Here is a 50,026-nt window from a genome sequence, read left to right as displayed (position 1 = left end):
CCGCATCAGCGTGCTCTTCGCGATGCTCCGCGACGGCACCTTCTACGAACCCAGAACCCCACGCCTCGCTTGACGAAAGACATAGAGGCACCCCCGGGCGGGACTGCCCACCCCGCGGTGATCTCACGGCGGTCAGGTCGCTGGGCCCTGCGGTAGCAGACGCCGGTGTGACTCCGTCGGCGTCTACCAGGCTCGGCCGCTCAGTCCGGTGACACCGTGCGGGGTGCCGATGCCGGTCGGTCCGTCGTATCCGGGGCCGGCGGTGCATAGGTAGGTGCCGCCACAGGTGCCGTTGGCCCCTGTGGTGATGTCATTGAAGGCATACGGGCGGGCATAGGGGTAGGAGTTGGGGTAGGTGCCGGGGGCGGGGTTGCCGGCCAGGGCGTACATGGCGGCGACCAGTGCGGTGGACAGGCTGGTACCGCCGACGACTTGCCAGCCGGTGCCGAACGCTCCGAAGGTGTTGTACACCGCAAGGCCGGTCGTGGGGTCGGCGACCGCGGAGAGGTCGTTCAGGGTGCGGTTGGCACATAGCGGGTCGTGCTGGAAAGGCGGCTTGGGCTCGTAAAGGGAGCAGCCGGATCCGGTGCCGGACCAGGCGCTCTCGGTCCAACCGCGACGGTTGTGGGCTCGGCTCAGGGATGTGCCGCCCACCGAGGTGACGTAGGGCGAGGCGGCCGGGTAGGTCGTTCCGTATCCGCCGTTGCCCGCGGGGAAGGTGAAGGCTACGCCGGGGTTGTCACGGAAATGGTGATCGAACAAAGTCTCCAACGGGAATTCCCCGGCGGTAGCGCCCCAGCTGTTCGAGACAACCTTGGCGCCCTGCGTGACGGCTTGGTCGACCGCGGCGAGCAGGTTGCCGAGGAGGTTGTCGTCGGATTCGACGACCAGGATCCGGCAGCGCGGGCAGGCCGCGCTCACTGCGTCGACGTCCAGTGCGGACTCCAGTGCCCAGCCGCTGTTGGTGCCGGACGGGGGAGTGAGACCGCCGTGTTGGTTGATCTGGCGGAGGCAGCCGTTGGCCTTCGTACAGGGCGGGAGCCTGAACTGGCGGCGGTAGACGGCCAGGTCGCTCTCCAAGTCGGGGTTGTGGAAGGCGACGGTGATAGCCACTGTCCGGCCGCGGCCGTGGCCATGGCGATGGCGGCCGTAAAGGTCGTAGGCACTGCGGATGTCCCGGGGACCGTAGCCGGGCGGCTTCGTGTTCGGCGAGACGGAGGACATGGGCGGCAAGTCGGTGCGGATCGTGGCCAGGCAGGCCGCCCGGTCAGGCTCGGGCGTTTGCGTGCAGACACCCTGGCTGCTCGGTTGAGAACCAGCGGTCGCCGCAAAGGCGGGTGCGGTCGGCGGGATGAACGCCAGGCCCACGACCGTGAGGACCGTGGTCAGCAGCGACTGGATCGGGCGGACACCGCGCATGACACTCCTTCGGGATCGGACGGCTGTCCCCTTACCTCTGGCGAGCTGCCGCCGTCGGGCACCGGGTCGGCGGCCTCACCCGTCCTGCCGCGGTTTCGGCATCTGTCCGAACGTCCCGTGACGGCATCCGCCGTGCGGCCCACTGTCGGTCGGGGAGTGGCACAGCAGCCTGAACGTCACCCGCTGAACCGTCAGATGGCGTACATGAACCACCCGTGCAGCTCACAGACCCGACCATTAGAAGATCTCGCCCCCGAGACCTGGAAGTCTCACGTCAGGCCGGCGCTCAAACGGGTTGGCGGCCTGGAGCGCCCCTGAACCGACGCGATCGTGCTGTTCGATCGGTCCCGGCACGGAGCAGAGCGCATCGTCGAACACACGAGCGATACGACCCCTGCCCCCGACGCGGTACCGGCCCGCCCCTGGCGCTCCTCGGACCGACAGCCCCCTGTGGTCAGCCAGTACGGCAGCCACTCCGCGAGCTTGGCCGGCCTGGTGGGCACCGGGATGCCTGACTCCACCTTGCCCAGCAGCTCCCGCCGCTTGGCATCGCCTTCTGCCCAGGTCTTGCCATAGGCGAACTTGCGGGCGCGAGTGCCGTCGGGTCTGATGCAGGTTCGGGTGACAGGTCGGTCACGCGGCCTGGAGGGCCGGTGTGGCTGCGGTCACTGGGCGAGAGCAGCCCTGCCTTGTCGTAGTGATGCAACGTACGTACCGTCACACCGGCGAAGGCCGAGACCTGTCCCACGGAATAGCTCATCCCCCTGCCCTTTCGTCGGCATGGAGCCTCAAGCCTGACGTAAGGGGAGGGTCAAGCTGTCAGCACCGTTCCCCGCGTGATCAACCGATCAGCAACCTTGCTCGACCAGACCGGCCTCGTGACGGCCAAAGCGGACGGCGTCTCAGCCCACGGCCCGCCAGGCTTCAAGGGCATGGCGTCTCCGGCCCAACCAGTCCTCCCCCCACGAGTGTTGCAACTCTCTCTCAAGATGTAGTAGTTCTTATACATGAGCGAGCAGGTACACAACAGATTGGCCCTGGTTCGCGCCGAGCGGAAGGTGTCGCGACAGCGCCTGGCTGAAGCGGTGGGAGCGCACTACCAGACCATCGGCTACATCGAGCGGGGGCAGTACAACCCGAGCCTCGACCTGGCACTGAAGATCGCGAGGTTCTTCGAACTGCCGGTGGAGGCGCTGTTCTCACTCGAACCGTTCCGGCCGCTCACGGACGAGATCTACGGGAGGAAGACGTCATGACCACGACGCCGCTCACACGCTACGACCGCAGCATGCTGCGGCTGATGAACGATCGCCGAGGCCGGCCCCTGTACGCCACGGCCGCCCGCCGGCGCTCGGTCGTCGCCGCACATCTGGTACTGACGGCAGCCGTCAGCGCCCTCATGGCCTACAGCTCCCTCACGGAGGGCAAACCGATCTGGGCCGCCGTCGCCATGGTGGTGCTGCTGCTGCCGTGGATGGTCGCGACCGGGGCGATCAATGCGGCCACCCGTGGCCTGCTCGAACTGCGCGGACGAGCCCTGGACGAACGACAGTTGGCCGAACGTGCTCGGGTGCAGGCCCGCGCCCACCGGATAATGACCCTGCTCCTTGCCGCAACCGCCGCCGGCCTGTTGATCGCGGGCGCGACGGTCGGTCATGCCTTGACGGGGTATACCGCACCGGCACTCATCGCCGTCCTTGCACTGCACTGGCTGATGCCGTTGTGGGTGGCCGGCCTGACGGCTCAAGACGAACCAGCCGAGGACGACACCCCCGCGGCCTGACGAGTTCAATACGCCCGGCCGACAGCCCGCCGCTGAGAAGCTGGAGCAAGCGGCCTGGTCAACCCGCCCTCGCCCGGACGACGTCCACCATGCGGTCCTGCACCACACCGACCGCGGGATCACGGACCTGGCCGCGTTCCCCGACCTGTTGGCCGATTGGCAAGGGACTGCACAGGGCTGACGCGGAAAGAAATTCCGGCTCCACGATGTTCTTCTCCGCGTCGTGCGCCGAGCAACGGCCCGAGGTGGTCAATGATGCGGCCGGCCGCGGACTTCGAGCGTCGAACAGCGGGGCCAGTCGCCACTGTGTCGGGTTCACGCGCCAGCCGTCTGATCAGTCATCGTTTTTGACGGCGGTCCGTCGGGTCACCCGACGGACCGCTTCGACCTACGTAGCGGGTCGTACCCGCCTGTTCGCGCCGAAGGCGGTGGTCGCGGGGTGGTGCGACGGTGGAGGCGTTGTCGTTCACTTCACTGTGATCGAGCGTCATCGCGCCGGTGGTGTTGTAGATGCCACCGCCCAGCGAACCGGCGCCGTTCGCCGCACGCTCGCGCAGACCATGCCGAGCAACCGGACCGTTACCCACCGCTCCGGTAGTATCGGCGGCCCCGGTGGGCCGAGCGTGGGGGGCTGGAGGGAATGGTCGCGAGGTACTTCGTCTCGCCGCACGGTGGCCGTCGCGCTTACCCCGACATCACGTCCGCGCTCGCCGCTGCGGCCAGACGGGGCCGAGCGGCGCTGGTCGAGATCGCGCCCGGTCGCTACGAGGAGGCGCTGACCGTCCAGGGCGAGGTCCGATTGGCCGCGCTCGGCGATCCGGGCTCAGTGGTGGTGAGCCGGCCTCGTGGTGCCGTCCTCGACGCCTTCGGGTCGGTTCGTGTGCACGGCCTCGTGCTGATCGGCCGCGATGCCGACGTCGTCGGCTGCCATGCGGGAACACTCACGCTCGAGCGCTCGGACATCCGGGCGTACAACGGCGTCAGCGTGCACGCGAGGCCGAACACCTCCGTGACGCTGCGGGACAGCGTGATCCTTCATGGCAGAGCCCTCTTCAGCGGGGCGAACGGGCTCGTCGAACGGTGCCGGTTCACCGACGCCACCGACAATGCGGTCGCCGTGATCGAAGGCGCCCAGGTCTCGGTGCGGGACAGCTGGATCGGCGGCAGCATGATCCATGGCGTACGGGTCAGCGGTGCGCGTGCCCAGGTCATCGGGTGCGAGCTGACCGGCACCGGCAAGGCGGCCGTCATGGCGGACTCTCAGGCGGAACTCACCGTCACCGACTGCGTGATCAACGCCGTGCACACAGAAGCGATCATGTTCATCGAGCAGTCCCGGGGGTCCGTGGACGGCACGCGCGTCACCGACGCGCAACACGGGATCGCGGTGGCGAGTGGCGCCGACCCGGTGGTACGCGACTGCGTGTTCACCGAGTGCCGCGACACCGGCATCAACGTCCAGACCTCGGGGCGTGGCAGGTTCGAGGACTGCGAGATCCTCGCCGCGGGCAACGTCGCGGTGTTCTCGACCAACGGCGGAGCCCCTGAGGTCCATGGCTGTCGCATATCGGGGGGCAACGTGGGCATTGCCGTCATCGATGCTGCCAGAGGCCGCTTCACCCGGGTCGAGATCGGTGACCTGACGAGCGTCGCACTGCGGGTCCACGACGAGGCCAGGGCCGTGTTCGAGAAGGTCCGGGTGGACCGCTGCCCGTCGGGGCTGGAGACCCGAGGTAACGGCGGCACCACGGCCGACGTCACTGACGCCGGGTTCCGTGACTTCGGCATGTCCGCAGTGGAGGTCCTCGGCCAGTCCCGGGTCACGCTCAAGGACGTGGTGGCGGAGCGCGGGCCGCTGGGTTTCGGCGTGGGCGAGGACGCCCAGCTGTTCGTCTACGACTGTGAGGTCAAGACAGTGAGCGCCGGCGGGGTCATCGGGTTCGGCAAGTCGAGGCTCGTCGCGAAGAACCTCATCGTGACCGACTCGGAGGCATTCGGCCTCTACGGGACGAACTCCGCCCGTCTGGACGTCGTGAACAGCGAGTTCGTCGACTGCGCGGCTGGGGGTGCGCACTTCGACGGTACGTGCGGCGGCCGACTGGTGGACTGCTCCGTGACCGGACCGCAGGGTGTGGCCGTACAGCACAACGGCCGCGTCGGACTCGTCTCACTCCGCACGTCGCTGCCGGTCATCAAGCAGATCGCACAGCCGACCGAGAGTCCGACGACGATCGTCAACAACTACGAAGGGCCGGTCTTCACCGCCCCGGTCCACGGCGCTCAGCTGGCGTGGAACAACAACAACGTCATCCAGCGGCAGAACAACGAGGACGGTTCCAGCACATGAACGAGCCGCAGAACGTCGACAACTACGACGGGCCGGTCTTCAACGCCGAGGTCTCAGGCGCTCAGTTCGCCTGGAACAACGACGCGGTTACCCAGAACCAGCAGAACAACAGCGCTGTTGCCCCAGGCTTCGAGGCACTTGCCGCGCTGGTCACCAATCTGCTCCGGGAGCTGCCCCAAGCCGGCCTCGCTGATCCGGACCGAGAGGATGCCGAGTCCGCCGCCCGAGAAGTGCTCGCGACGATCGCCCGGCCGGACGTGCCCGAAGACGGCAGGCTCCGCCGCGCGCTTGCCATGCTGAGGGGAGCGCTGGCCCCGGTCGCGACCGGAGTGGTGGCCGGCACGGCGGCAGGGGCACAGGAGTGGGCCCGGCAGGCGATCGAGGGTTTGACCGGCATCCTCTGACCAGCGATGGCGTCAGCGGTCCCCAGCGGCAACGGGCCCGTTGCGCTGACATCCAAGGTTGACATCGACGGATCAGTGAATCGAGGCCGTGTCCGGGACGTGTCGTGCTCCTCTGCCGGCACGACCTCGCTCCTCTCATTCGCGGTGGAGGAGGAAGATTCCGTCTTGGGCGTCGACCTGCCGGTAGCCGTGGTGGAGCAGGTCGGTGAGGTGGGCTTGGTTTTCCTGGAATGAGGTGGGCCAGTACTCGTTGACGTCGAGGATGACCCAGTCCGGGGTGTGGTCGACAAGGGGCCAGGTGAAGACGCGGGTGCGATGGGCCAGGTGGGGGCTGAGGTGGTTGGTGGCCTCCACGGCCGCCCCGTCGGGGATCCGGCGCATCAGCGCGTACGCGGCCTTGGCGTGGGCGTCGGTGCTGAAGGCCCGCACGGGGTGGAGGAGGAAGTCCTGGAGGGGTTGGGTGGGGGCCAGTGGCGCTGCCGCGCACAGCAGGGCGGCGCCGGCCCGGCGGGCCAGTCCCCGGGCCAGGGGGATGCGGCTGTGGGCCCAGGCGGGCTGGGCATCCCAGGCGGCGGCGATCAGGACGGGCATCAGAGGCAGGTTGTACTGCAGTCCGGTGCCCCAGTAGGCGGGGCTGTCGGAGAGGAACCGCACCGCGATGTTGGGCAGCGCGATGGCGATCAAGGGCGATCGCAGGGCGAGGAAGCAGGTCAGGGCCCCGAGCAGCAGCAGGGTGACGATCTTCTGCGAGGGGGAGAACAGCAGCTCGGGGGCGTCGGCCAGGCGGCTGAAGATGCTGCGGCTGCTGCTGAGTGAGCCGCCCGCACTGGCATTGTTCATGTAGGGGTAGACGCCCTGCGGGTTGAACGCCGGTATGAGCACACCGACCACCAGCGCGAAGACGCTCACGCTGATTGCGATCAGGGCCAGGCCCAGGCGGCGTGCACCGCGCCAGGCCAGGATCGCCCCGATCACCGCGACCATCAGCGCGAGTTCTTCCTTGACCAGCAGCAGAGGCAGCGCCCAGGCCGCCGCGGCCTTCGAACGTCGTTCGGACAGTGCGGCCAGGCCGAAGGCGAGCAGTGGGGCGGCGAAGGCGACTTCGTGGAAGTCGAACGCGACCGCGCCCTGGACGCCGAAGGACAGCCCGTACGCGGCGGCTGTCGCGTGTCCGGCGGGACGGCCGCCGCGGTCGGCGGCCAGCCGGGCCAGGGGCACGGCCGCGACCGCGACCAGGGCCGCCTGGGCGACCAGCAGGGTCTGAGCGTTGGGCCATATCCAGTACAGGGGTACCAGCAGGACCAGGATCGGGTGGAAGTGATCGCCGTAGAGGTTGTACCCCCAGCCCTTCAGGTCCGCGGTGGGAGCGCCGAAGTGGGCGTAGCCGCGCACTGCTTGGGTGAATATTCCCAGGTCGTAGCCGGTGGTGCCCAGTCTGTGGTGCTGGGCGAGGCTGAAGAGCGCGTACAGGACGAACAGCCCAGCCGCCCACGCCCACCACACCCGTGTTCCGCTCTGCACAACACGTCGGCTCGCAGTGGTCGCAGAGCTGGCTGGAGGGCGGCCGACGGCAACAAGCGTCATGGTCGCGGGCTTTCAGCGACAGGACACCAACGCGCCCCTGCGCGGAAGCGCGGCAAGTCGACGCACGACCAGTGTTGGGAGACCCTGGCGTTGCTGGTGAGGGGTGCGGATTGCCGCTCTCGTGCCGAATCCATGGCAGCCAGGCTGCTCACGCCAGATGATGGCCCTTGGCCCGGATCATCACGAAACAGTAACGAGTGGTTTCGTGGTGACGCCCGCCGCTCCAGAGCCGGCCGGCCGGGGACGGCGGATCGTCACGGCACGGGCGGCTCCCGCTCACGCCCGCTGGGCAGTCAGCGGCCACTACCGGCTGCTGGAGCGAGTCGCCAAGGGGGAGGCGACTGTGCAGGACATCCGCGACTCCTCCGAGCGCTACGACAACCACTGCCTCGACAGCCCGTGTGGCGTGAGGCACTGCGGACCCCCTGAGTGCGCACGACGGCCGGCAGGCCAGGCCCTGGGAGTACGCCGGCCCGCCTCGCAGCCGCCGGCGGCAAGAGAAGACCGCCACCTCTTACGAAGCGGCGGTCGGACTCGTGTCATTCCTGCTGTGGGCAGGATCCGTTCGAGGACGGACCTCAGTGCCCGGTCAGCCCATGGCAGAGGCAGTCCTCGATCGCGTCCTGGGTGCTCGTGTCCTCCCCCGGGAGGCCCACGGCCGGGGTGTCCTCGGGGAAGGTCTGGGTGTTCACCGCGGTGCCACCTGTTGCGGGAGCGGCACCGTTGATGCAGGTGTTGTTGGCTGCCGGGTTCAGCAGTCCGAGCACGTTCACGGTGTTGCCGCACGCGTTCACGGGGATGTCGATGGGGACCTGGATCACGTTGCCGCTCAGGACGCCGGGAGACCCGGTAGCGCTGCCTGAGGCACCGGAGTCTGCCATCGCCGGAGCGGCTGCCCCGAGAGCAACGAACATGCCTGCGGCCAGAGCCGCCGTTTTCCTGAGCTTCATGTGATGCCTTTCCCTGCATTCATGTCGACGTGCCGCAAGACTGGGTGCTCCTGAGCACCCTGGATCCCAAGCAACAGCAAGGAAACGACCACAACACCCCTTAGGCCACTGCAAACGTGGCGGTTTCCGGCATATGCACCCGGATGGCTCATAACGAGCCCTCTGTCGCGGTCGCTTGAGATCGTGTCCGGGGATCCAGCCACCCGGATCCAACGTCTGCACGCGCGGCACCGGCCTCGAACCTGTGCAGTTCCTTGTGACTGCCCGCGTCGGCGAGGAGCGTCTTCTCCTTCGAAGCGAAACGCCGAGCAGCGAAGGCGCCGAACGACGCGAGACCGGCTTCGCGCGGAATGCACTCGACCGGGTCGGCCACGTGTGATTCCGGCTACGCCCAAGGCGGGGCATACCGGTACGAAGATCCGCCAATCCCCCCTCGGCGTACACGTTTTCGGAACTACTGTCCCCAGAACTGTTATCCGGAAGGCCCGCTCGCGTCTCCCAGGCAACGGACACCATCGTCTGGCGTCAACGACAGGGAAGTCTTCTTATGAGCACACAGCACATGGTGGATTCGGCGGCGCTGGTCACCGCCGCCCGCGAGGGCGACCAGGCGGCGCAGGACGCCCTGGTCAACGCGTACCTGCCGCTGGTGTACAACGTCGTGGGCCGGGCCCTGAACGGTTCGGTGGACGTGGACGACGTCGTGCAGGACACCATGCTGCGTGCTCTGAACGGGCTCGGCGGCCTGCGCGAGCCCGAGAGCTTCCGCTCCTGGCTGGTGGCCATCGCCATGAACCGGGTCCGCGCGCACTGGCAGGACCGCCAGACCGCTCCGGGCGCCGTGGAGGACGCCGGCGAGTTCGCCGACCCCGGAGCCGACTTCGTCGATCTGACCATGATGCGGCTCCAGCTGTCCGGCCAGCGTCAGGAGACCGCGCGCGCCACCCGCTGGCTCGAACCCGACGACCGGAGCCTGCTCTCGCTGTGGTGGCTGGAGTGCGCCGGCGAACTGACCCGCTCCGAGGTCGCCCAGGCTCTGGAGCTGACCCCGCAGCACACCGCGGTACGGGTCCAGCGGATGAAGACACAGCTCGACGCCGCCCGTGTCGTCGTACGCGCCCTGGAGGCGCAGCCGCCGTGCGAGGAGCTGGGGGGCCTGCTGGTTTCCTGGGACGGCAGGCCCTCCGCACTGTGGCGCAAGCGCATAGCCCGCCATGCCCGCGAATGCGTCCGCTGCGCGGGGCAGTGGAGCGAGCTGATGCCCGCCGAGGGACTGCTCGCCGGGCTGGCGCTCATAGCCGTGCCGGCCGCACTGCTGTCGGGCTTGCGCACGACTCTCGGCGGAACCGCCCCGGCGGGCGCCGCCATGGCGCTCGGACCGGCGGGCGGCCGGGGCGGCAGGGCCGCCAGGCACCGCTCCGCGGGCGAGCAGGGGGCTTCCCGGACCGCCGCGCGCAGGCGCCGCCGCAACCGGCAGCGGGCGCTCGGCGCCGCGGTCGCGGTGGTCTTGTTCGGGACCGGCATCTGGTACTTCACGACGGATCCCGGCGGCGGGGCGGACCACGACGCCGCAAGCACGCCCGCCACGCCGCTGGCGGAGGACGAGGCGACCGCGTCCGCGAGCAGCTCGGTCCCGGCCTCGCCGTCCGCGTCGGCATCGGCGTCGCCCTCCGCCTCCCCGTCGAAGAGCCCGAGCCCTTCCAAGAAGCCCCCCAAGTCCCCTGAGCCGGCCCGTCCCACCCAGCGCCACTCCGCCACCCCGGCCGCACCGCCGGCACCCAGCGGAACCGTCGACGAGGTCATCGCCCTGGTCAACAAGGAGCGCGCGACCGCCGGCTGCGCACCGGTCACCGCCAACTCCCGGCTGCGCGACGCCGCCCAGAAGCACTCCGACGACATGGCCGCGCGCAACTTCTTCGACCACACCAACCCCGACGGCGCGGGCCCGGGCGACCGCATCAACGCCGCCGGTTACCACTGGTCCACGTACGGCGAGAACATAGCCATGGGCCAGCAGACCCCGGCGTCGGTGATGGACTCCTGGATGCACAGCCCCGGCCACCGCGCCAACATCCTCAACTGCTCGTTCAAGGAGCTCGGCGTGGGCGTCCACAAGGGCTCCGGCGGGCCCTGGTGGACCCAGGACTTCGGCACTCAGCTCTGACGGCTCCGGCTTCTGCCGTCTCGGTGCCGAGGACCGGCGCCGGTTCGCGGGGCCCTGCTCGTCAGTAACGGTGGCCGGGCCAGTGGGGGTCCGTCCAGCGGTCCTCGTCCGTGAGTCCGAGCAGCCGTATCCGGTGCCGCAGATCCGCCGACGCGCCCGACTCGCGGAGCCGCGGCGCGGCGTGGCCGAGGAGCCACGCGACCAGTTCGGCGCGCAGCTCCTCCTCGTCGTGCTCGTACCGGCCGACCCTCCACGGCAGGCTGTCTCCCAGGAGGACGTACTCCCATTCCGCTGCCGCCTCGGCCAGACGCCGGTCGCTGAGGCAGCCGGTCCGCGTCTCCCAGTCGGCGAGCCAGGGCCGGAGCGTTCCGGACGCCTCGGCACACATCGCGAAGACCTGATACGCCGGGACGGCCGCGTCCGGATCGGTGAGGCTGTACGCCCACCAGGCGTGCAGGAACTCGCGTACCGGGCCGGCCTGGTCGTCGGGCCACTGCTGCCAGCGTGCGCGAGCGAAGGAGAATCCGGCTTCTTCCAGTCCGAACAGGGGATCCGCGCGACCGGAGACCAGTGCGTTGGCGAACTGCGGAAGTATGCGGCGCAGCACAGCCGCGTGATCGGTCCAGTCGATGGCCCGCCAGGTCCGGCGCAGAAGGTCCGGCTCCAGCACCACGTCCGGCGTCTTCAAAAGGCGCAGCTCCTCCGGACTGCCCCAGTGACAATCGCAGTTGCTCTCGTCCGGGTGGGCTGTCATGCCGCGGAAGGTGACGGCGAGGCTGTCCAGGGCGGCGCTGAGGCGGCGGCGTGCGGGAGGGTCGGCGAGATGCATGAGGTGCCCGGCCTTCGGGGACTCCGTACGGCTTCTGCCGGACGAAGGTCGCCACCTTACCCGGGTGAGCCGGGCTCGGCATCGGCCGCCTGCCGGGGGGCAGACAGCGCGTACCACCGGCCTTCGCGACGGGGCAGGCGGATTCCGGGCGAGGCGTGTCCTTGCCGCCGGAGCGGCACGCCGGGAGCCGGCCGTAGGCCCGGGCCGGCTCCCGGCGTGCCCGTGGCCTCGGCGGCGGCCCTCGGCCGCGGGCACGCCGAGGCCGCCTCCGCATGACCGGGCTCGATGCGGTCGGGCCCTCGGGTCACTCGCCGATCGCGGCCTTGTAACCGGCGGCGTCGAGGAGGCGTTCGAGCTCCGAGAGGTCGGACGGCTTGAGCTTGAAGATCCAGCTGTCGTACGGCTCTTCGTTGATCAACTCGGGGGTGTCGGACAGCTCCTCGTTCACCGCGATGACTTCGCCGCCGACCGGTGAGTAGATGTCCGTCACGGCCTTGACCGACTCCACGACACCGGCGGCGTCGCCGGCTTCGAAGACCTTGCCGACCTTGGTCAGTTCCACGAACACGACGTCGCCGAGAGCCTTCTGGGCGTGGTCGCTGATGCCCACTGTGATCGTGCCGTCTCCCTCCTTGCGCGCCCACTCGTGCGACTCGGTGTACCGCAGTTCAGCCGGAATGTTCGGCATACGTGCTCCCCTGAAGCCGTAGGTGTTCGACACGGCCATCCATGCCCAGGACCGAGGGGTGCTGGACGCGGGTTCCCTCGCATGGCGCACAAAGCCCGCCCTGCTGGTTCGAGGTCAGTTCTTGGCCGGGACCACGGTGCCGAAGGAGGCGGCGGCGATCTGCTGGATGTAGCGCATCTCGGTGCCGTTGAGATTGGTGGGGTTGAGGGAGTAGACGATGGTACGGGAGAGGTCGCGGGTGGCGAACACGCCGCTGGTGTAGCCGGGGCGGGAGCCCGTCTTGCCCCAGACCACGACGCCGTTGGACGCCTTGACCCGCATCAGCCCCATGGTCATACAGGCCCGGCCGGCGTCGGTCTCGGAACGGCACTGGCTGCTGTGGTGACTGGGGACGTCGGGCACCGTGAAGAGCTCGGCCTGCTGGGCGGGCGGGAGAAGGCGGCCACGGAAGAGCGCGGTCATGAAACGGTCGAGGTCGGCGGGTGTGGAGATCATTCCTCCCTCGGCCCAGGGCCAGGGACTCTGCTCGGTGACGTCCACCGGACGCGTGCTGCCGTCCGGGGACGTGACCGTCAGGTAGCCGTCGGAGTGCGGGCTCGGCAGCCGCGGGTCGTGGGCGTCGGGGACGTAGGTGTCGTGCAGGGCGAGAGGCCGGGTGATCCGGGAGCGCACCTCGTCCGCGAAGGAACGTCCGGTGATCTTCTCGATCAGCACGCCGGCGACGTAGTAGTTCATGCCGTTGTACTGCTGCGCGGTGCCCGGCGCGAACTCCATCGGCCGGCCCGCCATCGTGTCGATCACCTGCTGCGGGGTGAAGCTCTTCAGGCGGTTGGCGGCGAACCATTCGGGGCTGCCGTCGCCGAAGTCCGGGTCGTCGCCGCCTCGCGGCAGGCCGCTGGTGTGGTTGAGCAGCCGGCCGACCGTGACGGGCGGCAGGTCGGCGGGCAGTACGCCCGGCAGGTACCGCTGGACGGGCTGGTCCAGGTCGATGCGGTGTTCGGCGGCGAGCTGGAGGACGATCGTGGCGGTGAAGACCTTGGAGATGCTGCCGATCCGGATGTGCGCATCGGGCGGAACGCCCTGACCGGTCTCCAGGTTGCCCACCCCCGATGTGCCCGACCAGTGGCCCGCACGGCCAGTGATCCGTACCAGCGCGCCGGTGACGTCAGCGCTCGGCAGGCCGCCGATGGCCGCCTTCAGTGCGGCCGGGTCCAGCGCGGGCAGCGGCACGGTGGCGGCAGCGTGTGCGGGGCCGCCCGGGGTGGCGGAGGAGGCGGTGGCGGGGGACGCCACTCCCGCGGCCAGAGTCATCAGCAGTCCCGCGCTGACGGCTAAGGTCGTCCAACGGGTGCGACGGGCTGAACTGTTCACGATGCGGCACTCCATGATCTCGGTGGACCTCGCCGGGTCTCGCGGCAACTCACGGCTACTCGCGGGATGTCGGCGGATGACGGTGGACTCGATGGCCGGGACCAGTGATCGTCCGGCCCCGACACGAGTCTCTTCCGCACCGGCGGGTCGCCTCATCGGGGAACGCCCTGAGCAAACCCCCACTCGACCCCGAGACTCGGTGGAGGGTGCGCGCACTCCAGGATCAGGGTCGGGCTCGTGCCCGCGTATCCCCGCTCGCACAGCGGTGCGGCACGGCCATGGTGGATGCCGAGCGCCCATGGCCCGGCATCCACCCGTGCTTCAGGCTCCGGGCTCAGTTCAGGGTGAGCGCGGCGGTGTCGTTGTGGCTGTCGGGATCGAACACAGGCCGGTGGGAGTGGGACGGGTCCAGGCCCCAGACCAGCTGGGCGCCGCCCTTGGCGTGCGTCACCACTTCGTCGACGCGGACGGTCAGGGTGAACTTGGTGACCTGGCCCTTGGTCAGGACGATGCCTGACGGGTCGCAAACGTACGGACCGTGGGCCTGAGCCGTGGGATTGTCCTGCTGCCACGGGGCACAGTCGGCCGAGTGGCCGACGGCGGTGGTGCCGGGCGGGAGCGTCACCCACACGGTGGGCACTCCCTCGCCACCGCTGCGGTGGCACCGGCCGGGCCGGCGGCCTGCAGCGAGGCGGCCACAGCCGCGACCGACACAAACACCGCGGCCGGGCCGGCGAAGGTTCTTCGTCTCATGAACGTCCCCGTGTCAAAAGGTACTTGGCATGAACAACGGGACCCTGATCCCTTGCCGCTCAGCCACGCCATCGCGATTCGGCGGGCCACGGAGGCGTCCTGGGTCGCGGCCCTTCGGAGGGGACGGACGGCATGGACAGGTGCGGGGCGCCCACTGACGTACGGTCAGGACCAGCCGGGGTACGGCGCGAGCGGCCACGGCGGCGGCTTCGGCAGCGGCAGGGGCGAGCGGAGTTCGGCTTCCCCTCCGCGGCCCGCGAGCCAGGCGAGGAGGGCATGGCCCGGACCGGAGACGGTGTGCCCGGCCGGGCCGAGGGACCAGGAACGGTCCAGGTCCGTGGCCTCCATCCGGGCGACGGGGAAGGCCCGGGCGCCGAGCGCTGTGGTGGTGCCGTCGAGGGCCCAGCAGACGAAGTCGGCGGGCCAGTCGGCCGTGGTGTGACCGAGGAGCAGGTCGGCGTGGTGGATCTCGAGTTCGCGTCGTGCGCGGTGGAGCGTGAACCAGGCGGGATGGCGGTAGCCGGGGAGGGAGGTGAGGAGCGTGGACCAGCGTTCGGCCGGCATCAGCGCCGCCTCGTCCAGCAGTTGGTCCATGCTGTCGCGCAGATCCGCCGCGAGCGTGGTGGCGTCCCGGCCGGCGCCCTCGCGCAGCGCTCGTTCCGGTGCGGGGGCATCGGCGCGCGGGCCCGGCCCGGCTCCGGTGCGGGCCAGGGACAGCAGCCATCGGTACGCGTCGGCGCTGCGTGCCACATGGGTGATGACATGCCCCCGGCTCCAACCGGGCAGCGCGGACCACTCGTTGACCTGATGGTCCGTCATCTCCGCCAGCGTGGCGTGCATACGGGTGGCTGAGGCCCTGACGGAGCCGAGGAGAGCGGTGAGTTCCGCGGCGGTGGGCTGGGTGGGGGCGACCGTGGCCTTGGGTGCGGGCATGAGGCCGCACTGTACGGCCGCGCCTGGTCACGGGGGGCGGATTCCGCCAGGCACCGCATTGTCCCCGCGGGTACGTCGCGGCTGTGCCCACCGGCCCGGCGAAGCCGTGTGAGCGACAACGCCCCGCGCCCGTCAAGGGCGCGGGGCGGCTCGTCCGGGTTCGGGGCCAGTGCCGCAGCAGGCAGCGTTCGCCCCGTCGCGGCCCTAGTGAGCGCTGTGCGCGTCGGGGGAACGCAGGTGCTCGCCGGGCTTCGGTGCGGCGGTGGCCGTCGGGCGGGAGGCGGCGGCTGTGGCCGGGGCCGTGGCCCGGGAGAGGCGTGCCATGGCCGCCGATGCCGGTGTGTCGCCGGCGGGTGCCCAGACCGTGGTCGTCCATGCGCTGCTCGCGGCGATCGCAGCACCGATCGCGGTGCGGTTCGCGGGCAGGTACGAGGAGTTGCCGCCGAACGTCTGCACCACCGAGATGCTCGCGGCGCGCTCGTTCAGGTAGGCCGCGGCCGGCGCCGAGAGCGTGGACTCGGAGGACCACAGCATCGGGCCGTACGGAGCGGTGGAGTAGCCGCCCGCGACGGCGTTCTGCCAGGACCAGGTGTCCTCGACGGTCGCCTGCGTCGGCGAGGTCCACCAGAAGCGGGCCAGGTTGGCAGCCACGTCCTCATGGGTCTTGCCGCCGATGGCCCAGAAGTTCCAGACCTTGTTGAGGATCGCGTGCTGCACCGCCTGGGTGGCGTTCGAGCCGACCGTCACCAGTCCCGTGGTCCCCGGGTTCAGGGTGTTGAGGTAGTTCTTGACCGAGCTCGGAACGGTCGTCCCGTTGGTCAGCAGGACCACTCCGGTGCCGCGGTAGCCCAGCGCTCCGGCGGCCGTGGCCGCGGCGATCGGGTCGTGGTACTCCTTGCCGTCGGCGACGAAGACCCAGCTCGGGGCACCGCTGATCTGCTTGGCGACCCGGGCCGACAGGGAGGAGAGGTCGGGGGCGTCCAGACGCAGCGGCTTGTAGCCGAGCGCCTGTACCTGGCTCGCCACCTTCGAGCCGAGCAGGCTGGTGCCACCGTTCAGGTAGACGGTGCTGCCCTTCGGCAGCGAGCGCTTGAGCTCGGTGGCGGCGGCGGAGTCCAGACCGCTACCGGAGGTCATCAGGACGGGCCCCTGTTTCTCGGCGGCCAGCGCGATCGCCGGGGCCGAGTAGGTGGCATTGCCCTTGTTGACCAGCACTGCGGACCGGGCGCTCACCAGACCGGGCACATGCGCGTGGCCCAGCGCGTCGAACGTCCAGCGGGAGGCGGCCCCGTCGATGCCGATGGCGCCGGTGCCGTAGACCCGGGTGAGGTAGTTCTTCCGCAGCGGCTGCCAGGCGGGCCTGCCGCCCTTGCCCGCCCCGGTGACCTGGGTGGAGGTCCCGCTCGCCAGGTCGAGGACGCGTACCGTCTGCACATCGTCGGACCAGCCGGCGTGCGAGCTGTGCGCCTCGTAGGCGATCCGGCCGCCCGCGGGGTCCCAGCTCGGGGCCAGGTGGTCGGACTCGTCGGTGGTCACCTGCTGAACATTGCCGCCGTTCGCGTCGGCCGTGAACAGCTGCGTCCAGTCGCCCACTTGGCGGGTGAACGCCAACTTGCCGCCGTCCGCCGAGAACACCGGCGAGGAACCGGAGGCGATGAGCTTCTTCATGGCCTTGGTGGCCGGGTCGTAGGTCCAGATGTCCGGGCTGCCGCTGCCGCTGCTCCGCTCGAAGGCCAGCGTGCCCGTCGGGCTCGCCGTCGGATGCGCGTCGGAGACCGTCGACGGCTCCTGCGTGGCCGCCAGCAGCGGCTCCGGCGCCCAGGAACCGTCCGAGGGCCCGTAGACGAGCTGACCGGCGGTGCTGAACACCACGTAGCGGCCGTACTGCCAGAACACCGGGTTCTCGTAGGAGGCGCTGGCGCGCACCTTGGTGGCCCAGGGCAGGGTGATGAGCGAAGTGGAGCCGGTGACGCGGCCGGTGGCCAGCTGGCTCCAGCCCGCCACCACCCTGCTGCCGTCCGGCGCCCAGTTCGGGGCGTAGCCGTAGTTCGGGATGCCCGGCACGGAACGCAGGCCCGTTCCGCCCGCGTTGACGGTTTCGATGCCGGTGCTGCCGCCGTACAGGCCGATCTGGCCCCCCGCCGGGCTGTTGCCGTCCGCCTGTGCGCCCGATGCCGACGCACCGAGCAGACCGGCCGCCAGCGAAGCGGCCGACGTGAACGCCGCGAGATTGCGGCGCGTGCGAGAGTTCAACGAAATGCCCCCCAGGCATGTGTGTGGGTGTCCGCCGCCGGGCGTCCCGACCGGGGTGTGAGGCATGCGGAGTGCGGCGTGCGGCCGTACGGCGCTGCGGCGTCACGGCGTCGGGCCGTCAAGCCCTTGCGCCGCACAGCCCCCCTCAGCCGTCGTAGACCTCACCGACCCCGTACGCCCCCGGCGCGCGCATGACCCGCACGGCGCCCGGGACCCTGTGATCACCCGTCAGCGGCAGGACTGTATGTGATGCCGCGTGGGCCGCCGGAAAGCGGGCCTGAACAATGAATGAACACCTCCGGCGGGTCGGCCGCGTCGCCGCCGGTCGTCCAAGGCCTTCGTCCGTCCGCGACTTGACGAAATCCTGACGCTCGACGCGCATCCGGATTCCGCTCTCAGGTGTCCACTGGGATGTCACTCTTCGACACCCCAGTGAGGGAAGTGGTGTGCCATGGAAGGCACCGTCGTCGCAGTAGCCCTGGTGGTCGTGCTGGCCCTGCTCGTACTGCGCAGTGGGATGCGCGTGGTCAACCAGATCGAGCGGGGCGTCGTGTTCCGCTGGGGCAAGGCACTGCCGCAGCAGCGGCAGCCGGGCATCACGTTCCTGATCCCGGTCGCCGACCGGATGCGGAAGGTGAACGTGCAGGTGGTGACCATGCCGGTGCCCACCCAGGAGGGCATCACCAAGGACAACGTCTCGGTGAAGGTCGACGCCGTGGTGTACTTCCGCGTCACGGACCCCGTCCGGGCCACCATCGAGGTCCAGGACTACGTCTTCGCGGTCGGCCAGGTCGCCCAGTCCTCGCTGCGTTCCATCATCGGCAAGAGCGACCTCGACGATCTGCTGACCGACCGTGAGCGGCTGCACGAGGGGCTCGCCCTGATGATCGACAGCCCGGCCGCCGGATGGGGCGTCCACATCGACCGTGTCGAGATCAAGGACGTGCAGCTTCCCGAGTCCCTCAAGCGGTCCATGTCCCGGCAGGCGGAGGCCGAGCGTGAGCGACGGGCCCGCGTGATCACGGCGGACGGCGAGTTCCAGGCGGCCCAGCAGCTCGCGAACGCGTCCCGCATCATGTCGGACACCCCGGAGGCCATGCAGCTGCGGCTTCTGCAGACCGTCGTGGAGGTCGCCGCGGAGAAGAACTCGACGCTCGTGATGCCCTTCCCGGTCGAACTGCTGCGGTACTTCGACCGTGCGGCGGCCAAGCTGGGGTCCGAGGGCGGGCCCGCGCCGGCGGTACCGCCGGCAGGCGGAGCCCAGGCTCCGGCGGCTGCTCCCGGCGCTCGGCGCGACCCCCGGCTCGATGAGGTCCCCGCCCCGGCTCCGGCCCCGCAGTCCCTGCCGCACACCGAGCAGGCGTAGGCCGCGGCGCCCGCCGGAACGACGGCTCGCCGCTCCAGGCGCCGTCATCCGGCGGGCACCCGTCCCCTCCCCCGCCGCTCCGTACCGCCCGCGCCCCCGGCCCGACGTCCCGCGGGTGGCGAGGTCTCCGCGTATTTCGGGCGCGGCTTAGCATCGCCTCATGACGATGACAGAAAACGTGCTCGATGTTGAGATCGGATCCCTCCAGGGCGGTTCCGCGGATCTGGCCCAGTACGCGGGGAAGACCGTCCTCGTGGTGAACGTGGCTTCCAAGTGCGGGCTGACCCCGCAGTACGCGGGTCTTGAGCGGCTCCAGGAGCGGTATGCGCCGCTGGGCTTCACCGTGCTCGGAGTGCCCTGCAACCAGTTCCTCGGGCAGGAGCCCGGGAGCGCCGAGGAGATCGCGGAGTTCTGCTCGGCGACCTACGGCGTGACCTTCCCGATGACCGAGAAGGTCGAGGTGAACGGGGAGGGTCGGCACACGCTGTACGAGCGTCTGGTCGGCTTCGCGGACGGCGAGGGACACACCGGGGACATCCGCTGGAACTTCGAGAAGTTCCTGATCGGCAAGGACGGCCGGATCGCCGCCCGGTTCTCCCCGCAGACGGAGCCGGAGGCGGCCGAGGTGCTGGCGGCGGTCGAAAAGGCCCTCGGCTGAGGATCCGAAGCGGTTGACCTTGCCCCTGGGGCAGACAGGAGCGTCCTCCTCGCCGGGCGAAAGGCGCCCGGCGACGGAGGATGACCTGGTGGACGACGATCTGCTGACCATCGGCGCGTTCGGGGCCCGCTCGCGGCTGTCGGCGAAGGCACTGCGGCTCTACGACCGGCTGGGGCTGCTGGCTCCCGCGCACGTCGACGAGACCAGCGGCTACCGCTATTACCGCACGGACCAGGTCGAGCGCGCCCGCACCGTGGAACTGCTGCGCCGCCTCGACATGCCGCTCGCCCGGATCGCCGAGGTGGTCGCCGCCCGCGAGTCGGACGGCGAACGGGCGGCCGAACTGCTCGCCGGCTACTGGGCCGGTGTCGAGGAGCGCATCGCCGCGCAGCGCAGGCTCGCCGAGTACCTCCGTGGACGACTGTCGGGGAGGAGTTCCGAGATGTACGGGAAGTTCGTGGTGGAGACGGTGGACGTGCCGGAGCAGGTGCTGATCACCGAGAAGCGGCATGTGCTCGGGGACGAGCTGCCGGCCTGGATCGGGGCCTCGCTGGGGCGGCTGGAGGCGGCGGCGCGGGAGTGCGGCGGGGTGAGCGGATCGCCCTTCGTCGTGTACTACGCGGCGGTGTCCCAGGAGAGCGACGGGCCCGCGGAGGCGTGTGTGCCGGTGGCCGACCGCGAGGCGGCCGAGGCTTGGGCGAGGGCGCAGGGCCGGGCACGGGAGATCCGGGTGCGGCGGGAGCCCGCCCAGCGGCTCGCCCGCACCCGTATCACCAAGGCACAGGTGGCGCATCCGCAGATCCTCGCGGCGTTCGAGGCCGTGGAGGCGTGGATGGCGGAGCAGGGGCTGGAGTACGCGGGCCCCTGCCGTGAGGTGTACTTCGCGGACTGGGACGCGGCGGGGCCCGAGGACGCGGTGTGTGACGTGGCGTTTCCCGTCAAGGGCGCCTAGGGTCTTTCGTTTGGATCAGACCGGGCTCGCGGGGTCTGATCCAAACGAAAGACCCTGGGCACCACTCGCCCCTGCCCTGCTCGGCGCGCGCCGGCGGGGCGGGGGCGGTGGCTCAGCGCAGTTCCTGCGGGCAGGGGGTACCCCGTGGCAGCTGGTACGGGGCGGCCAGGCGGTAGGTGCCCGCACGCGGGGCCACGAGTTCCGTCCACTTGTCGCCGGAGGTGTCCTCGGGCGTGTCCATCAGGCAGCCGTTGAGGTTGACGTACGACTTCGGCATGCCGGACGGGCGGTGCTTGGACACCTCCGTCTCCTGGGGCGGCTTGACGCCCTTGCCCTGCGCGTCGACCAGGCCGAGCCACGGCGAGTACGGGACGCGGATGAGCACCCGGCCCGCCTTCTTCACCTCGATCGTCAGTTCGCCCTGCTCCGCCCGGTCGACCACCGCGGGGGGATCCGCCAGCGGGGTGGGGTCCGTCACCGCGAACAGCTGCCAGTTCGGGTCGCCCCAGATCTCCCTCAGGTACGGCATGCCCCGCAGGACGAGTTCGCGCTCGCGCTGGCCGCCGTCGCCGTCCGGCTCCCCCTTCGGCAGCACCACGAAGTGCACAGCCCAGCGCTGAAGCCACGCGTGGTAGTTCGCGGAGTTGAGCGTGTCGTCGTAGAAGAGCGGGTTGCGCTCCATGTCGGCCTGCCGGTTCCAGCCGCGGGCCAGGTTCACATACGGGGCGAGCGCCGACGCCTCACGGTGCGAGCGCGCCGGGACCACCTCCACCCGGCCCTTCTCCGCGCCCGTCACCTGGAGCTGGTTGACCAGCGGAGCGAGCTCGCGTGCCCAGGACGCCGCGGGGGTCGTGTGCACGATGTCGTCGATCGTCTTGGCGCCGATGTACACGATGAAGCCGGTGAACGCCACGACGATGGCGTACCACTTCCGGCTGCGCGGCACGGTGAACGGCAGCGCCGCGATCAGCGCCACGCCCGCGAAGAGCATCGCGAGCCGGGTGATGTTCGAGCCGATCTGGGAGCTGATCAGCCACACGAGGAGCACGGACAGCCCGTACACCCCCGCCGTGATCCGTACCGTCTTCCACTCCTCGGGAACCAGGAGGAAGACCAGGACCGCGAAGGCGAAGGGCAGGATCGCGGACCAGAAGGTCATCGGCTGGGTGCCGGAGAAGGGGAAGAGCCACGCCGACAGGCCGACGACCGCGGTCGGCGCCAGGCCGAGGGCCCAGGCGCCCGGGCGGCGCTTCTGCAGGAACAGCGCGACCGCGATCAGTCCGACGAACAGGCCCGCCACCGGGGACGACATGGTGGCCAGCGCGGCGAGCGGCGCGGCGCACAGCGCCTTCGCCCACCGCTTGTAGCGCCAGCGGTACGGCCAGCAGAAGACGCTCGCCGTCGCGCCCAGTGCGAACATCGTGCCCAGACCGAAGGTCACTCGCCCCGAGATGGCGTTGCACAGCAGCCCGAACACCCCGGCCATGGCCGGCCACAGCGGTTCACGGACGGCGCGGCTGCGGATGAGGATCAGCATGAGCAGGCCGGCCGAGATCGTGCCCGCGATCATCATCGTCGTACGGACGCCGAGGACGGACATCAGATAGGGAGACACCACGCTGTACGACACCGGGTGCATGCCGCCGTACCAGGCGAGGTTGTACGCGGAGTCCGGGTGCCGGCCCACGAACTCGGCCCACGCGTCCTGCGCGGCTAGGTCGCCGCCGCTGTTCGCGAAGGTGAAGAACCAGACGAGGTGCAGCACGCCGGCGAGGACCGTGACCGCCAGGACGGGATGCCTGCGGGCCAGGTCCCCGGCCCGGGACGAGCTCACTCGGGTGAGCAGGGTCCGCAGGGCGGGCGGAAGGGAGGGTGCGGCCGGTTGCGGGGCCGGGACGTCCGCCGGTTCCCCGGTGGGTTCGCCGTCCGAGGGCTTGGGGTCTGCCGCGGGCGCGTGGGGCGGTATTCGCCGGTCCGATGCCTCGCCCGGCCTACGGCCCGGATCGGCGTCGTCGGCGTGTGTCGGCTCCGCTGTGGCCACCTGAAGGCACTCCCCGTATCCCGTTCTGTTCTCCACCGTTTCCGGTTCCGTCGTCCGGTCCCGGTCTCGGTTCCGTTCTCCCGTTCTCGCCCCGTGCCCGGCCGTCCGCAAGAGTTCCCTCAACGTTGCGACAGGCTTCGCTCCGGGGTCCGTCCCGGGCCAGGATGCGAGGCTCGCGGCCCGGCTCGATCTCGCGACGCTAGCACGCACCCCGCCGCCGGGCTCCCGGGCGGGGGCCCGGCGGGCGGAGTACGTGTCGCGGGGGCTTCCCGCCGGCTCAGCCCAGTCGGGTGAACTTCTCCCCGTAGCCCGGCTCGGTCAGGTCCTTCTGCAGGGCGACCGGGATGTTCACGGACCGGCTGGAGTCATCGCCGACCGTGAGACGGCCGACGACCGTCCCGGCCTTCGCCTCGTGCGGGACCGCCTGGCCGCCGTCACCGAGGGAGAGCCTGGTCTTCAGGCCCGGCCAGCCGACCGCCGTCATGTTCTGAGTGGCGACCACGGGCGTCCTGCCGCCGAGCTGGTCGTCCACGTACCCGACGACCTCGCCCTTCTTCACGATCGTCGCCGTGGTCAGACTGTCCTGGATCTTGTTGATCAGCTTCTCGCTGTTGCTCAGCGCCAGTTTGAGGCTGTGGTCGAGGATGCCGGGAGCGTGCTGGTTGAGGACGGCACCGTAGATCGTCTGCGTCTTGCCGCCGACGACCTTGGTGGCCGCCCACACCAGGTCTCCGCCCGCCGGGGTGGACGAGCCGGTCTTCAGGCCGATCACGCCGATCCCCTTCACCAGCAGATCGTTGGTGGTGTAGATCGGCTTGTCCAGACCGGGGATGTGCGCGACGCCCATCCCGACGACTTCGCGGAACACCGGGTTGTGCATGGCGGCCTTGGCCAGCTTGAGCTGGTCCACGGCGGTGCTCACGGTCGTGGAGTCCAGACCGCTCGGGTCCGTGTACGTCGTCTTCGTCATGCCGAGCTTCTTGGCCTCGGCGTTCATCTTGCCGACGAAGGTCTTGTTGTCGGAGTCCCAGCGGGCCAGCAGCCGCGCCACGTTGTTCCCGGACGGGATCATCAGCATCTCGAGCGCCTGCCGCTCCGTGAACTGCTGCCCCTTCCTCATGGCCGCCGTGGACTCGTCCAGCTTCTTGGAGTCGTCCTCGGCCTGCTGGTCCGCGGTGATGCTCGGACCGCCCTCGGCGCCCTTGAGCGGGTGGTCCTGCAGGATGACGTAGGCCGTCATGATCTTGGTGACGCTCGCGATGGGCTTCGGGGTCTGGACGCCATCGGTGCCGACCAGGCCGACGCCGTCCACCTCGACCGCCGACTGGCCCTGGCCGGGCCACGGCAGGTCGAGCTTGCCGCCGAAGGTGTAGGTGTCGTCGGCGGTCAGCGCGAGGGAAGCGGCGGGCAGCGGACGGACCGCCTGCACGATCGCAAAGATGACCGCCAGCAGAACGGCGAGCGGGGTCCAGATCTTGATCCGGCGCACGATGGTGCGCACCGGGGTCTCCGGCGGCGGCGGGGTGTTCGTCAGCTCGGCGAGCAGATCGAGCGGCGGCTTCGGCGGAAGCGGCTGCTGAGCGGTGCGCTCGGGGCCGACCTGGGGCAGCGCGGCGGTCGCGTCGGCGGGCGCGGACACGGGCTTCGGCTTGGGCTCGGCCTTCGGGCTCTCCGGCTTCGCCGTCTGGGGCTTCGGCTCGTCGAGCGCCTTCAGGGCCACGAACTTGCTGGTGCGCTCGGCATCGGACTCGTCCGGCTTGCGGGCGGCGGTCTGCTTGCCGTCGGCCTGCTTGTCGCCGTCCGACGCGGGCGACTTGGCCGCCCACGCGGGAGCGGGCTTGTCCGACGGCTTGTCCGACGGCTTGTCCGACGGCTTGTCCGACGGCTTGTCCGACGGCTTCGTGGCGCCGCCCAGCTTCAGCATGGTGGTGGGCTGGTCCACCACGGGCTTCTTGGTGGATTCATCGGATTTGCCGGAATCATCCGGTTTATCCGATTCCGCCGGGGCCTTCGGCGTCTTCGCGCCGCCCAGCTTGAGCATGGTCGTGGGCTGGTCCACGACGGGGCGCCGCGCCTTGAAGACGGCGGTGGGCTGGTCCACGGCGGGCTTGGAAGCCTTCCCGTCCCCGGACTTGGCGGCGCCGTCGGCCTCACCGGCGGACTCGGAGGCCTCCTCGCCCGCGCTCCCGCCCTCGGAGGCCTCTTCGGCTTCGGAGGCTTCTTCGGCTCCGTGGGACTCTTCGGCTTCAGGGGCCTCTTCGGCCGCGGGGGCTTCCGGCTCCGTGTCAGCGGCAGAGTCATCGCCGGCGCCGATGTCGCCGTCGGAGTCGGCCCCTTCAGGCTCTTGAGCCTCGGCGGACGTCTCACCCTCAGCGGGCTTCTCCGCCTCCGGGGACTTCTCCGTCTCCGCGGACTTCTCGGACTCGGCGGACTTCTCGGGCTTCTCGGGCTTCTCCGTGTCAGCAGTGTCGGCGGGCGCCGCCCCGCCCTCGTCCACGGCCACACCGGAGGTGCCCCGCAACCCCCGCGTGGAGAAGACCGCCGTCGCCTGATCGACCCGCGCCTTCTCACCGGCGATCACGAGCCGGGGGTCATCCCCGGCCTTGGTCGGCACCGGAACCGCGGCGCCGCTCCCCGACGTCGGTTCTTCCGACGACCCGTGCTGCTTCGACTTGTCGGGGGACTCGCCCGCCACCGATGCCTCCTCCTCGCGCCACACACCCGGGCAGCGCGCCTTGCCGAACCGTGAACCGACGCCCGGACAGCGTTGTCCGAACCATGTACCAGTGTCCTGTGTGAGGGATTAACCCCTGGGCTAGACGAGAACGACATACGTAGCGGTTCCACTACATTCCGGTCACGCACTCTCGACAGACCAATGTGAGAGGGGTCACCCTGTCATTCATCCACGCGGGGAGGCATGGATGGGCAGGAGCCGCAGAACAATTCCGGAGGAGCTTCTGCTGCTCGCATTGGACCCGGCCACGGGTACCACTGCGCAGCCGCAGTCGCTCGACCTTGGTCTGGCCGGAGCACAGCTAGTGGAGCTGGCGCTGGCCGGACGGATAGCCCCTGACGGGGATCGTATCGCCGTGGTGGCACCACGGCCGACAGGAGATCCGACTCTGGACTCCGCGCTGGAGTTGCTGCGCAGGCGCGGCGCTCCGGTTCGGGCCGTCCACTGGATCGGCGGGCCGCGTCTCGGGCTCCGCCAGACCTATCTCTCGCATCTCGAACGGTGCGGCATGGTCCAGGCCGTGCCGGGCCAGATGTGCGGGGTGCTGCCGACGACTCGGTATCAGGCGACGGACACCGCCATCAGCCGGGAGATCAGGGCCCGGCTGGATTCCGCGATCCGCACCGGCGTTCCACCGGACCCGCGGACCGCGGCACTTGCCGCACTGGCGCACGCGGTCGGCCTCGGCAAGCACCTGTATCCGGGCAACGAGGGACGTTCGTCCCGCTCCCGGCTGCGGGATCTGATCAGGCACGACCCCATGGGCGGCCTCGTGGCGCACGCGGTGATGGACGTCCAGAGCGGTGCGGCCGCGCAGCCGCGCCGCAATCCGGCCCAGGCCGGCCGTCCGGCCGCGGCCGCCAGGCCGACAGCGGAACCCGCTCGCGGTGTCCCGATGCAGCCGCGCCGCGGATCAATGGCACGCGTCGTGGCCCACTGACCCGCTGAGCCGGAGCTCCACGGCCCAGCGGAATCAGCGCGGACCCACGGCAGAAACCACCCGCCTGGACCACTCTGCCGACCCAGCGAGACAGGCACAGGAGGATCGATACGGCAGGTACGGCGCTCACAGCACGCGCGTACGGCACGTATCGGGAGACATCGCACGGCCCGGCGCACACAGCCGGTCCCCGAGCTAGTGCCGTGGCAGGCAACGTTTGCCCGTTGAGGAGCGGCGTCCGGCGCGTGCTCTCGGCGTGCCGGCCGGAAGCCCTCGTACTGGATGTACTTGGGCTTTCGGCCGGTGCGGCGAGAGCATGTGCCGGGCGTCGCGACGGGGCGAACCTTGCCTGCCGCGGCACTAGTGCCGTGGCAGGCAGCCGCGAGCACGCGCGGGGCGGTGGGACGGTACGTCACAAGCGACGACACGGCCCCACCGCCCCGCGCGCTCGTATGCGCGCGCCGATTCGAGGTGGTGCGGCCGCGATTCCGTACGATGACGCCGGCTCGTGAGGCATCCGGACGTCCGTACCCTTAAGGCACGGCAATGTCATATGCCGTCCGGCCAACTTCTCACCAAGGGCGGCCCAAGTGGGCGGCGGGCGCGGCATATCCGTTGTTTCCCAGCGGTAAGAAGCACCTTGGTGGCAATCTGCTCAGCAGCAGATACACAAAGTAGAGGTACGCAGCCGGAGGTGCACGTCCCGTGGCGTCCAATGTCAACCCCACCGTCCGGCGCCGCCGGCTCGGCCAAGAACTGCGACGGCTCCGCGAAGTCAAGGGCATGACGGCCGAAGAAGTCGCGGAACGCCTGCTCGTCTCGCAGTCGAAGATCAGCCGCCTGGAGAACGGCCGCCGCAGCATCAGCCCGCGCGACGTCCGCGATCTGTGCGGTGTGTACGACGTCGACGACCAGCGCGTCGTCGACTCTCTGATGGAGATGGCCCGGGACTCCCGCCAGCAGGGCTGGTGGCACGCGTTCGGCGACATCCCATACAGCGTGTACATCGGACTGGAGACCGACGCGGAGTCGCTGCGGGTGTACGAGCCCCAGATCATCACCGGTCTGCTGCAGACCCGTGCCTACGCCGAGGCGCTCATCCAGGGCGCGCTGCCCGAGAGTTCGGCGGCCGAGATCGACAAGCGCATCGAGGTGCGGATCCGGCGTCAGGACCGTGTCGCCGCCACGAGCAACCCGCTGCGTCTGTGGGTGGTGCTGGACGAGGCCGCGCTGCGCCGTGTCGTGGGCAACAGCCTGGTGATGCGGGAGCAGTTGGAGCATCTCGCGGAGATGTCCCAGCTGCCGCATGTCACCGTGCAGGTCCTGCCGTTCGACGCGGGGGCGCATCCAGGTCTCAACGGCCAGTATTCGATCCTGGAGTTCACCGACACCGCCGACTCCAGCGTGGTGTACCTGGAGGGCGTCACCAGTGACCTGTATCTGGAAAAGCCCCTGGACGTGCAGAAGTACTCCGTGATGTACGAGCACTTGAGGGCCCAGGCCCTCAGCGTGGAGCGGTCCCGCCAGTACATCGCGGAGGTCGCGAAGGACTACGCACGCTGAAAGGCCGATGCCGCTGAGACCGGCGAGGAACAAAGGGCGGCGGATCTTACACCAGCGGAACCTTCAGGCGGAAGCTCCATTGGAATATGCCATTCGGTCGAGTGAACGCTCCCTCCGGACAGGAAAGTTGCCGAGTAGCGTCGATCGCGCCATCAGACAAACACGGTGGCCGGATCACCACAGCAACTCGCTACTGGAGTGAACATGGCAGTACAGCAGGGGTCCACGGAGACGTGGGTCAAGTCGTCGTACTCGGCGGGCAACGGCGCGTGCGTCGAGGTCAAGTCGCCCACCACGGCGGCGCTCGCCGTACGTGACTCCAAGGTTTCCGAGGGGCCTGTCCTGGCCTTCCCCGCCGACGCCTGGAACAGCTTCGTCGCGTCGATCAAGTAACACCGAGCGGGACAATTCCACAAAGATCAGCGATAGCCCTCTCGACTGGACCGCCGTCCCGGCCGAGGGGGCTAGCACTTTGGGCCCCCGTCACCGCAGTTCGTTCACGTACCGGTCAGTACCCGGCACGGTGGGAATGAACGGCGCCACCAGTTCCACCCTGCCGAGACCCCCTTCCGCCACCGCCCGGTCCAGATCCGCGAAGTGCCGCTCCCAGCACTCCCCCGGGTCCGCCTCCAGGAACCACAGCAGGGTGAGCCGGGTGTCCACCCCCTCCACCTGCTTCACATAGGTCATCCGGTCCCCCGGCAGCGGCGTGGGGCGAAACAGTGTGACCATCGCCGCCGGGGAACCCGCGAGCCGACGCGGAAGATGGCGGGTGCGCAGCCATTCCACCAGTTCAGCGCGTTCCTGCGGCCCGTTCGCGTCGATGACCTCCAGGACCAGGCCCGCGTAGAGGTGGTCCAGCGCATGGAAGTCGCGTGGTCCCGCCGCGCCGTCCCGGTACACCGTCGCCTCGTGGTCCTGGAACGAGGTGAAGACATGGGTACGGTCCTGGTAGACGCGACCGTCGCGGTTGAGACGCCGGTTGATGCCGACCGTCCAGCGCATATGGTCGTCGTAGCGGCCGTCCGTGATCCAGTACGTCGAGAGATAGCACCCGGTGGTCACCGGCTGTGCGACCGCCGACTTCTCCGGGTAGCGCAGAAGCTGCAGTTCGCGGGTGGCGACCCAGCGGCGGCCCGCGAACATCCACGGCATGGCCATGGCGCCGGCGTAGTAGTGGTCGTCCTCGTACCAGCGGTTGTAGGCGTACTCGTGCCCCGGATGCGGCTCCACCATGGTGATCAGGGCGTGCCCGGGGTGGACGCCGTAGGGCCCCACGGCGGCCAGTTCCGCGTACACATCACTGCGCGTGTCCTCGCCCATCCCGCTGTCCATTCCGTTGCCCATGCCGCCCGCCCTTCCTTCCCTTGCCCTCTGCCGCCGTTCTCTGCCGCCGTTCTCTGCCGTCGCCCTTTGCGGAGGTCCGCTGCCGCAGTCCTCTTCCTTCCTCCCCCGGACGCCCATACTCTGACGGATCGTCAGATGAAGCGCCAGAGCCGAGAGCCGAGAGGCCATCGCCATGTCACTGCTCGCGGGCAAGACCGTCGTCGTCTCGGGAGTCGGGGCCGGACTCGGCCACCAGGTCGCCGCGGCCGTCGTCAGGGACGGGGGCAACGCCGTCCTCGGCGCGCGTACCGAGGCGAACCTCGCCAAGTCCGCCTCCGCGCTCGACCCGGACGGCGCGCACACGGCCTACCGTGCGACGGACATCACCGACGAGGCCCAGTGCGAGGCGCTCGCCGCGCTGGCGCTCGAGCGGTTCGGCGGTCTTGATGCCGTGGTCCATGTCGCCGCCTGGGACAGCTACTTCGGCGGTCTGGAGGACGCGGACTTCGCCACCTGGCAGTCGGTGATCGACGTGAACCTGCTGGGCACCCTGAGGATGACCCGTGCCTGCCTGCCCGCGCTCAAGTCGGGGGGCGGCTCGGTCGTCATCATCGGCACCCAGTCCTCCGTGGCCGCCCCCTCCCAGGTGCGGCAGGCCGCCTACGCGTCCTCGAAAGGTGCGCTCACCAGCGCGATGTACTCGCTGGCCCGGGAGCTCGGCCCGTACCGGATACGGGTCAACACGGTGCTGCCCGGGTGGATGTGGGGCCCGCCCGTGGAGGCGTACGTGCGGTTCACGGCGCATACCGAGGGCGTACCGGAGGCAGAGGTGAGGCAGCGCCTGACGGACCGGATGGCGCTGCCTGAACTGGCCACGGACGGCGACGTGGCGGACGCGGCGGTGTTCCTGGCGTCCGACCGGGCGCGGGCGGTCACGGGGCAGTCCCTGCTGGTGAACGCCGGGGAGCTGATGCGCTGACCTCGTCCGCTCCCCGGCGTTCCCGGCCCTCTCAGTCCAGCACCGGCAGCAGTTCCGGCAGGTGCCCGTCCGATGCCTCCGCCGCCCTCTGCCGCTCCTGCGGTACCTCCCCGTACAGCGTGGTGCGCGGCCTGGACGGGCGGCCCGCCGCCTCCGCGACCGCCACCAGGTCCTTGACGGACTTGTACGAGCCGTAGGAGGAGCCCGCCATACGGGAGATGGTCTCCTCCATGAGCGTGCCGCCCAGGTCGTTCGCACCGGAGCGGAGCATCTCCGCCGCGCCCTCCGCGCCGAGCTTCACCCAGCTCGTCTGGATGTTGGGGATGTGCGGGTGCAGCAGCAGCCGCGCCATGGCCGTCACCGCGCGGTTGTCGCGCGTCGTCGGACCCGGGCGGGAGATGCCGGCGAGGTAGACGGGTGCGTTGGTGTGGATGAACGGGAGCGTCACGAACTCCGTGAAGCCACCCGTCCGCTGCTGGACGCGGGCGAGGGTGCGCAGATGGCCCAGCCAGTGGCGGGGCTGGTCCACATGGCCGTACATCATGGTCGAGGAGGAGCGGATGCCCAGCTCGTGCGCGGTGGTGACGACCTCGATCCAGGTGGCCGCCGGGAGCTTGCCCTTGGTGAGGATCCAGCGGACGTCGTCGTCCAGGATCTCGGCGGCCGTGCCGGGAATCGTGTCCAGCCCGGCCTCCTTCGCGGCGGTCAGCCAGTCGCGGATGGACATCCCGGTGCGGGTGGCGCCGTTGACGACCTCCATCGGTGAGAACGCGTGCACATGCATGCCGGGCACCCGTTCCTTCACCGCGCGCGCGATGTCGAAGTAGGCGGTGCCGGGCAGATCGGGGTGGATGCCGCCCTGCATGCACACCTCCACCGCGCCCACGTCCCACGCCTGCTGGGCGCGGTCGGCGACCTGGGACAGGGAGAGGGTGTAGGCGTCCGCGTCCGTGCGGCGCTGCGCGAACGCGCAGAAGCGGCAGCCCGTGTAGCAGACGTTGGTGAAGTTGATGTTCCGCGTGACGATGTAGGTGACGTCGTCGCCGACCGCCGAGCGGCGCACGTCGTCGGCGATGCGGCACAGCGCGTCGAGGGCGGGGCCGTCCGCGTGCAGCAGGGCCAGGGCCTCGTCGTCCGTGAGCCGGGTCGGGTCGTCCGCGGCCGTGCGCAGGGCCGTGCGGACATCGGTGTCGATGCGCTGCGGCACCATGCCGGGTACGGCCGCCTCGCGCAGTGCCTCCCAGTCGCCGTACACCGCATCGAAGTCGTCGCGGCGGTCGCCCGTGCGGCCCTCGGTGTCGATGGTCCGGTACAGGTCCGTGCGGCCCCGGCCCTGGCCGGTGAACGCCTCCTCCGGCTCCTGCCACGGCCTTCCCTCGACCAGCGCGTCCGTGCGCGCGAGGCCCGTATCGGGGTCCGCGAGCGCCCGGACGTGCGGCAGCAGCCTCGGATCCAGCCAGGGCTCGCCGCGCTGGACGAACTCCGGGTAGACGCACAGGCGTTCGCGCAGCTCGAAGCCGGCCGCGCGGGAGCGGCGCGCCAGCTGCTCGATCTGGGGCCAGGGCCGTTCGGGGTTGACGTGGTCGATGGTCAGCGGGGAGACACCGCCCCAGTCGTCGATGCCCGCGCCGATGAGCCGCTCGTACTCGTCGTCCACCAGGTTCGGCGGGGCCTGGAGGCAGGCGGCGGGCCCCATGATGTGCCGGGCCACGGCCACCGTCGCGACGAGTTCGTCCAGTTCGGCGTCCGGCATGCCGCGCATCGCCGTGTCCGGCTTGGCGCGGAAGTTCTGGATGATCAGTTCCTGGACGCCGTGGTGGGCGCGGGAGACCTTCCGCAACGCGAAGAGCGACTCGGCGCGCTCCTCGTACGTCTCCCCGATCCCGATCAGGATCCCGGAGGTGAACGGGACCGAGGAGCGGCCCGCGTCCTCCAGCACCCGCAGCCGCACGGCGGGCTCCTTGTCGGGAGAGCCGTGGTGCGGACCGCCCGGCTCCGACCACAGGCGCGTCGCCGTCGTCTCCAGCATCATGCCCATCGACGGGGCGACCGGCTTCAGCCGCTGGAAGTCCGTCCACGACATGACACCGGGATTGAGATGGGGCAGCAGGCCCGTCTCCTCCAGGATGCGGATCGAGATGGCCCGTACATAGGCGATCGTGTCGTCATAGCCGTGCGCGTCCAGCCACTCCCGCGCCTCGGGCCACCGGTCCTCCGGCTTGTCCCCCAGCGTGATCAGCGCTTCCTTGCAGCCGAGCGCGGCGCCCTTGCGGGCGACGTCCAGGACCTCGTCCGGGGACATGAACATCCCGTGCCCCGCGCGCCGCAGCTTGCCGGGCACGGTGACGAAGGTGCAGTAGTGGCATTTGTCCCTGCACAGCCGGGTCAGGGGGATGAAGACGCTCTTCGAGTACGTGATGACACCGGGCCGTCCCGCGGTCAGCAGGCCCGCGTCCCGTACCCGCGCGGCCGACGCGGTCAGATCGTCCAGGTCCGCGCCCCGGGCCTGGAGCAGCACCGCGGCCTCGGTGACATCGAGCGCGACACCGTCACGGGCGCGTTTGAGGGCGCGCCGCATGGAGTTCTCGGTGGGGCCGCCGGTTCCGGAGGTCGCGGAAGTCGTCATCCCCCGAGCATACGTTCGCGGAGATGAGGCGTGGCGATCCGACGGGCACCCGGTGTTACACCGTCTCGCGGCTTCCGATCGGCTGCTTTTGCCCAGGAGTTAACGGGCGCACACCACAGTGGTACGTGCCAGCCCCGCACCACCCCTGCCATCCGACACGTTGGGAGCAGCACCATGTGCGAGGACGACCACGGCATCGGCAGACGCGCTTTGTTCGTGACGGGCGCCGCCGCCGCGCTTACGTTGGCCACTGTGAGCTTCCCCCAGGGTCCCGCCGCGGAGGCGGCCGACAACCAGGAGACGAGGACGGTGCGCGGCACGCTGCCCCCCGGCTGCCCCGACTTCGTGTACCTGCCCGTCGACGTCCCCGAAGGCGTCCGCGAGATCAAGGTGGCCTACTCCTACGACAGACCGTCCGTCCCGGCCGGCACCCCGGGCAACGCCCTGGACATCGGCGTCTTCGACGAACGCGGCACCGACCTGGGCGGCAAGGGCTTCCGCGGCTGGTCCGGCGGCGCGCGCGGCGAGTTCTTCCTCCGCGCCGACGACGCCACCCCCGGCTACATCCCGGGACCGGTCCGCCCCGGCACCTGGCATATCGCGCTGGGCCCGTACACCGTGGCAGCGCAGGGCCTGGCCTACGAGGTCACGATCACGCTCACGTACGGCTCGCCGGGCGAGACTCCCGTGCCCGTGTACCCGCCGTCCCGGGCGAGGGGCCGTGGCCGCGCCTGGTACCGGGGCGACTGTCACCTCCACTCCTGGTACTCGGACGGCGGCCGTACGCCCGCGGAGATCGCGGCGCTGGCGCGCGCCGCCGGGCTGGACTTCATCAACACCTCGGAGCACAACACCCACTCCTCCCACGCGCACTGGGCCGATGTCGCGGGCGACGACCTGCTGGTCATGCTGGGCGAGGAGGTGACGACCCGCAACGGCCATGTGCTCGCCCTGGGCACCGACCCCGGCACGTTCATCGACTGGCGCTACCGGGCACGCGACAACCGCTGGGCGCGGTTCGCCCGGGAGATCCACCGGACGGGCGGCCTTGTCGTCCCGGCCCATCCGCACGCCACCTGCGTCGGCTGCGGCTGGAAGTTCGGGTTCGGGGAGGCGGACGCGGTCGAGGTGTGGAACGGCCCCTACACGCCGGACGACGAGGTGACGCTGGCCGAGTGGGACAACACGCTGGTGGCGGCGGTCCGCGAGGGCCACGCCCGGTGGCTGCCCGCGATGGGCAACAGCGACGCCCACCGCCCGCCCGACGCGGTCGGCTCCCCGCAGACGGTGGTCCTCGCCGACGACCTCACCCGCGAGGCCGTCCAGGAGGGGCTGCGCGCGGGCCGCTCGTACGTGGCCGAGTCGAAGAACGTCTCGCTGACGTTCGAGGTGACCGGCGGGCGCGGCGAACACGCGGGCATCGGCGAGCGGTTGCGCGTGGACCGCGACGCCCCGGTGACGGTCCGCGTCACGGCCGAGGGTGCGCCTCGCTGCACGATCCGCCTCGTCACCGACCAGGGCGTCCTGTTCACGAGCGACCCGCTGCCGGTGTCGGGGCCGGGCACGGCGGAATGGCACACGACGCCCTCCTACGCGGCGTACGTACGCGCCGAACTGCGCCATGAGACGGCCGTGGGGCCGCTGCCGGGGGCGTTGGCGGCGTTCACGAATCCGATCTTCCTGGGCCGGTAGCAGCCGCCGCACGGGGCACGGTACGCACTGGGTACGTGGGGCCCGGGCGTTGCGACGGGGCGAACGTCGCCTGCTGCGGCACCAGAGCCGCGAAGCGAGGAACGGGAGGCTGCGCGCGAGCCGGTGGGCATGACCGTGGGCCGCGGCGGGCACACGGGCCTGCTCGTCCGCTCGGCGGACCCGCGGCCTCCCGCGTCCTGCTTCACCCGGTGAGCAGTTCGTTCAGCCCGGCCAGACGATCGCCTGGAGTTCGCTGTACGCGTGCAGGGCGTAAGTGCCCACATCGCGGCCCACGCCGCTCTTCTTGAAGCCGCCGAACGGCGCCTCCATGTTGCGGCCGACGGTGTTCACTCCGACCCCGCCCGCCCGCAGCCGGCGGGCCACGCGGAAGGCGCGGGCCACATCGCCGGACCAGACGTAGTCGATCAGGCCGTAGTCGCTGTCGTTGGCCAGGGCTGTGCCCTCCTCCTCGTCCTCGAAGGGGACGACCACGACGACGGGGCCGAAGATCTCCTCGCGGACCACCCGCATGTCGGGGGTGCAGTCCGCCAGGAGAGTGGGGGTGACGTAGAAACCGCGGTCGTGTGGTGGGCGGGTTCCGCCGGCGACCGGTCTCGCGCCTTCCTTGCGGCCCAGTTCGATGTACGACTCCACTCGGTCGCGGTGTGCCGCGGAGATCAGGGGGCCCACCACCGTCGCCCGTTCGCGTGGGTCGCCGACCGGCAAGCGCGATGCGTATGCGGCCAGTCGGGAGACCACACGGTCGTAGACGCCCCTCTGTGCCAGCACCCTCGTCGGTGCCGTGCAGATCTGGCCGCTGTAGAACGAGAACGTCGTGCCGATCCCGGACACCGCCGCGTCCACGTCCGCGTCGTCGAAGACCAGCGCCGCGCCCTTGCCGCCCAGCTCCATCAGCTGGCGCTTCATGGACCGGCCGCACACCTCGGCGATGCGCTGCCCCACCGCCGTGGAGCCGGTGAAGCTCACCATGTCGACGTCGGGGCTGTCCACGGCCGCCTCGCCGGTGTCCGGGTGCGAGCCGCTGACCACGTTCACCACGCCCGGCGGGGCGCCCGCCTCCTGGAGGGCCTCCGCCATGCGGTACACGGACAGCGGGTCCTGCGGGGCGGGCTTGACCAACACCGTGTTGCCCATCGCCAGCGCGGGGGCGACCTTGCCCGCCGGATTCGCCCAGGGGTTGTTGTACGAGGTGATGCAGGTGACGACGCCGACCGGCTGGCGTACGGCCAGCGCTCCCATCACGGCGGCCGGACCGAACGGTCCCGCCTCGTTGATCTGCGGCGGCAGCGGCTGCTCCACGGGCTCCACACGGGCGTAGCGGCGGAAACGGGACACCGCGACACCGACCTGCATCCCGCGCGCCGTCCCGGTCGTGGCACCGCTCTCCGCCTGGGCGAGCTCGGCGTAGGGCACGAGGTTGCGCTGCATCACGTCCGCGGCGCGGGCGAGGACCGCCGCCCGATCCTCGGGTGCCGTACGCGACCACGGCCCGAACGCCTCACGCGCAGCGGCGGCCGCCGCGTGCACCTGCCCCCGGGACGCCTCGGGCGCCCAGCCGACGGTCCCCTCGGTCGCCGGGTCGACGACCTCGTAGTGGCCGCCGTCGGGTTCGGTCCACTCGCCGCCGATGAACAGTCGCTGGCGTTCGCTCACTTGGTGCTCACCGTCCTGGTGTCGCGGCCCGAGCGCAGCACCCTGCCCGGCACGGCCCCGGTCACCACGTCGTCCCGGATCGCCTCGGCACCGTTGACCCACACCGCCCGTATCCCGATGGCCTTGGAGTCGAGCCTCGGGCTCTGCCCCGGCAGGTCGTGCACCAGGGTGGCCTGGCCGGCGTCGATGCGCTGCGGGTCGAAGAGGACCAGGTCCGCATGGAAGCCCTCCCGCACCCGGCCCCGCTCCCGCAGCCCGAAGAGCTGCGCGGGATCGTCCGTCAGCATCTTCACGGCCTGCTCCAGCGGCACCAGCTTCCGGCCGCGCAGGCAGTCCCCGAGGAACCGGGTCGTGTACGGGGCGCCGCACATGCGGTCCAGGTGGGCGCCCGCGTCCGAGCCGCCGAGCAGGACGTCCTCGTGCCGCCAGGTCTCGGCGCGCAGGGCCCAGGATGCCGGGTCGTTGTCGGTGGGCATGGGCCACAGGACCGTGCGCAGGTTGTCGTTCGCGCAGATCTCGACGAGGCAGGTGAAGGGGTCCTGGCCGCGTCCGGCTGCGATGTCCTTCACCACGCGGCCGGTCAGGCCCTCGTTCACCGGGCTGTAGGTGTCCCCGATGACGTACCGCCCGAAGTTCGCGAGCCGCCTGAAGACGCCCGCCTCCTTGGAGTTCGCGCGGCGCAGCATCTCCGCCCGCACCTCCGGGTCGCGCAGCCTGGCGATCCGCTCGGGCACGGGCAGACCAAGGATCTCTCCCCAGCCGGGGATCAGGTTCAGGGCGCAGAAGGTGCCCAGTGACATGTTCATCGGGGTAAGGATCGGCATGGTGAGGGCCACCACCCGGCCGCCCGCCTTGCGGGCACGTTCGCTCGCGAAGAGCTGGCGCGGCACGCGTTCCGGTACGGCCGCGTCGATCGTCAGGACGTTCCAGTTCAGGGGACGTCCGGCGACCGCGCTCATCTCCACGAACAGGTCGATCTCCGCGTCGCTGAACTGGTCGAGGCAGCCCGCGACGATGGCTTCGATCTGCGTGCCGTCGTGCTCGCCCACCGCTTTCGCCAGGGCCAGCAGTTCGGCGGGCTCGGCGTGCCGGGAGGCGACCGGGTGGCCGTCTCCGTCGGAGTGGGTGGAGGACTGGGTGGTGGACAGGCCCCAGGCCCCGGCGTCCATGGCCTCGTGGAACAGCCGGACCATCGCGGCCAGTTGCTCGCCGGTCGGCCGGCCGCCGATCGCGTCCGGGCCCATCACATACCGGCGCAGCGCGCAGTGCCCCACCATGAAGCCCGCGTTCACGGCGATCCGGCCCTCCAGGGCGTCCAGGTACTCCCCGAAGCCGTGCCAGGTCCACGGCGCCCCCTCTTCGAGGGCGACCAGGGACATGCCCTCCACCCTGGCCATCATCCGGCGGGTGTAGTCGGCGTCCTCGGGGCGCGCGGGGTTCAGCGGGGCGAGCGTGAATCCGCAGTTGCCGGCCGCGACCGTGGTGACCCCGTGGTTCAGGGACGGGGTCGCGTACGGGTCCCAGAAGAGCTGGGCGTCGTAGTGGGTGTGGGGGTCGACGAAGCCGGGGGCGAGGACGAGTCCTGCCGCGTCCTCGCTCGTACGGGAGTCCTCGGTGATCCGGCCGACGGTGGCGATACGGCCGTCCCGTATGCCTACGTCAGCGGTGTACGCGGGTGTGCCCGTCCCGTCGACGACTGTCGCACCCTTGATGACGTGATCAAGCATGGGGCTTGCCTCCTCGAGTTCCGGCGCGTCGGACGTACCCAAGAGGGGCGCGGAGAACTGCGCGACAAGCCACGAGGGCGCCGCGGTCGCCACACAGGCCGCGCCCCGTCGCCCTAGGCGCTCCGCCGGAACCGCGTCGTCCGGTGAATCGGATCCGTGTCGATCTTGGGAATCACGTGCTCACCGATCAGCCGGATCGTCTGTAGCGTCTCCTCCTTCGGGATCCCGACCGGCAGCCCGAAGCTGAGCTGGTCGGCGCCCGCCTGCTCCCACCGCTTGCACTGCCGGAGCACCTCGTCGGGGTCACCGCAGATGAGCAGCTCTTCCTCGATGAGCAGTTCGAGGAATTCCTCGGTGTACTCGGGGAGGGTCTCGGGCCATTCGGGGAAGCCCTCGGGGCGCGGGAAGGTGTCGTGGTAGCGGAAGACGAGGGACGGCAGGTAGTGCAGTCCGCCGTTCATGGCGATCCGGATCGCCTCGGCGTGGGTGGGCGCGCAGATGGCGGTGGTGGTCACCATCACGTTGTCGTTGACGAAGTCCCCGATGGGCTCGGCGTTCACTACCGCCGTCTTGTACTGCTCCAGCACCCACTCCATGTCGGAGACCTTCTGGATGCTGAAGCCGAGCACCCCGAGGCCCTTCCTGGCGGCCATGGCGTACGAAGGCGGCGACCCGGCGGCGTACCACATGGCGGGGTGCGACTTCCCGTACGGCTTGGGGAGAACCTTGCGCGGCGGGAGCTGCCAGTGCTTGCCCTGGAAGCCGACGTACTCGTCCTGGAGCCACATCTTCGGGAACTCCGCGATGGTCTCCTCCCAGATCTCCTTGGTGTAGTTCATGTCGGTGATGCCGGGGAGGAAGCCGAGGATCTCGTGCGAGCCGGCGCCGCGTCCGCTGCCGAACTCGAAGCGGTTGCCGGTGAGGTGGTCGAGCATGGCGACCTTCTCGGCCACCTTCACCGGGTGGTTGACCTGGGCGAGCGGGTTGAAGATCCCGGAGCCGAGGTGGATGCGTTCGGTCGCGTGGGCGAGGTAGCCGAGGAAGACGTCGTTGGCGGAGAGGTGCGAGTACTCCTCCAGGAAGTGATGCTCGGAGGCCCAGGCGTACTTGAAGCCGGACTTGTCCGCCTGGATGACGTACTCGGTCTCCTCCATCAGTGCCTTGTGCTCCGCGAGCGGGTCCGTCTCGGCCCGCTTGCCCACGTATCCCTGTACAAAGAGCCCGAATTCCATGGAGGTTCACCGTCCCCACGAGACTGTCTCTGCCTGGCAAGTCATCTATCTGACGATGCGTCAGTTCTGATTCTGCCGCCGACTGTGGCACCGGCGGGTGAGGGCGTCAATAGCTGACGAGTAGTCAGCTAAAGCTCAGATGACGGAGACCCCCGCCAGCCAGCCCCCGTCGATCACGAACGGCTGACCGGTGATGTACGAGGAGTCGTCGGACGTCAGGAACAGGGCCAGCCTCGCCACCTCCTCGGGTCTGCCGATCCGGCCGAGCGGCACCAGCTTGCGGTACAGCTCGTCCAGTGCCCTGCTCATCTCCTCCGGGTCCGCCTCGGGGTCCAGGCGGGCCGGGTTGGACATCGCGGTGTCGATGGCGCCCGGGCAGATGGCGTTGACGCGGATCCCCCGCGCGGCCAGCTCCAGCGCCGCCACCCTGGTCAGCCCGAGGACCGCGTGCTTGGTCGCGGCATACGTGCCCACGGCCGCCATCCCGGTCAGCGCCGTGTAGGAGGCCGTGTTGACGATCGTGCCCCCGTCGGCCAGCTCGGGAGCCACGGTCTTCATCCCCAGGAAGCAGCCGACCTGGTTGACCTGCACGACCTGCATGAACTCATCGAGAGGCGTGTCCACCAGGGAGTTGAAGCGCAGGATGCCCGCATTGCCGACCAGCCCGTCGATGCGCCCGTGCGCCCGCTTCACGGCGGCCACGGCGGCGGTCCACTCCTCCTCGCGCGACACATCGAGATGGACGTACGACTGGCCCAGTTCCTTGGCCAGCTCCTCCCCCTGGTCGTCCAGCACATCCGCGAGGACGACCCGGGCGCCCTCCGCCGTGAACAGCCGTGCCTCCTGCTCGCCCTGCCCGCGCGCCGCACCGGTGACGATGACGACGCGCCCGTCCAGCTTGCCCATGCAGACTCCTCGGTCGAGACGGTCGGTTCAGTCCAGGCGCGGAGCCACCTCGGCCCCGAACGCCGCGATCTGGTCGGTCAGTTCGGTACGGCTGCGGCAGCGGAACCGCACCTGGATCACATGCACGCCCATCGCGGGGTAGGCGTTCAGCGACTCGGCGAGCGCCTCCGGCGCGCCGCTGAGCGTGCGCCGCCCCACGTCCCAGCAGGGTGTGCCCACGTACAGCGGCTCGGCGATGGCGTTGACGGTGAGCGGCTCCGTGACACCCGCCTGAGCCCGCAGCTCCCGCAGCCGGGCGATCTGGGCGGGCAGCCGGTCGCGCGGGTCGCCCTGGGGCAGCCAGCCGTCCGCCTTCAGCGCGGCCCGGCGCACGGCGGCCGGCGAGGAGCCGCCCACCCAGAGGGGCACCCGCGTCTGGGCGGGGCGTGGGCGCTGCCCGAGCCCCTCGAAGTCGTACGACTTCCCGTGATGCTCGGGGAACTCCTGGGGCCCGAGGGCCGCCCTCAGGGCGTCGATGGCCTCGTCCAGCAGGGCACCGCGCCTGCCGAAGTCCACGCCCAGTGCCTCGAACTCCTCCCGCACATGCCCGGCCCCCACCCCGAGGACGAGCCGTCCGCCGCTGAGATGGTCGAGGGTCGCGTACTGCTTGGCCGTGACCAGCGGATGCCGCAGCGCGACGATCGCGACATGGCTGAGCAGCCGCACCCGTTCGGTGACGCCCGCGAGATAGGCGAGGGTGGCGACGGGGTCGTACCAGACCGTGCTCATCGCGGGGGCGAGGCGGCGCGGGACGGCGATGTGATCGCAGCTCGCGAGATAGTCGAACCCGGCGTCCTCCACGGCCTGGGCGACGGCGACGAGGTCCTCGGGACCCGCGCCCGGCTCCCAGGGCTCGGCGTAGATAGTGGACTGGGACTGGACGGGGAGCTGCATCCCGTACCGCAGGCGCCCGCTCAACGGGCACCGCCCCGGCCGTCCGTGCCGCCCGGACCGGGCCACAGCCCGTCGGGCGTCAGGCCCAGCAGTCCGATGGCGTTGCGCCGCACGATCCGGTCCACGACGTCCGCGTCCAGATGGCCCATCTGGGCCTCCCCGACCTCCCTGGACTTCGGCCAGGTGGAGTCGGAGTGCGGGTAGTCCGTCTCGTACAGCACGTTCGGGACGCCGATCGCGTCCAGGTTCCTGAGGCCGAACGCGTCGTCGAAGAAGCATCCGTAGACATGCTCGGCGAACAGCTCGGACGGCGGACGGTGCACCTTGTCCGCGACCCCGCCCCAGGCACGGTTCTCCTCCCAGACGACATCGGCGCGTTCGAGGATGTACGGGATCCAGCCGATCTGTCCCTCCGCGTACATCACCCTCAGATTCGGGAACTGCTCGAACTTGCCGCTCATCAGCCAGTCGACCATCGAGAAGCAGCAGTTGGCGAAGGTGATGGTGGAGCCGACGGCCGGCGGGGCGTCGGCGGACGTGGACGGCATCTGGCTGCTGGAGCCGATGTGCATCGCCACGACGGTCCCGGTCTCGTCACAGGCGGCGAGGAAGGGGTCCCAGGCGTCGGTGTGGATGGACGGCAGCCCGAGGCGGGGCGGGATCTCGGAGAAGGCGACGGCGCGGACGCCGCGCTCGGCGTTGCGGCGCACCTCGGCGGCGGCGAGGCCGGCGTCCCAGAGGGGGATCAGCGCGAGGGGTATGAGGCGGCCGTGCGCCTTCGGCCCGCACCATTCCTCCACCATCCAGTCGTTGTAGGCGCGCACCGAGAGCAGCGCCAGCTCCCGGTCCTTGGCCTCGGTGAAGGTCTGGCCGCAAAAGCGCGGGAAGGTCGGGAAGCACAGGGCGGACTGGACGTGGTTGACGTCCATGTCGGCGAGGCGCTGCGGGACGTCGTAGGAGCCGGGGCGCATCTGCTCGTAGGTGATGACCTCGAGCCTGATCTCGTCCCTGCTGTAGCCGACGGCGGTGTCGAGACGGGTGAGGGGCCGGTGCAGGTCCTCGTACACCCACCAGTCGCCGACCGGGCCGTCGTCTCCGGGTGCGCCCATGACCGGGGCGAACTTGCCGCCGAGGAAGGTCATTTCCTTCAGCGGAGCGCGGACGACGCGCGGGCCGGTGTCGCCGTACTTGCGCGGGAGCCGGTCCTGCCAGACGTGCGGGGGCTCCACGGTGTGGTCGTCAACGGAGATGATCTTCGGAAAGGCGCCGTTGGCCGGTGAGGTCTCCATGCCGGTCACGGTAGCGCTGATCTGACGGGGCGTCAGCTAGTGTGACGGTGCGCGGAGACGCCGGGCGCCTGGCCACCGCGCCCGGGACTCCCCGCCGGACGCGGAGATCCTGTGGAGGCGATGTGACGTGCCGTCGGTCCGCCTGTGATCGGCGTCTCCCACGGCTGACGTATCGGGCATGCACAGGGCAAACTGGGCTCCTCGGTTGTGGACGGATTCGGCAGGGAGGCCGGGGGCAGCGATGGACGGTGTACCGCGAGTGCCTGAGCAGCGGAGTCCCGAGGAATCGGCACTGCGCTTCGGCGTACTCGGACCCGTGCGCGCCTGGCGCGGTGAGGAACCGCTGGCCACGGGCTCGCCCCAGCAGCGCGCCCTGCTGGCCGCGCTGCTGCTGCGTGAGGGCCGTACGGCCACGGCCGCCGAGCTGATCGACGCGCTGTGGGGCGAGGACCCGCCACCGCGGGCGCTGGCGGCCGTGCGGACCTACGCATCACGGCTGCGCAAGGCCCTGTCCGCCGGGGTGCTGCGCAGCGAGTCCGGCGGATACGCGCTGCGGCTGCGCGACCCCCGCTCCCTGGACCTCGGGGCTGCCCAGGAACTGGCGGCGGAGGGCGAGAAGGCTAGGAGCGCGGGGGACCTGTACCACGCGCGGCAGGTGCTGAACGAGGCGCTGGCGTTGTGGGACGGGGAGTCGCTGGCGAACGTTCCTGGCCCGTACGCGGACACCCAGCGCACCCGTCTGGAGGAATGGCGGCTCCAGCTCGTCGAGTCCCGCCTGGACATGGACCTGGAACAGGGCTGCCACGCGGAGGCGGTCTCGGAGCTCACCGCGCTGACGGCGGCCCACCCGCTGCGCGAACGACTGCGGGAACTGCTGATGCTGGCGCTGTACCGCTCCGGCCGCCAGGCGGAGGCGCTGGCCGTGTACGCGGACACGCGCCGTCTGCTGGACGACGAACTGGGCGTCGACCCCCGCCCTGGCCTGAAGGAACTCCAGCAGCGGATCCTGCGCGCGGACCCGGCGCTCGCGGAGCCGTCGGCACCGGCCCCGGAGCGTGTGTCCGCGCCGGTGCGCCCCGCCCAGCTTCCCGCCACGGTGCCGGACTTCACGGGCCGGGCGGCCTTCGTCGACGAGCTCAGCGAGGTCCTGGGCTCGGCCGAGGGCCGGGTGATGGCCGTCTCCGCCCTGGCCGGCATCGGCGGCGTGGGCAAGACGACCCTCGCCGTGCATGTGGCCCACCAGGCGCGCGGCGCCTTCCCCGACGGCCAGTTGTATGTGGATCTCCAGGGCGCGGGACCGCGGGCCGCGGAGCCGGAAACGGTCCTCGGGGCCTTTCTGCGTGCCCTCGGCACTCAGGAGTCGGCGATCCCGGACTCGATGGAGGAGCGGGCGGCGCTGTACCGATCGGTGCTGGACGGACGGCGGGTCCTGGTCCTGCTGGACAACGCCAAGGACGCGGCCCAGGTGCGCCCGCTGCTGCCCGGCACGGAGGGCTGCGCGGCCCTGGTCACCTCCCGGGTGCGCATGGTGGACCTGGCGGGCGCGCATCTCGTGGACCTGGACGTGATGTCCCCGGACGAGGCGCTGGCGCTGTTCACGAAGATCGTGGGTGAGGAGCGGGTGGCCTCGGAGCGCAAGGCCGCCCTGGACGTGGTGGCGGCGTGCGGCTTCCTGCCGCTCGCCATCCGCATCGCGGCGTCCCGCCTCGCGGCACGCCGGACCTGGACCGTCTCGGTCCTGGCGGCGAAGCTCGCGGACGAGCGGCGCCGGCTGGACGAACTGCAGGCCGGTGACCTGGCCGTGAAGGCCACCTTCGAACTGGGCTACGGCCAGCTCGAACCGGCGCAGGCACGGGCCTTCAGGCTCCTGGGCCTGGCCGACGGCCCGGACATCTCCCTCGCGGCAGCCGCGGCGGTGCTGGACCTGCCCCTGGAGGACTCCGAGGACCTGCTGGAGGCGCTGGTCGACACCTCCCTCCTGGAGTCGGCGGCGCCCGGCCGCTACCGCTTCCACGACCTGGTCCGCCTCTACGCGCGTGCATGCACGGAACGGGACGAGCAACCGCCGAGCGAGCGGGACGCGGCGATGTCGCGGCTGCTGGACTTCTACCTGGCCACGGCGGCCGGCGTCTACGCCATCGAACGGCCGGGGGACCGGCTGGTGGACCACCTGCAACCGACCGGGACCGCGGGTCTGTCGTTCGGTGATCGGCAGGCCGCGTGGGACTGGCTCTACTCGGAGGGAGTGCCGCTCCTCGCCTGCGTACGGCAGTCAGCCGAGGGAGGCACGCTGCGACGTGCGATCGACCTGCTGTGGGCGTCCGTGGATCTGGCCGAATCCGGGGCGAACGCCAGGGAGTACGAGGCGACGGCAGCAGCGCTGCGGAAAGCCGCGCATGCCACTGGTGACATGCGTGCCGAGGCACGGGCATCGGTCGTGCTGAGCAACGCGCGTCTGTTCTCAGGGGCATTCGACCCGGCCTACCGCGAGGCCCGGGAGGCCCTGGAACTGGCCGAGGCCGCCGACGACCCGCTGCCCTCCTGCTGGGCCGCGAACATTCTGGGGAGCATCGCGTTCTACCAGAGTCGGCACGCGGACGCCGAGGAGTACTTCAGCAAAGCCATCGACAAGTTCCGCGCCTGCGGCGACCTGGCGGGCTCGGCAAGCCCGCTGTGCAACCTGTCGCGCCTTCACCTGTCGACAGGACGCGCGGAGACCGCGGTCGTCCTCGCCCGACAGGGCACGGACATCTACCAGACGCTGGGCCACACCCTTCGCGGGGCGAACGGGCGCTACGCCCTCGGTATGGCCCTCGGCAAGAGCGGCCAGCACGCCGATGCCACCGCACAGCTCGAGGAGGCGCTGCGCGTCTTCCGGGACAGTCGGCAGCGGCTGTGGGAGGGTATGACCCTCTGCCGCCTGGCCGAGATCGACCTGGAGTCGCGCAAACCGGCGCAGGCCGCGGGCAACGCCGAGCTGGCGCTCACCGTCTTGAGGGGCATCGGCGGCGAATGGCGTCGCGGGCATGTCCTGACGGTACTGGGCAAGGCCCTTCACGGCATCGGCCATTCGGGCAGGGCACAGGTCTGCTGGCGCGAAGCCCTGGCGATCTACGAGAAGTTGGAGTCGCCGGAGGCTTCCGAAGTGCGTGAACTCCTCACGCCGATCACGGCGGCGTGACGGGCGGCTGGGCGTTCATCGTTCGTTTATCGCGGCACGGCACTCTATCCGTTGTCGATTCGTCGCGTCGGGGGGCGGACGGACCGCCGAAGAGGCCACCTGATTCGCACATTAGGGTGGCGACTCACGCAGCCTGCCCGGCCTTCCTCGGGGGAATGGCCGGGCAGGCTCGACAGCTCCGGACGAACCGCATGGGGAGGAAGCACCATGAGCAGCAACGAGAAGGACCTGGCCGTCAAGCCCGACAACACCCACGTCACGGACGAGCCGGCGAACGGCGACATCAAGCCGCTGAACACGCACGTCACCGACGTGAAGGAAGACACGGACGCCCCGGACAACACCCACGTGACGTCCGAGCCCAGCTGAACCGTCTCCCGCACGGGGGGTCGGCCGCGGCGGCGCGGAGGGGGAGCCGTCGCGGCCGAGGTGTGTCATATGGGGTTGGCGGACCGGAGTTGGAGGCGCACCATGTCCGCACAGCACATCGAGTCCGAGTGTCCGCTCATCGCCAGACCCGATCGGACACCCGCGGCCCTTCGTATAGCCCTGGCCCAAGTGGCCCCTCACCGGCTGCCCGAGATGGAGCAGCAGAAGGACGAGGCCATCGCACTGGCGGCACGCACCCGCAGCCTCGGTCCGATCACCCAGTTCCTCGAGACCTGGGCCGTGGCGATCGAGATCGCGCGGACTCCCGCGTCCGCCGCACGACTGCGCGCGGCCGTCTACACGGCGCGGAGCGTGGACCGCGACGACCCGGCCTGGCGCGAAGCCATGGACGAGATCCACGCCTTGCAGATCTGGGCCCGGGAGTCACTCACCCGCGACTGACCGGTGGGGGAGCCGCCCCCTCACACCACCATGACCCGCACGTCGTACTGCGGAATCCACTTGTCCCGCGTCACCAGCGTCATGCCCTCGATCTGCGCCTGAGCGACCAGTATGCGGTCGAATGAGTCACGGTGGTGCCCAGGCAGACGTCCCGCCCGCACACCGTGCCCTGCCGTGACGGGCAGTCCCGAGAACTGGCTGTCGCGCACCCGTTCGGCCAGGTCCTGCGGGCCGTCGAGCTTCCCGAGCGACTGCTTGATCGCGATCTCCCACGGGGTCACCGCGCTCACATACACGCCGGGCTCGGTGTCGAGAAGGTCCTTCACCTCGCCGGACAGCTCCGGGGAGTCGTCCAGCCACCACAGCACCACGTGGGTGTCGAGCAGGAGCCGCATCAGCGCGTCCCGAAGGCGTCGACGACGTCGTCGGGCAGTTCGTCGAAGTCGTCGGGGATGTGGATCTGCCCCCGGAGGGATCCACGCCCCGTCCGCCTCACCTTGGGCCGCAACGGAACCACCTTGGCCACCGGCTCACCGGCCTTGCTGATCACGACTTCCTCCCCCGTGGCGACCTGTTCCAGGATGCGGGAGAAGTGCGTCTTGGCCTCATGCACGTTGTACTGGCGGGCTGCTTCCACGACGGCCTCACGATACGGTCGGCGAATCGAGGTGGACTAACCTCTGGACTAAGTGTAGAGCCGAAACCGGCCTCCGCACGCCGGGCACACTCTCTCCCCCTACCCCACCCTCCCCCGCAACTCCCCCTTCACGACCTTCCCGCTCGCATTGCGCGGCAGTCCGGGGACGAACTCCACCGCTCTCGGGACCTTGTAGTTCGCCATCTCCCGGCGGGACCAGGCGATCAGGTCGTCCGCCGTCAGTTGCGCTCCCGGGCGTCGTACGACATAGGCCTTCCCGACCTCCCCGAGGCGCCCGTCCGGTACACCGATCACCGCCACGTCGGCCACGTCCGGGTGCAGGCCCAGCAGTTGCTCTATCTCCGCCGGGTAGGCGTTGAAGCCGCCCACGATGAACATGTCCTTGATCCGGTCCGTGATGCGGAGGTTGCCGGACGCGTCCAGGACCCCCACGTCGCCCGTGCGCAGCCAGCCGTCGGCGGTGAGGACCTCCGCCGTGGCCCGCTCGTCCTCGAAGTAGCCCCGCATGACGTTGAAGCCGCGCACCAGCACCTCACCCGGGGTTCCGGCGGGCAGCGGGGCGCCGGAGGCATCGCTCACCCGTACCTCGGTCCCGGGTATCGCACGGCCGGACGTCGTCGCGATGACCGAGGGATCGTCCCCCCGGCGGCACATGGTGACGAACCCGCTCGCCTCCGACAGGCCGTACGCCGTCAGGACGGTCTCCACGCCGAGTTCGCCGCGCAGGCGTTCCACCAGGCGCAGCGGGACCACGGCCGCTCCCGTCACCACCAGGCGCAGGGCCGACAGGTCGTGGGCGTCGCGGGCGGGGTGGTCCAGGAGGGACTGGTGGAGGGTGGGCGGGCCGGGGAGCACGGAGATCCGTTCCGCGGCGATGTTCGCCAGCGCCGTGTCCACGTTGAACACCGGCTGCGGGATCATCGTCGCGCCCCTCATCAGGCATGCCAGCACCCCGGCCTTGTAGCCGAAGGTGTGGAAGAAGGGGTTCACGATCAGGTAGCGGTCGCCCTGCCTGAGGCCCGCCAGGTCGGTCCAGATCTCGTAGGCACGCAGCGACTGGGCATGCGTGATCACGGCGCCCTTGGGCCGGCCCGTCGTGCCCGAGGTGAAGATGATGTCCGAGGGGCAGTCACCGGTCAGGACGTCCGCCCTGGCCCGTACCTCCGGCTTCCCGATGCCCTCCCCGCTCGCGAGGAAGTCCTTCCAGGTACGGAAGTCGGCGGGGGCGTCGTCCGCCAGGACCACCACCTGCTCCAGGTGCGGCAGTCCCGGCAAGGGGCCGCTCCCGGGGCCCTCCCCCGCCGCGCGGCGCAGCGAGGCCACGTACGAGGTCCCGAGGAAGGTGCCCGTGACGAAGAGGAGCCTGGCCCGGCTCCGTTCCAGGACGTACGCCGCCTCCGTGCCCTTGAACCGCGTGTTGAGCGGGACCAGAACCGCCCCCGCCGAGACCGCGCCGAGCGCCGAGACGATCCAGTCGAGGGTGTTCGGCGCCCAGATCGCCACGCGGTCGCCCACGCCGACGCCGCCGGCTATGCAGGCGGCGGCCGCGCGTTCCACACGGGCGCCCAGTTCGGCGTACGAGATCCGGGTGCGGCCCTCGACCACCGCCTCGGCGTCGCCGTAGCGCCGGGCCGCGCTCCGCACCAGGCCCGGGACGCTCCCCCACTCCATGTCACCGCGCACAGCGGCCTCCCCAGCACTAGCTGACTGTTCGTCAGATCAGTTGTAGCCTGACGGTCCGTCAGCCACCAGGGTGCCCGCTTCCGGGGTGCCGGCGCCAGGACTCCACGCGGAGGTGTGCCCATGGCAGGGGCAGGACTCAAGGACGCGACCGCCATCGTCGGTATCGGGCAGACCGCCTTCGCCCGGCGGCTTCCCGGGTCGGAGAAGGCGTTGGCGTGCCGGGCCATCCTCGCCGCCCTCGACGACGCCGGGATCGCACCGGGCGAGGTGGACGCGCTCGCCTCGTACACCATGGAGGAGACCGACGAGGTGGAGGTGGCGAAGGCGGTCGGGTTCGGGGACCTGACCTTCTTCAGCAAGGTCGGCTTCGGGGGTGGTGGCTCCTGCGCCACGGTCGCCCATCTCTCCGCCGCCATCGCCACCGGGCAGGCGACCGTGGGCGTCGCCTGGCGGTCGCGGAAGCGGGGCAGCGGGCCGAGGCCCTGGCGGAACACCGCCGTACAACTGCCCACGCCCGCCCAGTGGACACGGCCCTTCGGGCTCCTGAGGCCGGTGGACGAGATCGCGATGCTGGCCCGCCGCTACATGCACGAGTACGGGGCGACCCGCGACCACCTCTTCAACGTCGCCCTCGCCTGCCGCAACCGCGCCAACCAGAACCCCTCCGCGATCATGTACGAGCGCCCGCTGACCCGGGAGATGTACATGGACGCCCGGTGGATCAGCGAACCGCTGTGCCTGTTCGACAACTGCCTGGAGACGGACGGCGCACTGGCCTGTGTCATCGTCTCCGCCGAACGCGCCCGCGACTGCCGCCGACGGCCGGTGTACGTCCACTCCGCCGCGCAGGGGCTGCCCGCCCAGCATCACGGCATGGTCAACTACTGGAACGACGACCCGCTCACCGGCCCCGCCTGGAGTGCCGCGCGGCACCTGTGGAAGCACTCCGACTTCACCCCGCAGGACGTCGACGTCGCCCAGATCTACGACGCGTTCAGCGCCCTCATACCGCTCTCCCTGGAGGGGTACGGCTTCTGCGGCCGGGGGGAAGGCGGTGCGTTCACCGAGGGCGGCGCGCTGGAGATCGGCGGGCGGCTGCCCATCAACACCGGGGGCGGCGGACTGTCCGAGGCGTACGTCCACGGCTTCAACCTCATCAACGAGGGCGTACGGCAGCTGCGGGGCACCAGCACCGCGCAGGTCCCGGACGCCGCCACCTGCCTGGTCACCGCCGGCGAGGGGGTTCCCACCTCCGCCCTTCTCCTGAGGAGCTGAGCCATGCCCGACGCCGTCTTCGACGCTTTCCTCTCCCCCGTCCAGGACGAGGACGGGGCGCCCTTCTGGGAGTACGCCGCCCGGGGCGAGCTGCGCGTCCAGGCCTGCGCCGACTGCGGGGAACTTCGCTTCCCGCCGCGTCCGTGCTGTCCGCACTGCCAGTCGTTCGCGAGCGAGTGGCGGCTGATGAGCGGGCAGGGGCGGATCTGGTCGTACGTCGTCCCGCACCCGCCGCTGCTGCCCGCCTACGCGGCCTGCGCCCCGTACAACGTGATCGTG

Annotated in this window: 40 protein-coding genes and 3 pseudogenes (1 of these 43 cut by a window edge); 18 read left to right on the top strand and 25 right to left on the bottom strand. The window is 70.5% G+C overall.

Annotated features, from left to right (window positions below; all coding sequences use genetic code 11):
* Window positions 1-183 precede the first annotated feature (183 nt).
* From ABZ845_RS13355 to ABZ845_RS13345, 3 genes and pseudogenes are all read right to left on the bottom strand, one after another.
* Window positions 184-1,419 carry a S53 family peptidase gene (locus ABZ845_RS13355; RefSeq protein ID WP_360977493.1) on the bottom strand — a complete coding sequence of 412 codons (1,236 nt, stop codon included), beginning with the start codon at window positions 1,417-1,419 and terminating at the stop codon, window positions 184-186.
* Between the two features lie 455 nt (window positions 1,420-1,874).
* A pseudogene (locus ABZ845_RS13350) lies at window positions 1,875-2,030 on the bottom strand (site-specific integrase); the annotation flags it as partial.
* 47 nt (window positions 2,031-2,077) lie between these two features.
* A pseudogene (locus tag ABZ845_RS13345) lies at window positions 2,078-2,179 on the bottom strand (MerR family DNA-binding transcriptional regulator); the annotation flags it as partial.
* Window positions 2,180-2,426: 247 nt separating this feature from the next.
* Between ABZ845_RS13345 and ABZ845_RS13340 the strand changes: the two are divergent.
* Together ABZ845_RS13340 and ABZ845_RS13335 are read left to right on the top strand one after the other, a co-directional pair.
* A complete protein-coding gene (locus ABZ845_RS13340; RefSeq protein ID WP_360977490.1) occupies window positions 2,427-2,675 on the top strand; it encodes a helix-turn-helix transcriptional regulator in 249 nt (82 codons plus the stop codon).
* Window positions 2,672-3,202, top strand: coding sequence for a hypothetical protein (locus tag ABZ845_RS13335; RefSeq protein ID WP_360977487.1), 531 nt, complete (start codon window positions 2,672-2,674; stop codon window positions 3,200-3,202). The genes ABZ845_RS13340 and ABZ845_RS13335 overlap by 4 nt, the downstream gene beginning before the upstream one ends.
* A gap of 338 nt (window positions 3,203-3,540) precedes the next feature.
* Here the strand turns inward: ABZ845_RS13335 and ABZ845_RS13330 are convergent, their stop codons facing one another.
* A complete protein-coding gene (locus tag ABZ845_RS13330) occupies window positions 3,541-3,789 on the bottom strand; it encodes a hypothetical protein (protein WP_360977484.1) in 249 nt (82 codons plus the stop codon).
* A gap of 53 nt (window positions 3,790-3,842) precedes the next feature.
* On the opposite strand from ABZ845_RS13330, the gene ABZ845_RS13325 reads away from it, so the two are divergent.
* Together ABZ845_RS13325 and ABZ845_RS13320 are read left to right on the top strand one after the other, a co-directional pair.
* Window positions 3,843-5,549 carry a right-handed parallel beta-helix repeat-containing protein gene (locus ABZ845_RS13325; RefSeq protein WP_360977482.1) on the top strand — a complete coding sequence of 569 codons (1,707 nt, stop codon included), beginning with the start codon at window positions 3,843-3,845 and terminating at the stop codon, window positions 5,547-5,549.
* Window positions 5,546-5,953, top strand: coding sequence for a hypothetical protein (locus tag ABZ845_RS13320; protein ID WP_360977479.1), 408 nt, complete (start codon window positions 5,546-5,548; stop codon window positions 5,951-5,953). The genes ABZ845_RS13325 and ABZ845_RS13320 overlap by 4 nt, the downstream gene beginning before the upstream one ends.
* 135 nt (window positions 5,954-6,088) lie before the next feature.
* On the opposite strand, the gene ABZ845_RS13315 is transcribed toward ABZ845_RS13320, so the two are convergent.
* Together ABZ845_RS13315 and ABZ845_RS13310 are read right to left on the bottom strand one after the other, a co-directional pair.
* On the bottom strand, window positions 6,089-7,474 hold the full coding sequence (locus tag ABZ845_RS13315; protein ID WP_360977476.1) for a DUF2079 domain-containing protein: 1,386 nt from the start codon (window positions 7,472-7,474) through the stop codon (window positions 6,089-6,091).
* Between the two features lie 785 nt (window positions 7,475-8,259).
* Window positions 8,260-8,487, bottom strand: a pseudogene (locus ABZ845_RS13310) (chaplin); the annotation flags it as partial.
* Between the two features lie 547 nt (window positions 8,488-9,034).
* Between ABZ845_RS13310 and ABZ845_RS13305 the strand changes: the two are divergent.
* A complete protein-coding gene (locus ABZ845_RS13305) occupies window positions 9,035-10,651 on the top strand; it encodes a sigma-70 family RNA polymerase sigma factor (protein ID WP_360977473.1) in 1,617 nt (538 codons plus the stop codon).
* A 61-nt stretch (window positions 10,652-10,712) separates the two neighbouring features.
* Here the strand turns inward: ABZ845_RS13305 and ABZ845_RS13300 are convergent, their stop codons facing one another.
* The 6 genes from ABZ845_RS13300 to ABZ845_RS13275 all read right to left on the bottom strand — a co-directional run bounded on the left by ABZ845_RS13300 (window position 10,713) and on the right by ABZ845_RS13275 (window position 17,478).
* Window positions 10,713-11,480, bottom strand: coding sequence for a hypothetical protein (locus ABZ845_RS13300; RefSeq protein ID WP_360977470.1), 768 nt, complete (start codon window positions 11,478-11,480; stop codon window positions 10,713-10,715).
* Between the two features lie 304 nt (window positions 11,481-11,784).
* Window positions 11,785-12,168, bottom strand: a complete 384-nt coding sequence (gcvH, locus tag ABZ845_RS13295) for a glycine cleavage system protein GcvH (RefSeq protein ID WP_360977467.1) — start codon at window positions 12,166-12,168, stop codon at window positions 11,785-11,787.
* Between the two features lie 114 nt (window positions 12,169-12,282).
* Window positions 12,283-13,539 carry a serine hydrolase domain-containing protein gene (locus tag ABZ845_RS13290; RefSeq protein ID WP_360977464.1) on the bottom strand — a complete coding sequence of 419 codons (1,257 nt, stop codon included), beginning with the start codon at window positions 13,537-13,539 and terminating at the stop codon, window positions 12,283-12,285.
* Window positions 13,540-13,873: 334 nt separating this feature from the next.
* A complete protein-coding gene (locus tag ABZ845_RS13285; protein WP_360977461.1) occupies window positions 13,874-14,170 on the bottom strand; it encodes a hypothetical protein in 297 nt (98 codons plus the stop codon).
* 287 nt (window positions 14,171-14,457) lie between these two features.
* A complete protein-coding gene (locus ABZ845_RS13280; RefSeq protein ID WP_360977458.1) occupies window positions 14,458-15,225 on the bottom strand; it encodes a maleylpyruvate isomerase family mycothiol-dependent enzyme in 768 nt (255 codons plus the stop codon).
* A 204-nt stretch (window positions 15,226-15,429) separates the two neighbouring features.
* A complete protein-coding gene (locus tag ABZ845_RS13275; protein WP_360977455.1) occupies window positions 15,430-17,478 on the bottom strand; it encodes a cell wall-binding repeat-containing protein in 2,049 nt (682 codons plus the stop codon).
* A 451-nt stretch (window positions 17,479-17,929) separates the two neighbouring features.
* On the opposite strand from ABZ845_RS13275, the gene ABZ845_RS13270 reads away from it, so the two are divergent.
* The 3 genes from ABZ845_RS13270 (at window position 17,930) to ABZ845_RS13260 (ending at window position 20,454) form a co-directional block, all read left to right on the top strand.
* Window positions 17,930-18,844 (top strand): slipin family protein, encoded by a 915-nt coding sequence (locus tag ABZ845_RS13270; protein ID WP_360977452.1) that lies wholly within the window; start codon window positions 17,930-17,932, stop codon window positions 18,842-18,844.
* 160 nt (window positions 18,845-19,004) lie between these two features.
* Complete coding sequence (locus ABZ845_RS13265; RefSeq protein WP_360977449.1) at window positions 19,005-19,502, top strand: glutathione peroxidase; 498 nt, start codon at window positions 19,005-19,007, stop codon at window positions 19,500-19,502.
* 88 nt (window positions 19,503-19,590) lie between these two features.
* A complete protein-coding gene (locus ABZ845_RS13260) occupies window positions 19,591-20,454 on the top strand; it encodes a MerR family transcriptional regulator (protein WP_360977446.1) in 864 nt (287 codons plus the stop codon).
* 112 nt (window positions 20,455-20,566) lie between these two features.
* On the opposite strand, the gene ABZ845_RS13255 is transcribed toward ABZ845_RS13260, so the two are convergent.
* Together ABZ845_RS13255 and ABZ845_RS13250 are read right to left on the bottom strand one after the other, a co-directional pair.
* Complete coding sequence (locus ABZ845_RS13255) at window positions 20,567-22,495, bottom strand: MFS transporter (protein WP_360977444.1); 1,929 nt, start codon at window positions 22,493-22,495, stop codon at window positions 20,567-20,569.
* A gap of 277 nt (window positions 22,496-22,772) precedes the next feature.
* A complete protein-coding gene (locus tag ABZ845_RS13250) occupies window positions 22,773-25,190 on the bottom strand; it encodes a D-alanyl-D-alanine carboxypeptidase (RefSeq protein WP_360977441.1) in 2,418 nt (805 codons plus the stop codon).
* A 229-nt stretch (window positions 25,191-25,419) separates the two neighbouring features.
* On the opposite strand from ABZ845_RS13250, the gene ABZ845_RS13245 reads away from it, so the two are divergent.
* The 3 genes from ABZ845_RS13245 to ABZ845_RS13235 all read left to right on the top strand — a co-directional run bounded on the left by ABZ845_RS13245 (window position 25,420) and on the right by ABZ845_RS13235 (window position 28,128).
* Window positions 25,420-26,172 (top strand): GPP34 family phosphoprotein, encoded by a 753-nt coding sequence (locus tag ABZ845_RS13245; protein ID WP_360977438.1) that lies wholly within the window; start codon window positions 25,420-25,422, stop codon window positions 26,170-26,172.
* Between the two features lie 705 nt (window positions 26,173-26,877).
* Window positions 26,878-27,735, top strand: coding sequence for a helix-turn-helix transcriptional regulator (locus ABZ845_RS13240; protein WP_360977435.1), 858 nt, complete (start codon window positions 26,878-26,880; stop codon window positions 27,733-27,735).
* A 204-nt stretch (window positions 27,736-27,939) separates the two neighbouring features.
* Window positions 27,940-28,128, top strand: a complete 189-nt coding sequence (locus tag ABZ845_RS13235) for a DUF397 domain-containing protein (protein ID WP_360977432.1) — start codon at window positions 27,940-27,942, stop codon at window positions 28,126-28,128.
* Window positions 28,129-28,218: 90 nt separating this feature from the next.
* On the opposite strand, the gene ABZ845_RS13230 is transcribed toward ABZ845_RS13235, so the two are convergent.
* On the bottom strand, window positions 28,219-29,058 hold the full coding sequence (locus tag ABZ845_RS13230) for a hypothetical protein (protein ID WP_360977527.1): 840 nt from the start codon (window positions 29,056-29,058) through the stop codon (window positions 28,219-28,221).
* Between the two features lie 196 nt (window positions 29,059-29,254).
* Here ABZ845_RS13230 and ABZ845_RS13225 point away from each other — a divergent pair, with 196 nt between their 5' ends.
* Window positions 29,255-30,040, top strand: a complete 786-nt coding sequence (locus ABZ845_RS13225) for an SDR family oxidoreductase (protein WP_360977429.1) — start codon at window positions 29,255-29,257, stop codon at window positions 30,038-30,040.
* Window positions 30,041-30,071: 31 nt separating this feature from the next.
* Here ABZ845_RS13225 and ABZ845_RS13220 read toward each other — a convergent pair whose 3' ends face one another.
* Window positions 30,072-32,666 carry a bifunctional FO biosynthesis protein CofGH gene (locus ABZ845_RS13220; RefSeq protein ID WP_360977426.1) on the bottom strand — a complete coding sequence of 865 codons (2,595 nt, stop codon included), beginning with the start codon at window positions 32,664-32,666 and terminating at the stop codon, window positions 30,072-30,074.
* Between the two features lie 174 nt (window positions 32,667-32,840).
* Here ABZ845_RS13220 and ABZ845_RS13215 point away from each other — a divergent pair, with 174 nt between their 5' ends.
* Entirely contained in the window at window positions 32,841-34,358 is a 1,518-nt protein-coding gene (locus ABZ845_RS13215) for a CehA/McbA family metallohydrolase (protein ID WP_360977423.1), read from the top strand.
* Window positions 34,359-34,580: 222 nt separating this feature from the next.
* Here ABZ845_RS13215 and ABZ845_RS13210 read toward each other — a convergent pair whose 3' ends face one another.
* The 6 genes from ABZ845_RS13210 to ABZ845_RS13185 all read right to left on the bottom strand — a co-directional run bounded on the left by ABZ845_RS13210 (window position 34,581) and on the right by ABZ845_RS13185 (window position 42,119).
* A complete protein-coding gene (locus ABZ845_RS13210; RefSeq protein ID WP_360977420.1) occupies window positions 34,581-36,032 on the bottom strand; it encodes an aldehyde dehydrogenase family protein in 1,452 nt (483 codons plus the stop codon).
* On the bottom strand, window positions 36,029-37,759 hold the full coding sequence (locus ABZ845_RS13205) for a D-aminoacylase (protein ID WP_360977417.1): 1,731 nt from the start codon (window positions 37,757-37,759) through the stop codon (window positions 36,029-36,031). The genes ABZ845_RS13210 and ABZ845_RS13205 overlap by 4 nt, the downstream gene beginning before the upstream one ends.
* Window positions 37,760-37,872: 113 nt before the next feature.
* A complete protein-coding gene (locus ABZ845_RS13200) occupies window positions 37,873-38,991 on the bottom strand; it encodes an LLM class flavin-dependent oxidoreductase (protein ID WP_360977414.1) in 1,119 nt (372 codons plus the stop codon).
* Between the two features lie 135 nt (window positions 38,992-39,126).
* Window positions 39,127-39,897 (bottom strand): SDR family oxidoreductase, encoded by a 771-nt coding sequence (locus ABZ845_RS13195; protein WP_360977411.1) that lies wholly within the window; start codon window positions 39,895-39,897, stop codon window positions 39,127-39,129.
* Between the two features lie 27 nt (window positions 39,898-39,924).
* On the bottom strand, window positions 39,925-40,830 hold the full coding sequence (locus tag ABZ845_RS13190; RefSeq protein WP_360977524.1) for an LLM class F420-dependent oxidoreductase: 906 nt from the start codon (window positions 40,828-40,830) through the stop codon (window positions 39,925-39,927).
* Between the two features lie 20 nt (window positions 40,831-40,850).
* Window positions 40,851-42,119, bottom strand: coding sequence for an amidohydrolase family protein (locus ABZ845_RS13185; protein WP_360977408.1), 1,269 nt, complete (start codon window positions 42,117-42,119; stop codon window positions 40,851-40,853).
* Window positions 42,120-42,360: 241 nt separating this feature from the next.
* On the opposite strand from ABZ845_RS13185, the gene ABZ845_RS13180 reads away from it, so the two are divergent.
* The 3 genes from ABZ845_RS13180 (at window position 42,361) to ABZ845_RS13170 (ending at window position 46,131) form a co-directional block, all read left to right on the top strand.
* Window positions 42,361-45,300 (top strand): BTAD domain-containing putative transcriptional regulator, encoded by a 2,940-nt coding sequence (locus tag ABZ845_RS13180; protein WP_360977405.1) that lies wholly within the window; start codon window positions 42,361-42,363, stop codon window positions 45,298-45,300.
* Between the two features lie 207 nt (window positions 45,301-45,507).
* The gene (locus ABZ845_RS13175) at window positions 45,508-45,669 is read left to right on the top strand and encodes a hypothetical protein (RefSeq protein ID WP_360977402.1); all 162 of its coding nucleotides are present in this window, start codon (window positions 45,508-45,510) and stop codon (window positions 45,667-45,669) included.
* Window positions 45,670-45,771: 102 nt separating this feature from the next.
* The gene (locus tag ABZ845_RS13170; RefSeq protein WP_360977399.1) at window positions 45,772-46,131 is read left to right on the top strand and encodes a hypothetical protein; all 360 of its coding nucleotides are present in this window, start codon (window positions 45,772-45,774) and stop codon (window positions 46,129-46,131) included.
* A 20-nt stretch (window positions 46,132-46,151) separates the two neighbouring features.
* Here ABZ845_RS13170 and ABZ845_RS13165 read toward each other — a convergent pair whose 3' ends face one another.
* From ABZ845_RS13165 to ABZ845_RS13155, 3 genes are all read right to left on the bottom strand, one after another.
* Window positions 46,152-46,526 carry a type II toxin-antitoxin system VapC family toxin gene (locus ABZ845_RS13165; protein ID WP_360977396.1) on the bottom strand — a complete coding sequence of 125 codons (375 nt, stop codon included), beginning with the start codon at window positions 46,524-46,526 and terminating at the stop codon, window positions 46,152-46,154.
* Entirely contained in the window at window positions 46,526-46,768 is a 243-nt protein-coding gene (locus ABZ845_RS13160) for a type II toxin-antitoxin system Phd/YefM family antitoxin (RefSeq protein WP_360977393.1), read from the bottom strand. The genes ABZ845_RS13165 and ABZ845_RS13160 overlap by 1 nt, the downstream gene beginning before the upstream one ends.
* 99 nt (window positions 46,769-46,867) lie before the next feature.
* Window positions 46,868-48,472 (bottom strand): FadD3 family acyl-CoA ligase, encoded by a 1,605-nt coding sequence (locus ABZ845_RS13155; RefSeq protein WP_360977390.1) that lies wholly within the window; start codon window positions 48,470-48,472, stop codon window positions 46,868-46,870.
* 120 nt (window positions 48,473-48,592) lie between these two features.
* Between ABZ845_RS13155 and ABZ845_RS13150 the strand changes: the two genes are divergently transcribed.
* Window positions 48,593-49,747, top strand: a complete 1,155-nt coding sequence (locus tag ABZ845_RS13150) for a lipid-transfer protein (protein ID WP_360977387.1) — start codon at window positions 48,593-48,595, stop codon at window positions 49,745-49,747.
* Window positions 49,748-49,750: 3 nt separating this feature from the next.
* Window positions 49,751-50,026, top strand: partial view of an OB-fold domain-containing protein gene (locus ABZ845_RS13145; RefSeq protein WP_360977384.1) — the 5' portion only. 165 nt of this gene lie beyond the right edge of the window; only the first 276 of its 441 coding nucleotides appear in the window; its start codon is at window positions 49,751-49,753; the stop codon falls past the right edge of the window.

Source organism: Streptomyces sp. NPDC047022 (assembly GCF_040644155.1).
Lineage (GTDB): Bacteria > Actinomycetota > Actinomycetes > Streptomycetales > Streptomycetaceae > Streptomyces.
Note: the sequence above shows the minus strand (reverse complement) of the source record. Positions and strands in the feature narration are given on the sequence as shown.

Coding starts and splice junctions, on each gene's coding strand:
- ABZ845_RS13195 (WP_360977411.1), bottom strand. CDS start 39,897: ATGGGCAAGCTGGACGGGCGCGTCGTCATCGTCACCGGTGCGGCGCGC.
- ABZ845_RS13270 (WP_360977452.1), top strand. CDS start 17,930: ATGGAAGGCACCGTCGTCGCAGTAGCCCTGGTGGTCGTGCTGGCCCTG.
- ABZ845_RS13205 (WP_360977417.1), bottom strand. CDS start 37,759: ATGCTTGATCACGTCATCAAGGGTGCGACAGTCGTCGACGGGACGGGC.
- ABZ845_RS13325 (WP_360977482.1), top strand. CDS start 3,843: ATGGTCGCGAGGTACTTCGTCTCGCCGCACGGTGGCCGTCGCGCTTAC.
- ABZ845_RS13230 (WP_360977527.1), bottom strand. CDS start 29,058: ATGGGCGAGGACACGCGCAGTGATGTGTACGCGGAACTGGCCGCCGTG.
- ABZ845_RS13165 (WP_360977396.1), bottom strand. CDS start 46,526: ATGCGGCTCCTGCTCGACACCCACGTGGTGCTGTGGTGGCTGGACGAC.
- ABZ845_RS13335 (WP_360977487.1), top strand. CDS start 2,672: ATGACCACGACGCCGCTCACACGCTACGACCGCAGCATGCTGCGGCTG.
- ABZ845_RS13265 (WP_360977449.1), top strand. CDS start 19,005: ATGACGATGACAGAAAACGTGCTCGATGTTGAGATCGGATCCCTCCAG.
- ABZ845_RS13355 (WP_360977493.1), bottom strand. CDS start 1,419: ATGCGCGGTGTCCGCCCGATCCAGTCGCTGCTGACCACGGTCCTCACG.
- ABZ845_RS13280 (WP_360977458.1), bottom strand. CDS start 15,225: ATGCCCGCACCCAAGGCCACGGTCGCCCCCACCCAGCCCACCGCCGCG.
- ABZ845_RS13185 (WP_360977408.1), bottom strand. CDS start 42,119: ATGGAGACCTCACCGGCCAACGGCGCCTTTCCGAAGATCATCTCCGTT.
- ABZ845_RS13190 (WP_360977524.1), bottom strand. CDS start 40,830: ATGCAGCTCCCCGTCCAGTCCCAGTCCACTATCTACGCCGAGCCCTGG.
- ABZ845_RS13340 (WP_360977490.1), top strand. CDS start 2,427: ATGAGCGAGCAGGTACACAACAGATTGGCCCTGGTTCGCGCCGAGCGG.
- ABZ845_RS13300 (WP_360977470.1), bottom strand. CDS start 11,480: ATGCATCTCGCCGACCCTCCCGCACGCCGCCGCCTCAGCGCCGCCCTG.
- ABZ845_RS13320 (WP_360977479.1), top strand. CDS start 5,546: ATGAACGAGCCGCAGAACGTCGACAACTACGACGGGCCGGTCTTCAAC.
- ABZ845_RS13245 (WP_360977438.1), top strand. CDS start 25,420: ATGGGCAGGAGCCGCAGAACAATTCCGGAGGAGCTTCTGCTGCTCGCA.
- ABZ845_RS13170 (WP_360977399.1), top strand. CDS start 45,772: ATGTCCGCACAGCACATCGAGTCCGAGTGTCCGCTCATCGCCAGACCC.
- ABZ845_RS13220 (WP_360977426.1), bottom strand. CDS start 32,666: ATGACGACTTCCGCGACCTCCGGAACCGGCGGCCCCACCGAGAACTCC.
- ABZ845_RS13200 (WP_360977414.1), bottom strand. CDS start 38,991: ATGGAATTCGGGCTCTTTGTACAGGGATACGTGGGCAAGCGGGCCGAG.
- gcvH (WP_360977467.1), bottom strand. CDS start 12,168: ATGCCGAACATTCCGGCTGAACTGCGGTACACCGAGTCGCACGAGTGG.
- ABZ845_RS13175 (WP_360977402.1), top strand. CDS start 45,508: ATGAGCAGCAACGAGAAGGACCTGGCCGTCAAGCCCGACAACACCCAC.
- ABZ845_RS13150 (WP_360977387.1), top strand. CDS start 48,593: ATGGCAGGGGCAGGACTCAAGGACGCGACCGCCATCGTCGGTATCGGG.
- ABZ845_RS13305 (WP_360977473.1), top strand. CDS start 9,035: ATGAGCACACAGCACATGGTGGATTCGGCGGCGCTGGTCACCGCCGCC.
- ABZ845_RS13235 (WP_360977432.1), top strand. CDS start 27,940: ATGGCAGTACAGCAGGGGTCCACGGAGACGTGGGTCAAGTCGTCGTAC.
- ABZ845_RS13180 (WP_360977405.1), top strand. CDS start 42,361: ATGGACGGTGTACCGCGAGTGCCTGAGCAGCGGAGTCCCGAGGAATCG.
- ABZ845_RS13215 (WP_360977423.1), top strand. CDS start 32,841: ATGTGCGAGGACGACCACGGCATCGGCAGACGCGCTTTGTTCGTGACG.
- ABZ845_RS13225 (WP_360977429.1), top strand. CDS start 29,255: ATGTCACTGCTCGCGGGCAAGACCGTCGTCGTCTCGGGAGTCGGGGCC.